At 67.8% G+C, this 55,764-nt stretch carries 55 protein-coding genes and 2 tRNA genes (2 of these 57 running past the window's edge); 32 read left to right on the forward strand and 25 right to left on the reverse strand.

The window, feature by feature from the left end; translation table 11 throughout:
- A protein-coding gene (locus tag G6N14_RS10500) for an alpha/beta hydrolase (RefSeq protein ID WP_085137700.1) crosses the window boundary here: on the reverse strand, window positions 1-581 show its 5' portion. 523 nt of this gene lie to the left of the window's left edge; only the first 581 of its 1,104 coding nucleotides appear in the window; its start codon is at window positions 579-581; the stop codon falls past the left edge of the window.
- Between G6N14_RS10500 and G6N14_RS10505 the strand changes: the two genes are divergently transcribed.
- On the forward strand, window positions 580-1,425 hold the full coding sequence (locus G6N14_RS10505) for an aldo/keto reductase (RefSeq protein WP_179960826.1): 846 nt from the start codon (window positions 580-582) through the stop codon (window positions 1,423-1,425). The two genes, G6N14_RS10500 and G6N14_RS10505, sit on opposite strands and share 2 nt — an antisense overlap.
- A 1-nt stretch (window position 1,426) precedes the next feature.
- Window positions 1,427-2,266 carry an aldo/keto reductase gene (locus G6N14_RS10510; RefSeq protein WP_085137696.1) on the forward strand — a complete coding sequence of 280 codons (840 nt, stop codon included), beginning with the start codon at window positions 1,427-1,429 and terminating at the stop codon, window positions 2,264-2,266.
- Between the two features lie 36 nt (window positions 2,267-2,302).
- Here the strand turns inward: G6N14_RS10510 and G6N14_RS10515 are convergent, their stop codons facing one another.
- Genes G6N14_RS10515 through G6N14_RS10525 form a run of 3 tightly spaced genes read right to left on the reverse strand, consistent with a single transcriptional unit; the run spans window position 2,303 to window position 6,890 of the window.
- The gene (locus tag G6N14_RS10515) at window positions 2,303-3,019 is read right to left on the reverse strand and encodes an HNH endonuclease family protein (protein WP_085137694.1); all 717 of its coding nucleotides are present in this window, start codon (window positions 3,017-3,019) and stop codon (window positions 2,303-2,305) included.
- Window positions 3,016-5,244, reverse strand: coding sequence for an ATP-dependent DNA helicase RecG (recG, locus tag G6N14_RS10520; protein ID WP_085137693.1), 2,229 nt, complete (start codon window positions 5,242-5,244; stop codon window positions 3,016-3,018). The genes G6N14_RS10515 and recG overlap by 4 nt, the downstream gene beginning before the upstream one ends.
- Window positions 5,245-5,246: 2 nt before the next feature.
- On the reverse strand, window positions 5,247-6,890 hold the full coding sequence (locus G6N14_RS10525) for a fatty acid kinase ATP-binding subunit FakA (RefSeq protein ID WP_163787127.1): 1,644 nt from the start codon (window positions 6,888-6,890) through the stop codon (window positions 5,247-5,249).
- 192 nt (window positions 6,891-7,082) lie between these two features.
- Here G6N14_RS10525 and rpmB point away from each other — a divergent pair, with 192 nt between their 5' ends.
- Window positions 7,083-7,274, forward strand: coding sequence for a 50S ribosomal protein L28 (rpmB, locus tag G6N14_RS10530; protein ID WP_024443272.1), 192 nt, complete (start codon window positions 7,083-7,085; stop codon window positions 7,272-7,274).
- A gap of 52 nt (window positions 7,275-7,326) precedes the next feature.
- Here rpmB and G6N14_RS10535 read toward each other — a convergent pair whose 3' ends face one another.
- Entirely contained in the window at window positions 7,327-8,007 is a 681-nt protein-coding gene (locus tag G6N14_RS10535; RefSeq protein WP_085137689.1) for a uracil-DNA glycosylase, read from the reverse strand.
- 6 nt (window positions 8,008-8,013) lie between these two features.
- Window positions 8,014-9,006, reverse strand: a complete 993-nt coding sequence (locus G6N14_RS10540) for a thiamine-phosphate kinase (protein WP_407663166.1) — start codon at window positions 9,004-9,006, stop codon at window positions 8,014-8,016.
- An 18-nt stretch (window positions 9,007-9,024) separates the two neighbouring features.
- On the opposite strand from G6N14_RS10540, the gene G6N14_RS10545 reads away from it, so the two are divergent.
- Window positions 9,025-9,573 (forward strand): DUF3515 domain-containing protein, encoded by a 549-nt coding sequence (locus tag G6N14_RS10545; protein WP_085137875.1) that lies wholly within the window; start codon window positions 9,025-9,027, stop codon window positions 9,571-9,573.
- Between the two features lie 90 nt (window positions 9,574-9,663).
- Here G6N14_RS10545 and G6N14_RS10550 read toward each other — a convergent pair whose 3' ends face one another.
- Window positions 9,664-10,776 carry a D-alanine--D-alanine ligase family protein gene (locus tag G6N14_RS10550; RefSeq protein WP_085137687.1) on the reverse strand — a complete coding sequence of 371 codons (1,113 nt, stop codon included), beginning with the start codon at window positions 10,774-10,776 and terminating at the stop codon, window positions 9,664-9,666.
- A 24-nt stretch (window positions 10,777-10,800) separates the two neighbouring features.
- Entirely contained in the window at window positions 10,801-11,829 is a 1,029-nt protein-coding gene (locus G6N14_RS10555; protein WP_085137685.1) for an NAD(P)H-dependent glycerol-3-phosphate dehydrogenase, read from the reverse strand.
- Between the two features lie 123 nt (window positions 11,830-11,952).
- Between G6N14_RS10555 and cofC the strand changes: the two genes are divergently transcribed.
- Genes cofC through mutT1 form a run of 3 tightly spaced genes read left to right on the forward strand, consistent with a single transcriptional unit; the run spans window position 11,953 to window position 15,822 of the window.
- Window positions 11,953-12,642: a 2-phospho-L-lactate guanylyltransferase gene (gene cofC, locus G6N14_RS10560; protein WP_085137683.1), complete on the forward strand. Its 690-nt coding sequence runs from the start codon at window positions 11,953-11,955 to the stop codon at window positions 12,640-12,642.
- On the forward strand, window positions 12,632-14,839 hold the full coding sequence (locus G6N14_RS10565; RefSeq protein WP_085137681.1) for an RNA degradosome polyphosphate kinase: 2,208 nt from the start codon (window positions 12,632-12,634) through the stop codon (window positions 14,837-14,839). The genes cofC and G6N14_RS10565 overlap by 11 nt, the downstream gene beginning before the upstream one ends.
- A 50-nt stretch (window positions 14,840-14,889) precedes the next feature.
- Window positions 14,890-15,822: an 8-oxo-(d)GTP phosphatase MutT1 gene (mutT1, locus tag G6N14_RS10570; protein WP_085137679.1), complete on the forward strand. Its 933-nt coding sequence runs from the start codon at window positions 14,890-14,892 to the stop codon at window positions 15,820-15,822.
- Between the two features lie 48 nt (window positions 15,823-15,870).
- On the opposite strand, the gene G6N14_RS10575 is transcribed toward mutT1, so the two are convergent.
- From G6N14_RS10575 to leuC, 3 genes are all read right to left on the reverse strand, one after another.
- Window positions 15,871-16,602 (reverse strand): HU family DNA-binding protein, encoded by a 732-nt coding sequence (locus G6N14_RS10575; RefSeq protein WP_163787129.1) that lies wholly within the window; start codon window positions 16,600-16,602, stop codon window positions 15,871-15,873.
- 189 nt (window positions 16,603-16,791) lie between these two features.
- Window positions 16,792-17,388, reverse strand: coding sequence for a 3-isopropylmalate dehydratase small subunit (gene leuD / locus G6N14_RS10580; RefSeq protein ID WP_085137675.1), 597 nt, complete (start codon window positions 17,386-17,388; stop codon window positions 16,792-16,794).
- Between the two features lie 29 nt (window positions 17,389-17,417).
- Window positions 17,418-18,836, reverse strand: a complete 1,419-nt coding sequence (gene leuC / locus G6N14_RS10585) for a 3-isopropylmalate dehydratase large subunit (protein WP_085137874.1) — start codon at window positions 18,834-18,836, stop codon at window positions 17,418-17,420.
- Between the two features lie 54 nt (window positions 18,837-18,890).
- Between leuC and G6N14_RS10590 the strand changes: the two genes are divergently transcribed.
- Together G6N14_RS10590 and G6N14_RS10595 are read left to right on the forward strand one after the other, a co-directional pair.
- Window positions 18,891-19,592, forward strand: a complete 702-nt coding sequence (locus G6N14_RS10590) for an IclR family transcriptional regulator (protein WP_085137673.1) — start codon at window positions 18,891-18,893, stop codon at window positions 19,590-19,592.
- A gap of 98 nt (window positions 19,593-19,690) precedes the next feature.
- Complete coding sequence (locus G6N14_RS10595; RefSeq protein WP_085137671.1) at window positions 19,691-20,191, forward strand: PPOX class F420-dependent oxidoreductase; 501 nt, start codon at window positions 19,691-19,693, stop codon at window positions 20,189-20,191.
- Between the two features lie 64 nt (window positions 20,192-20,255).
- Here the strand turns inward: G6N14_RS10595 and G6N14_RS10600 are convergent.
- The 4 genes from G6N14_RS10600 to G6N14_RS10615 form a co-directional block, all read right to left on the reverse strand.
- Window positions 20,256-20,328, reverse strand: a tRNA-Glu gene (locus G6N14_RS10600).
- A 73-nt stretch (window positions 20,329-20,401) separates the two neighbouring features.
- Window positions 20,402-20,473: transfer RNA gene (locus G6N14_RS10605), tRNA-Gln, on the reverse strand.
- 99 nt (window positions 20,474-20,572) lie between these two features.
- On the reverse strand, window positions 20,573-22,045 hold the full coding sequence (gene gltX, locus G6N14_RS10610) for a glutamate--tRNA ligase (protein ID WP_085137669.1): 1,473 nt from the start codon (window positions 22,043-22,045) through the stop codon (window positions 20,573-20,575).
- On the reverse strand, window positions 22,045-22,830 hold the full coding sequence (locus G6N14_RS10615) for a fumarylacetoacetate hydrolase family protein (RefSeq protein ID WP_085130507.1): 786 nt from the start codon (window positions 22,828-22,830) through the stop codon (window positions 22,045-22,047). Before G6N14_RS10615 ends, gltX begins: the two co-directional genes overlap by 1 nt.
- Before the next feature lie 168 nt (window positions 22,831-22,998).
- Between G6N14_RS10615 and G6N14_RS10620 the strand changes: the two genes are divergently transcribed.
- The 5 genes from G6N14_RS10620 to thpD all read left to right on the forward strand — a co-directional run bounded on the left by G6N14_RS10620 (window position 22,999) and on the right by thpD (window position 27,549).
- Window positions 22,999-24,255: an MFS transporter gene (locus G6N14_RS10620; RefSeq protein WP_085137667.1), complete on the forward strand. Its 1,257-nt coding sequence runs from the start codon at window positions 22,999-23,001 to the stop codon at window positions 24,253-24,255.
- A gap of 27 nt (window positions 24,256-24,282) precedes the next feature.
- Entirely contained in the window at window positions 24,283-24,792 is a 510-nt protein-coding gene (gene ectA, locus G6N14_RS10625; protein WP_085137665.1) for a diaminobutyrate acetyltransferase, read from the forward strand.
- 188 nt (window positions 24,793-24,980) lie between these two features.
- Window positions 24,981-26,258 carry a diaminobutyrate--2-oxoglutarate transaminase gene (gene ectB, locus G6N14_RS10630; RefSeq protein ID WP_085137653.1) on the forward strand — a complete coding sequence of 426 codons (1,278 nt, stop codon included), beginning with the start codon at window positions 24,981-24,983 and terminating at the stop codon, window positions 26,256-26,258.
- Window positions 26,255-26,662, forward strand: coding sequence for an ectoine synthase (locus G6N14_RS10635; protein ID WP_085137651.1), 408 nt, complete (start codon window positions 26,255-26,257; stop codon window positions 26,660-26,662). The genes ectB and G6N14_RS10635 overlap by 4 nt, the downstream gene beginning before the upstream one ends.
- Window positions 26,659-27,549: an ectoine hydroxylase gene (gene thpD / locus G6N14_RS10640; protein WP_085137649.1), complete on the forward strand. Its 891-nt coding sequence runs from the start codon at window positions 26,659-26,661 to the stop codon at window positions 27,547-27,549. Before G6N14_RS10635 ends, thpD begins: the two co-directional genes overlap by 4 nt.
- Window positions 27,550-27,584: 35 nt before the next feature.
- Here the strand turns inward: thpD and G6N14_RS10645 are convergent, their stop codons facing one another.
- Window positions 27,585-28,400, reverse strand: a complete 816-nt coding sequence (locus G6N14_RS10645) for an IclR family transcriptional regulator (RefSeq protein WP_085137647.1) — start codon at window positions 28,398-28,400, stop codon at window positions 27,585-27,587.
- 244 nt (window positions 28,401-28,644) lie between these two features.
- On the opposite strand from G6N14_RS10645, the gene G6N14_RS10650 reads away from it, so the two are divergent.
- The 11 genes from G6N14_RS10650 to G6N14_RS10700 all read left to right on the forward strand — a co-directional run bounded on the left by G6N14_RS10650 (window position 28,645) and on the right by G6N14_RS10700 (window position 37,543).
- On the forward strand, window positions 28,645-30,084 hold the full coding sequence (locus G6N14_RS10650; protein WP_085137645.1) for an aromatic ring-hydroxylating dioxygenase subunit alpha: 1,440 nt from the start codon (window positions 28,645-28,647) through the stop codon (window positions 30,082-30,084).
- The gene (locus G6N14_RS10655; RefSeq protein ID WP_085137643.1) at window positions 30,081-30,704 is read left to right on the forward strand and encodes a 3-phenylpropionate/cinnamic acid dioxygenase subunit beta; all 624 of its coding nucleotides are present in this window, start codon (window positions 30,081-30,083) and stop codon (window positions 30,702-30,704) included. Before G6N14_RS10650 ends, G6N14_RS10655 begins: the two co-directional genes overlap by 4 nt.
- Window positions 30,701-30,961, forward strand: coding sequence for a dihydrodiol dehydrogenase (locus G6N14_RS10660; RefSeq protein ID WP_179960827.1), 261 nt, complete (start codon window positions 30,701-30,703; stop codon window positions 30,959-30,961). Before G6N14_RS10655 ends, G6N14_RS10660 begins: the two co-directional genes overlap by 4 nt.
- Entirely contained in the window at window positions 30,958-31,767 is an 810-nt protein-coding gene (hcaB, locus tag G6N14_RS10665) for a 3-(cis-5,6-dihydroxycyclohexa-1,3-dien-1-yl)propanoate dehydrogenase (RefSeq protein WP_085137641.1), read from the forward strand. Before G6N14_RS10660 ends, hcaB begins: the two co-directional genes overlap by 4 nt.
- 3 nt (window positions 31,768-31,770) lie before the next feature.
- Window positions 31,771-32,496 carry a 3,4-dihydroxyphthalate decarboxylase gene (locus tag G6N14_RS10670; protein WP_085137639.1) on the forward strand — a complete coding sequence of 242 codons (726 nt, stop codon included), beginning with the start codon at window positions 31,771-31,773 and terminating at the stop codon, window positions 32,494-32,496.
- A gap of 66 nt (window positions 32,497-32,562) precedes the next feature.
- A complete protein-coding gene (gene pcaH, locus G6N14_RS10675) occupies window positions 32,563-33,309 on the forward strand; it encodes a protocatechuate 3,4-dioxygenase subunit beta (protein ID WP_085137637.1) in 747 nt (248 codons plus the stop codon).
- Window positions 33,306-33,857, forward strand: coding sequence for a protocatechuate 3,4-dioxygenase subunit alpha (gene pcaG / locus G6N14_RS10680; protein ID WP_085137636.1), 552 nt, complete (start codon window positions 33,306-33,308; stop codon window positions 33,855-33,857). Before pcaH ends, pcaG begins: the two co-directional genes overlap by 4 nt.
- Window positions 33,854-35,056, forward strand: coding sequence for a 3-carboxy-cis,cis-muconate cycloisomerase (gene pcaB / locus G6N14_RS10685; RefSeq protein WP_085137634.1), 1,203 nt, complete (start codon window positions 33,854-33,856; stop codon window positions 35,054-35,056). The genes pcaG and pcaB overlap by 4 nt, the downstream gene beginning before the upstream one ends.
- Entirely contained in the window at window positions 35,053-36,210 is a 1,158-nt protein-coding gene (gene pcaDC / locus G6N14_RS10690) for a bifunctional 3-oxoadipate enol-lactonase/4-carboxymuconolactone decarboxylase PcaDC (RefSeq protein WP_085137632.1), read from the forward strand. The genes pcaB and pcaDC overlap by 4 nt, the downstream gene beginning before the upstream one ends.
- Window positions 36,207-36,872 carry a 3-oxoacid CoA-transferase subunit A gene (locus G6N14_RS10695; RefSeq protein ID WP_085137631.1) on the forward strand — a complete coding sequence of 222 codons (666 nt, stop codon included), beginning with the start codon at window positions 36,207-36,209 and terminating at the stop codon, window positions 36,870-36,872. Before pcaDC ends, G6N14_RS10695 begins: the two co-directional genes overlap by 4 nt.
- Complete coding sequence (locus G6N14_RS10700) at window positions 36,872-37,543, forward strand: 3-oxoacid CoA-transferase subunit B (protein ID WP_234809037.1); 672 nt, start codon at window positions 36,872-36,874, stop codon at window positions 37,541-37,543. Before G6N14_RS10695 ends, G6N14_RS10700 begins: the two co-directional genes overlap by 1 nt.
- A 25-nt stretch (window positions 37,544-37,568) precedes the next feature.
- On the opposite strand, the gene G6N14_RS10705 is transcribed toward G6N14_RS10700, so the two are convergent.
- Both G6N14_RS10705 and serA read right to left on the reverse strand, forming a co-directional pair.
- Window positions 37,569-38,585: a 3-isopropylmalate dehydrogenase gene (locus tag G6N14_RS10705; RefSeq protein WP_085137626.1), complete on the reverse strand. Its 1,017-nt coding sequence runs from the start codon at window positions 38,583-38,585 to the stop codon at window positions 37,569-37,571.
- Complete coding sequence (serA, locus tag G6N14_RS10710; RefSeq protein WP_085137624.1) at window positions 38,582-40,168, reverse strand: phosphoglycerate dehydrogenase; 1,587 nt, start codon at window positions 40,166-40,168, stop codon at window positions 38,582-38,584. Before serA ends, G6N14_RS10705 begins: the two co-directional genes overlap by 4 nt.
- 683 nt (window positions 40,169-40,851) lie before the next feature.
- On the opposite strand from serA, the gene gjpA (G6N14_RS10715) reads away from it, so the two are divergent.
- The 3 genes from gjpA (G6N14_RS10715) to G6N14_RS10725 all read left to right on the forward strand — a co-directional run bounded on the left by gjpA (G6N14_RS10715) (window position 40,852) and on the right by G6N14_RS10725 (window position 44,049).
- Entirely contained in the window at window positions 40,852-41,664 is an 813-nt protein-coding gene (gjpA, locus tag G6N14_RS10715) for an outer membrane porin GjpA (RefSeq protein WP_133054960.1), read from the forward strand.
- 139 nt (window positions 41,665-41,803) lie between these two features.
- Window positions 41,804-43,237 (forward strand): phytoene desaturase family protein, encoded by a 1,434-nt coding sequence (locus G6N14_RS10720; protein WP_085137620.1) that lies wholly within the window; start codon window positions 41,804-41,806, stop codon window positions 43,235-43,237.
- A 191-nt stretch (window positions 43,238-43,428) separates the two neighbouring features.
- Window positions 43,429-44,049 (forward strand): hypothetical protein, encoded by a 621-nt coding sequence (locus G6N14_RS10725; protein ID WP_085137619.1) that lies wholly within the window; start codon window positions 43,429-43,431, stop codon window positions 44,047-44,049.
- 85 nt (window positions 44,050-44,134) lie between these two features.
- Here G6N14_RS10725 and ilvC read toward each other — a convergent pair whose 3' ends face one another.
- From ilvC to G6N14_RS10750, 5 genes are all read right to left on the reverse strand, one after another.
- Entirely contained in the window at window positions 44,135-45,136 is a 1,002-nt protein-coding gene (ilvC, locus tag G6N14_RS10730) for a ketol-acid reductoisomerase (RefSeq protein ID WP_179960879.1), read from the reverse strand.
- A 63-nt stretch (window positions 45,137-45,199) separates the two neighbouring features.
- Window positions 45,200-45,712, reverse strand: coding sequence for an acetolactate synthase small subunit (ilvN, locus tag G6N14_RS10735; protein WP_085130464.1), 513 nt, complete (start codon window positions 45,710-45,712; stop codon window positions 45,200-45,202).
- Complete coding sequence (locus G6N14_RS10740; protein WP_085137615.1) at window positions 45,712-47,580, reverse strand: acetolactate synthase large subunit; 1,869 nt, start codon at window positions 47,578-47,580, stop codon at window positions 45,712-45,714. Before G6N14_RS10740 ends, ilvN begins: the two co-directional genes overlap by 1 nt.
- Before the next feature lie 198 nt (window positions 47,581-47,778).
- Window positions 47,779-48,633 carry a metal-dependent hydrolase gene (locus G6N14_RS10745; protein ID WP_085137614.1) on the reverse strand — a complete coding sequence of 285 codons (855 nt, stop codon included), beginning with the start codon at window positions 48,631-48,633 and terminating at the stop codon, window positions 47,779-47,781.
- Window positions 48,630-49,274 carry a TetR/AcrR family transcriptional regulator gene (locus G6N14_RS10750; protein ID WP_085137612.1) on the reverse strand — a complete coding sequence of 215 codons (645 nt, stop codon included), beginning with the start codon at window positions 49,272-49,274 and terminating at the stop codon, window positions 48,630-48,632. The genes G6N14_RS10745 and G6N14_RS10750 overlap by 4 nt, the downstream gene beginning before the upstream one ends.
- Window positions 49,275-49,430: 156 nt before the next feature.
- Here G6N14_RS10750 and G6N14_RS10755 point away from each other — a divergent pair, with 156 nt between their 5' ends.
- A complete protein-coding gene (locus G6N14_RS10755) occupies window positions 49,431-49,769 on the forward strand; it encodes a PH domain-containing protein (protein ID WP_085137870.1) in 339 nt (112 codons plus the stop codon).
- A gap of 13 nt (window positions 49,770-49,782) precedes the next feature.
- Here G6N14_RS10755 and G6N14_RS10760 read toward each other — a convergent pair whose 3' ends face one another.
- Window positions 49,783-50,598, reverse strand: coding sequence for a DoxX family protein (locus tag G6N14_RS10760; protein ID WP_085137610.1), 816 nt, complete (start codon window positions 50,596-50,598; stop codon window positions 49,783-49,785).
- Between the two features lie 134 nt (window positions 50,599-50,732).
- On the opposite strand from G6N14_RS10760, the gene G6N14_RS10765 reads away from it, so the two are divergent.
- The 3 genes from G6N14_RS10765 (at window position 50,733) to gjpA (G6N14_RS10775) (ending at window position 54,720) form a co-directional block, all read left to right on the forward strand.
- The gene (locus G6N14_RS10765; protein ID WP_085137608.1) at window positions 50,733-51,854 is read left to right on the forward strand and encodes a PQQ-dependent sugar dehydrogenase; all 1,122 of its coding nucleotides are present in this window, start codon (window positions 50,733-50,735) and stop codon (window positions 51,852-51,854) included.
- Between the two features lie 415 nt (window positions 51,855-52,269).
- A complete protein-coding gene (gene gjpA / locus G6N14_RS10770) occupies window positions 52,270-53,343 on the forward strand; it encodes an outer membrane porin GjpA (RefSeq protein ID WP_085137606.1) in 1,074 nt (357 codons plus the stop codon).
- A gap of 294 nt (window positions 53,344-53,637) precedes the next feature.
- Window positions 53,638-54,720, forward strand: coding sequence for an outer membrane porin GjpA (gene gjpA / locus G6N14_RS10775; RefSeq protein ID WP_085137604.1), 1,083 nt, complete (start codon window positions 53,638-53,640; stop codon window positions 54,718-54,720).
- Window positions 54,721-55,008: 288 nt separating this feature from the next.
- Here gjpA (G6N14_RS10775) and gatB read toward each other — a convergent pair whose 3' ends face one another.
- Window positions 55,009-55,764 carry the 3' portion of an Asp-tRNA(Asn)/Glu-tRNA(Gln) amidotransferase subunit GatB gene (gene gatB, locus G6N14_RS10780; RefSeq protein ID WP_085137602.1) on the reverse strand. The gene runs 747 nt beyond the window's last position, so the window shows 756 of its 1,503 coding nt (coding positions 748-1,503); the start codon falls outside the window, past its right edge — the gene reads right to left on this strand; its stop codon occupies window positions 55,009-55,011.

Below are 55,764 nucleotides of genomic sequence, written 5' to 3' on the forward strand. Positions count from 1 at the left end.
TGGTCGACGGCCCAGCGGAACGCCGCGCAGGCGTCGTCGAGTGCCGCCGGCGCGGGATGCTCGGGCGCCAGCCGGTAATCCACCGACAGCACCGCAACGTCGCCGTCACGGCAGGTCAGCCGACAGATCGCGTCGTGGCTGTCCAAGTCGCCGAGCACAAATCCGCCACCGTGGTAGAAGACGAGCAGCGGCTTGGCGCCGTCACCGGGCGGGCGGTAGTGCCGAGCGGCGATGTCGCCGGCGGGGCCGGGCAACACGAGGTCGCGTACATCGACGCGGATGTCGCCGCCGCCGAGCCCGTCGGAGGTCAGGCGCAACTGGGCGCGGGAGGCGTCCGCGTCGTCACCGATGACCAATCCGTGGACACCCATCGCGTGCTGTGCGGCCAGCGTCAATCGCAGCGTGGGGTCGAGGGTCTTGCCGTCGATGGTCACCGACCGCCCGCCGGTCAGGAGCCGCTGCACCCCGATCGGCAGCCTTGGAGTGACCTTCATGCCGGCCTTCACCAGGGTGCTCTTTAGCTGATCGGACCACCTGGCACCCCGCCGGGAACCGGGCCCGGCTGGCAGACTTCGTGGCATGGCTGCTGGAGATGGCTTGCGTTCGGTCACGCTCAACGACGGTAATTCCATCCCCAGCGTCGGTTTTGGGGTTTACAAGATTTCGCCCGCCGAGACCGAACGCGCGGTGAGCAGTGCGCTGGCGGCCGGCTACCGCCACATCGACACCGCGGCCCTCTACGGCAACGAACGCGAGGTGGGCCGCGCCGTCGCAGCCTCTGGGCTGGGGCGCGACGAGGTCTATGTGGTCACCAAGGTGTGGAACGCCGACCAGGGCTACGACTCGACGCTGAGGGCGTTCGAGGCGAGCATGGACCGGCTCGGGCTGGACGTTCTGGACCTGTACCTGATCCACTGGCCCCTGCCGATGCGCGGCAAGTTCGTCGAGACCTTCCGGGCCATGGCCCACCTGCGGGATCAGGGCCGGATCCGCTCGATCGGGGTGAGCAACTTCGCCGCCGATCACCTCAAGGTGCTCATCGATGCGACCGGGATCGTGCCGGTGGTCAATCAGATCGAGCTGCACCCGCGCTTCAGCCAGCCCGAACTGCGTGCGCTGCACGCCCGCCTCGGCATCGCCGCCGAGGCCTGGGCGCCGTTGGGGCGCGGTTCGCTGCTGACACATCCGACGGTCGCCGCGGTGGCGCGGCGGTGCGGCAAGACCCCGGCACAGGTGCTGATCCGGTGGCATATCCAGCTGGGTAATATCGTGATTCCGAAATCGGTCCACCGGGAGCGCATCGTCGGCAACTTCGAGGTCTTCGACTTCGAACTCGGCACGCCAGAGATGGCCGAGATATCCTCGCTCGACGACGGCGCCCGGCTGGGGCCCGATCCACGAACGTTCGATTACACAGGTAGGTGAAATGACGTCGGGCACTGCGATCCCCTCTGTCACGCTCAACGACGGTCACACCATGCCGACTCTGGGCATCGGGGTGGGCGAGTTGTCCGAGGCCGAAACCGAGCGGGCCGTCTCGACGGCGCTCGAGCTGGGCTGCCGGCTGATCGACACCGCCAAGGTGTACGGCAACGAGGCCGCGGTGGGCCGAGCCATCGCGGCGTCGGGAATCCCGCGCGAGGAGGTGTTCGTCACCACCAAGCTGGCCAACGCCGACCAGGGCCTGACCGCCGCCATCGAGGCCTGCAAGGCCAGCCTGGAGCGGCTCGGGATGGACTACATGGACCTCTACCTGATCCATTGGCCGGCCCCGCCGCTGGGCATGTACGTGGACAGCTTCGGCGGGCTGATCCAAACCCGGGAGATGGGACTGGCCCGGTCGATCGGGGTGTGCAACTTCACCACCCAGCACATCGACGATGTGATCGATTTGGCGTTCGAGACTCCTTCGGTCAACCAGATCGAGCTGCACCCGCTGCTCAACCAGGCCGAGCTGCGTGCCGCCAACGCTGAGCGCGGCATCGTCACGGAGGCGTACAGCCCGCTGGCGGTGGGCCGCCTGCTCGACCACCCGACGGTTACCGCGATCGCCGCCGAGTACGGCAAGACCCCGGCGCAGGTGCTGATCCGGTGGAGCCTGCAGCTGGGCAACGTGGTGATCCCCCGCTCGGCCCAGCCGGAGCGCATCGCCGCCAACCTCGACGTGTTCGGCTTCGAGCTGGCCGAGGAGCACATGGACAGCCTCAACGGCCTCAACGACGGCACGCGGGTCCGCGAAGACCCGCTGACCTACACCGGCACCTAGGCCATCCCGCAGCCGTCCGTCCCGGGCGCTGCACCGTTACCCGGTCGGACAGGTGGCCGCGGCGTCGCGCAGTACCTCCGCCGACGGCTGGTCGAGTCGCAGCTCGTAGCCGCGCACCACCGCGAGGTAGGCGATCGCGTACTGACAGGCGAACGAGCGGTTCGGCGGCATCCACTGCCCCGGGCCGGCATCGCCCTTGTCCTGGTTGGCCTGCCCGGCGACCGCCAGCAGGTTGGCGGGATCGTTGGCGAAGCGCAGCCGCTGGCGGTAGGTCCAGCCCGAAGCTCCCATGTCCCAGGCGTAGGCCAGCGGGACGATGTGGTCGATCTGCACGGCTTCGCCGATCTTCGCGCCACGGGTGAAGGCGACGACGGCATTGGTATAGGGGTCGTGCAGGGTTCCGGTGGCCACCGCGGCGGGGCAGCGTTTGGTCGAGACCCGGGTGATGTCCACCAGATCGCGGTTGAGGATGTCGTCCCGGGTATCGCAGCCGTTGCGTCCGCCGGGGGCGTCGTTGTCGTCGTCCCAGGCCTGGCCGAACAGTGCGCGGCGGTAGTCGTAGCGGTGGGTGCGCACCGGTACCACCGAGATACCGGCCAGGACATCAGCGCCCGCCGCCACGGTGGGCATCCCGGCCTGCGCTGCCAGGTCACGGCTGCGCTGGCCGGAGGCCGAGACGGTCTGGTAGGCCACCAGCACCGCGATCGCCGCCGCGACGGCCATCCACAGCAGGGTCCTGCGATGCGGGTTCATGACTTGTCCAGGTATTCGATGCCGGTGAAATGTGCTGCCAGCGTTGCCAGCCCGGCATCGGTGGGGTCGGCTTCCCACGCCTTGTCGCACCATTCCCGGGCGGCTTCGATGACCTCGCCATGGTCGGTCAGCGACAACAGTTTCAGTCCGCCGCGCCAGCCGGACTGGGTGCGGCCCAGCACATCACCCTCGCCACGTTCCCGAAGATCCAGATCGGCCAGCGCAAAGCCGTCCAGCGTGGCGGCCACGGCCTCCAGGCGCCTGCCGGCCCGGGACCCCTCGGTTGCCGAGGTGACCAGCAGGCACAGGCTGGCGTGCTCGCCACGCCCGATCCGTCCGCGCAGCTGATGCAGCTGGCTGATACCGAATCGGTCGGCGTCGGCCACCAGCATCACCGTCGCATTCGGGACGTCGACACCGACCTCGATCACGGTCGTACACACCAACACGTCCACCATCCCGGACCGGAACGCGCTCATCACCGCGTCCTTCTCATCGGCGGACAACCGGCCGTGCATCAATCCGAGCCGCAGTCCCGCCAACGGCCCGGATCCCAAACGCTCGTAGAGCTCTACCGCGGTCGCCGACGGCCGCAGCGGCCCCTGATCGCCGGCCTGCGCCGCGGGCTCGTCGTTCTCGTCGATGCGCGGCGCCACCACGTAGGCCTGCCGGCCGGACGCGACCTCTTCCCGGATCCTTTCCCAGGCCCGTTGCAGCCAGGCCGGTTTGGTCTTCTCAAAGATCACCGAGGAGCGGATCGGCTGCCGCCCGCGTGGCAGCTCACGCAGCGTGGAGGTCTCCAGGTCACCGTAAACGGTCAGGGCCACGGTGCGCGGGATCGGCGTCGCGGTCATCACCAGCAGATGCGGCGTGATCCCCGCGGGAGCCTTGGCCCGCAACTGATCGCGCTGCTCCACCCCGAAGCGATGCTGTTCGTCGACCACCACCATGCCGAGCCGGTGGAACTCGACAGAGTCTTGCAACAGGGCGTGGGTGCCCACCACGATCCCCGCGGTGCCGTCGGTGATCTGAGCCCGAACCTGCTTCTTGGCCGGCGCCGACATCGACCCGGTGAGCAACGCCACCGCGGTGGCATGGTCCGCACCGCCGAGCTGACCCCCCAGGGCCAGTGGGCCGAGCATGTCTCGCATTGAACGAACATGCTGAGCGGCAAGGACTTCCGTCGGCGCAAGCAACGCGCACTGGTAACCCGCGTCGACCATCTGCAGCATCGCCAGCAGCGCAACCACAGTCTTTCCGGAGCCGACCTCACCCTGCAACATCCGGTTCATCGGACGGGTCGCGGTCAACTCCGCGTGCAAGACGTCGAGCACTTCGCGCTGCCCGGCCGTCAGTTCGAAGGGCAGCCGGCTCATCATCTGCGCGGCCAGCCCGTCGCTGCTCGCAGGTGCCGACGGTCCGGATTCGGACAGTTCGCCGTTGCGGCGCGCGGCCAGCGCCCATTGCAGCCCCACCGCCTCATCGAAAGTCAGCCGCTCGCGGGCCCGGTCGCGCTGCGCCGCGCTCTCGGCGAGGTGGATCGCGCGAAGCGCCTCGTCTTCGCCGATCAGCCCGCGCTCGGCCAGCAGCGCGGCCGGCAGCGGCTCGGGCACCGGGTCGAGAATTTCCAGAACCTGTCGCACACAGGCGAATATGTCCCAGCTCTGCAGCTTGGTGCTCGCCGGATAGATCGGATAGCAGGCCCGCTCGAACTCCGACTGCAGCACTTCGCCACTGATCGCCTGAGAGGCATCGGCGATGTTGCGCAGCGAGTCACTACCGAAGTTGTCCTGGTTCGGCACGTCCAGGATGAGGAAGTCGGGGTGCGTCAGTTGAAGTTTGCGGTTGAAGTAGCCGACCTCGCCGGACAGCATCACCCGGGTTCCCGGGGTGAGTTTGTATTTCAGGCCGCGCGCGTTGAAGAAGGTGGCACTGACCTTCTGCTGGCCGCTGCCCAGGGTGATCACCAGATATTCGTTGGGCCGCCGGCCCGGCTGGCGCCTCATCGGTCTGGCCACGGCGGTGGCGATGGTGTCCACCAGGGTGATGTGTTCGCCCTCGAGCGCCTGGGCGTCGTCGACGCCGCGTTTGGTCGCGCCCTCGACGTAGCTGCGGGGGTAGTGCCGCAGCAGGTCGTCGACCGTACGGATTCCGAAGAACTCGTCGAGTTTGGCGGCCGCGTCCGAACCCAGCACGTAGTCCAGCCGGTCGGCCAACGTGACCATCGTCACTCGACCCCGATCAGCAGTGCGTCCCCCCGATGCCCGGTGAAGTAGGTCGCCAGCTCGGTACCCGGGTGCCGATCGTGCACGTGCCGGGCCAACACCTCGATGACTTGCCCACCGAAGCCCGCCCCGAACAGCACCGTCACCAGCTCACCGCCGGCGGCCAGCATCAGGTCGATCAGACCGATCGCCGCCGCTCCGACATCGCGGGCCACGATCAACACCTCGTCGCCGGCGATGCCCAGGCCGTCACCGGGTTGGCAGGAGCCCGCCCAGGTCAGTGCCTGTTCAGTCGCCACCCGCACCGACCCGAGCCGAGTTCCGCCGGCCGCCCGGGCCATGGTGTAGCCGTCGTCGACCAGCGGACGGCCCGGATCGTGCACCGCCAGTGCCGCCAGGCCCTGCACCATCGAGCCGGTCGGCACCGGCACCACGTCCACCCCCCACCCGATGGCCGCCGTAGCGCCCGCCACCAGTTCCTCGGCGGCGACGTAGCCGTTGGGCAGCAGCATCACCTGGGCTGCGCCGGTGTCGACCACCGCCCGCAGCAGCTGCTGCGCGGAGACCATCATCACCGGCTCCGCGCTGTGCGGGTCCGGCCGCAGTACGCAGGCGCCCTCGGAGTCGAACAGCGCCTCGGCGCCGTCGCCGTCGACCACGGCGAGCACCGCGCGCTCCCGTGTCCAGCTGCCCGGAGACGGGCCGGTGGCCCCGGCCAGCGCGGAGATCTGGATCCGGCGCGGCCGGCCGAACGCCAGCCCGGCCTCGACGGCGGCACCGGCGTCATCGGTGTGCACGTGCACCGAATATCCACCGACCACGCCCGAGGTTGCGATCGCGACCGATTCGCCGAGCTGCGTCAACCGTTCGCGCAGGGCCTCGGTGTCCTCGGGGCTGCATTCGCCGAGGAGGTACATCACCTCGAACTGGGGTGCCGGCGGCTCGGTGCCCGCTTCGGGTGTCCGGGGCCGCGGCGACGGTTGATACCGGGCCCGCACCGGGGCCTGCCCGGTGACCGTCGAACGCAGCGCGTCGAGCAGCACCAGCAGGCCGCGACCGCCCGCGTCGACCACCCCGGCCTCGGCGAGCACGTCGAGCTGGGTGGTGGTGGCCTCGAGCGCCTCGGCGGCGGCGTCGGTGCCCGCCACCAGCGCCGGACCCAACTCGGCCCCCTGCGCCGCAGACCGCTGCACGGCAGCAGCCGCGGCCTGCAGAACCGACACGATGGTGCCGGGGACCTCGCGGCCTCCCATCGAGGTGACCACCAGCTCCACCCCGTGCCGTAAGCCGGCTGCGAGCAGCGCCGCGTCGATCACGGTGGTGCCGGCCCCGCGTTCGGCCGTCACATCGGCCAGGCCCCGCAAGATCTGCGACAGGATCACCCCGGAGTTGCCCCGGGCGCCGTGCAGCGCTCCGGACGACAGTGCGGCCGCCACCCGCCCGACCTCGCCCGAGGCCGCCTCGGTGTTGGCCTCGGCCAGGGCCGAGCGCATGGTGAACAGCATGTTGGTGCCGGTGTCGCAGTCGGCGACCGGGAAAACGTTGAGCTGGTTGATCTCGTCGGTGTGGGTGATCAGGTCGCCGACGGCGGTGTGCGCCCAGTCCCGCAAGGTCGCCGCATCCAGCAGACGATCGGGGTTGCCCACCTCCACCCACCTTCCTGCCGTGCCTCCGGTGGCCGCAAGCCTAATCACTTCGGACGACAGCACAGCTCACCCACGTCCGGTCGGGACGGGGCGTTTTGGTGGTTGCCCCGCCCGGCGGGTATCCTGATCAGGTTGTCGGGCCACCCGCTGAGGTCGTTGGCCCTCAAGCAGACGTTTTGAGGAGTGTCACATATGGCTGCCGTGTGCGATATCTGCGGAAAGGGCCCCGGCTTCGGCAAGTCGGTGTCCCACTCGCACCGTCGGACCAGCCGTCGGTGGGACCCGAACATCCAGGTTGTGCACGCCGCCCGTCCCGGCGGTAACAAGCAGCGCCTGAACGCCTGCACTTCCTGCATCAAGGCCGGCAAGGTCGTCCGCGGCTAACTCCGCGTTCCCGGCTACCCGGGCGCCCGCTTCGGCGGCCGTCTTGGCGGCTTCACTGCAGACGCCAGTCGATCGGCTCGGCTCCCAGCTGTGCCAGCAGCTCGTTGGCGCGGCTGAAGGGGCGCGATCCGAAGAACCCACGCGACGCCGAAAGCGGCGACGGGTGCGGTGACTCGATGGTGAGGCAGTGCTCGTTGAGCATCGGCTTGAGCGTCCCGGCGTCGCGGCCCCACAAGATCGCCACCATGGGCCGTCGGCGGGCCACCAGCGCGCGGATCGCACACTCGGTGATCGCCTCCCAGCCCTTGCCGCGATGCGACGCGGGCGCACCCGGTTGCACCGTCAGCACCCTGTTGAGCAGCAGCACACCGCGCTGCGCCCACGGGGACAGATCACCGTTGGAGGGCGTGGGATAACCCAGGTCCGCGGTGTACTCGGTGAAGATGTTCGCCAGGCTGCGCGGCAACGGCCGCACATGCGGTGCCACCGAGAAGCTGAGGCCCACCGCGTGGCCCGGCGTCGGGTAGGGGTCCTGCCCGACGATCAGCACCCGTACGTCGTCGAACGGAAAGCTGAAGGCGCGCAAGATGTTCTGCCCCTCCGGCAGATAGCCGCGGCCGGCCGTCGTCTCCTCACGCAGGAACTTTCCCAGCACGGCTACTTGATCGCTCACCGGCGCCAGCGCAGTGGCCCAACCGCTTTCGACAAGTTCGGGAAGTGGACGAGCACTCATGGTGTCTCAACGTAACGGTGCGCCGGGATCGAACGACTGCCAGCCCGCCTGCCCGTCCCACACGACCCCGTCGACCAGCACCCGCGCCGGCCCGGGCAGCACGTGACCGATGGCGCGCCAACCGGCCGGGACGCCGTCGGGAAACGCGGCGACCAAGGCGTGATCCTCTCCCCCGCCCAGCACCCACGACCACGGGTCGGCGCCGACTGCCGCAGCCGCGGAAGCCAGCACCCGGTGATCGGGCGCCAGCGCCGCCGTGGACACGTCCAGCGTCACCTGTGATGCGTCCGCCAGGTGCCCCAGGTCGGCGATCAATCCATCGGAGACGTCGGTCATCGCCTGAGCGCCGGCGCCGGCGGCCACCGCACCCTGCCCGTAGGGCGGCTCCGGGACCAGATGCCGCTGCTCGAGCTCGGGGAATCCCCCGGCACCGTCGCTCAAGAGCCGCAGACCCGCCGCGGAGCGGCCCAGGTCGCCGGCCACCGCCAGCGTCGTCCCGGGGCGCGCGCCGGACCGCAGCACCGGAGCCCGGCCGGCCAGCTCTCCCAGCACCGTCACCGACACCACCCAGCGGTCGGCCTGAACCAGGTCGCCGCCGACCACGCCCGCGCCCAGGCGCTCGGCCTCGGCCCACATCCCGTCGGCCAGGGCCGCGGCGTCTGCGGCGGGCGTGTCGGAGGGCGCCCCGAAACCGACCACGAACGCGGTGGGGCGTGCCCCCATCGCCTCGATATCGGCCGCGTTCTGCGCGATGGCCTTGCGCCCGACCTGCTCGGGGGCCGACCAGTCCAGCCGGAAATGCCGCCCTTCGACCAGCATGTCGGTGGAGACCACCACCCGGCCGTCGGCGCAGCCCACCACCGCCGCGTCGTCGCCGGGTCCCAGCTGCGTGGTGGCGGGCTGACGGCGCCCGGCAACCAGCCGGTCGATCATGGGAAACTCTCCAAGCTGACCCAGCGTGGGCTCATTACCGCGCACAGCCTGGAGTGTAGGTGCGATCAGAATGGTGGGCGGGGCGTGATCGGTCCGGACAACGATGCAGACGACGGGCCGCCGCGCTTTGCCCTGATCCTGGCGCTGGTGGTGGCCGTCGCCGCGGTGGGTATCGCACTGACGGTCGCCGCGGTGCGCCACCCGGGCGGGCGGGGTGCCGAACCGGTCCCGCTCGCCACGGTGCCCGCCCCGCAGGCCGACAGCGCCGACTGCCATGCCGTGTTGGACGCGCTGCCGACTGCGCTCGGCGACTATCGGCGCGCCGAGCTGGCCGAACCGGCCCCGCCGGGCGCCGCTGCCTGGACCGCCGCGGACGGTGCGGCGGTTGTGCTGCGCTGCGGGCTGGACCGGCCGACCGACTTCGTGGTGGGTTCACCCATCCAGGTGGTCGATCACGTGCAGTGGTTCGAGGTTCGCGAAGGTGACCGGGCCACCTGGTATGTGGTGGACCGGAGTACCTATCTGGCGCTCACCCTGCCGCCGGGTTCGGGGCCCACGCCTATCCAGGAGATTTCGGATCTGATTGCCGAGAAGTGGGCGCCGGTGGCGATCCGGCCGGGCCCGCCGCGCTGAGTGGTTTCGCCGAACGTGCATTCACGCCGAGGATCTGCCTGATTTTCCGCCCTGAGTGCACGTTCGGCGCGGCGGCGGGCGTCGAGCGCGTCAGCGCAGGCCCACCCCGCGAGCCAGCGCGGTGTCGACCATGGTCCCCAGCAGCGTGGAATAGTCCATGCCGCTGGCCGACCACATCCGTGGGTACATCGAGATCGTCGTGAAGCCCGGCATGGTGTTGATCTCGTTGATCACCGGACCGCTGTCGGTCAAGAAGAAGTCCACCCGGGCCAGGCCCTGGCAGTCCAGCGCGGCGAACGCCCGGATGGCCAGCTGCTGCACCGCGGCGGCGACATCGTCGTCGACCTTGGCCGGCACGTCGAGTTCGGCGGCGTCATCGAGGTACTTGGTGGCGAAGTCGTAGAACGCGTCGTCGGGGTCGCGGGTGCCGGCCACCCGGATCTCGCCCAGCGTGCTGGCGGCCACCGTGCCGTCGGGGAACTCGAGCACCCCGCATTCGATCTCGCGGCCGACGATCGCGCCCTCGACAATGACCTTCGGGTCGTGCCGGCGAGCCTCGGCGATCGCGGCGGGAAGCTCGTCATACGACGTCACCCGGCTCACGCCGATCGATGATCCGCCGCGCGCCGGTTTGACGAACAGCGGAAGCCCCAGGCGCTGCCGCTCGTCGTCGGACAGCGTCTCCTGAGCGGCCCGCAACACCGCGTACGGCCCGATCGGCAGGCCGTCGGCGGCCAGCAGCTTCTTGGTGAACTCCTTGTCCATGCCCGCCGCGCTGGCCAACACCCCGGCACCCACGTAGGGCACCCCGGCCAACTCCAGCAGCCCCTGTACGGTGCCGTCCTCGCCGTAGGGTCCGTGCAGCACCGGAAACACCACGTCGACCGACGCCAGCACCTCTGCGGGCCCCGCAGCGGAGAACGCGACCAACTGACCGGCCCGCTGGGGGTCGGCTGCCAGCGCCAGCTCAGCACCCGAGTCCGTGCTGACCGACGGCAGTTGCCGGTCGGTGATCGCCAGGGCGTCCGGGTTGCCGTCGGTGAGTACCCACGCCCCCTGCGGGGTGATCCCTACCGCGACGACCTCGAAGCGTTGCGGGTCAAGGTTGCGCAGGATGCTGCCCGCTGAGACACAGGAGATGGCGTGCTCACTGCTGCGGCCGCCGAAGACGACGGCCACGCGGGTCCGTTCGTGGGAATTCACACGCCAGAGGGTACCGGGGGCGGCTCACTCCGGTTTGGTGTGACGTCCCAGCAGCAGTGCCACCGCCTCGGTGACCGACAGCCCCTGGTGGCACACCCGGTGCACGGCGTCGGTCAAGGGCATCTCCACGTCGTAGCTCGACGCCAGTGCCAGCACCGACTGACACGAGGTCACCCCTTCGACGACATGGCCGTCGGTGGTGCTCGCCAAACCCGCCGATCCGGGGGACGGCGGCAACGCCTCGCCCCGGCCGAGCCGCTCCCCGAACGAACGGTTGCGCGAATGCGGCGACGTGCAGGTCGCCACCAGGTCGCCTACTCCGGCCAGGCCCGCCAGGGTGGTGTCCTTGGCGCCCAGCGCCACACCCAGCCGAATGATCTCGGCGAGGCCGCGGGTGATGATCGCGGCCGCGGTGTTCTCCCCCAGACCCACCCCCGCTGCCATCCCACAGGCCAACGCGATGATGTTCTTGCAGGCGCCGCCGATCTCGGCACCGATGACATCGGCGTTGGTGTAAGGCCGGAAATAACCGGTGTTGAGCATCCGTTGCAGCGCCACCGCACGACCGGAGTCCGTGCAGGCGACCACCGTGGCCGCGGGCTGGCCCGCGGCGATCTCGGCCGCCAGGTTGGGACCCGACACCACCGCGACCTGGCCGGGATCGAATCCCGTTACCGCCACGATCACCTGGCTCATCCGCATCAGCGTGCCCAGCTCGATGCCCTTGGCGACGCTGACCAGCGTGGCACTGCTGGTGAGGTACGGCGTCCAGCTCTGCAGATTGGCCCGCATGGTCTGCGCCGGTACAGCCAGCACGACGGTCGTCGCGCCGTCCAGCGCCTCCGCGGGATCGCAGGTGGCCCGCACCGCGTCGGGCACGGTGAAGCCCGGCAGATAGTCGGGGTTGAGCCGGGACTCGTTGATCTGGGTGGCGATGTCGGGCCGGCGTGCCCAGAGTTTGACCGCACTGCCGGCGTCGGCGAGCACCTTCGCCAGCGCGGTGCCCCACGCACCCGCCCCCATCACCGCGACCGTGCCGTCGGTGCCGACCATCGAACACCACCTCCCTTAAGCGCATCACCCTATCGGGGACCGCGAGCGCGGCGGAGCCGGGCGAGGCGGGGTCACCGCCACCGGAACCGGGGACCGCGAGCCGTCGAACCCCACGCTGGCAGGATGGGTCGGGTGAACTCCGCACAGGCCGAGGAATCCGGTATCGGGGTGATCATTGCCGTCAAGCGGCTCAGCGTGGCCAAGACGAGGCTGGCGCCGGCATTTCCGGCACCGGTGCGGGAGGCCGTGGCGCTGGCCATGCTGGCCGACACCATCACCGCCGCGCTGGACGCCCGGGGGCTCGACCACATCACCGTGGTCACCCCGGACGAGGCCGCCGCCGCGACGGCCACCGAGCTCGGCGCGGAGGTGCTGCAGGATCCGACACCGGAGGGTCACGGCGACCCGCTGAACAACGCGCTCGCCGCAGCCGCGGCCAAGGTGGCCGCTTCTGTGCCGAACATCGTTGTTTTACAAGGGGATTTACCGGCGCTGCAATCGTACGAACTCGACGAGGCGATCACCGCCGCGCGGGCACATCAGCGCAGCTTTGTCGCCGACCGCCAAGGGATGGGCACTGTGGCGCTGTTCGCATTCGGCGCCCCCCTCGAACCACGGTTCGGCCGGGATTCCTCGAAACGGCACCGGCAATCCGGTGCCCTGGAACTGACCGGCGCCTGGCCCGGCCTGCGCTGCGACATCGACACGCCCGAGGATCTGGCAGTGGCGCGCCGGCTCGGAGTCGGTACGGCGACGGCCCGCGCGCTCGCACACGCCAAGACCGGTGGCAGCAACATGCGCTATGAGCAATGATTTATCAGTGGACGAAATTGAGGGCGGCGAGCTCACCGAGACGCGTATCGATACCAACTGGCGTCCGAAAGACTCCACTCCGACGGCGCCGCCTGCGGCCACGGCGGGTCTCCCGGTCGGCGGCGATAACGACGAACTACCTGCCGATCGCTATCTCAACCGCGAACTGAGTTGGCTGGACTTCAATGCCCGGGTGTTGGCGCTGGCCGCCGACACCTCGCTACCCCTGCTGGAGCGCGCCAAGTTTCTGGCCATCTTCGCCTCCAACCTCGATGAGTTCTACATGGTGCGGGTCGCCGGCCTCAAACGCCGTGACGAGATGGGCCTGTCGGTCCGTTCCGCCGACGGCCTGACCCCGCGTGAGCAACTGCGCCGGATCGGCGAGCAGACCCAGCTGATCGCCACCAACCACGCGCGGGTGTTCCTCGACTCGGTCCGCCCGGCGCTGGCCGCCGAAGGCATCCACGTGGTGACGTGGGCCGACCTGTCGCCCGCCGAACGAGACCAGTTGTCGGTGTACTTCCACGAGCAGGTGTTCCCGGTGCTGACGCCGCTGGCCGTCGACCCGGCACACCCGTTCCCGTTCGTCAGCGGCCTCAGTTTGAACCTGGCGGTGACAGTCAAGCGCCCCGAGGACGGCGGAAGTCACTTCGCGCGGGTGAAGGTTCCCGACAACGTCGACCGTTTCGTCGAACTCGATGCCGGTGCCGACGGCGGCGACAGCCGGGGCGGGGTCCGATTCCTGCCGATGGAGGAGCTGATCGCGGCGTTTTTGCCGGTGCTGTTCCCCGGTATGGAGATCGTCGAACATCATGCGTTCCGCATCACGCGCAACGCCGATTTCGAGGTCGAAGAGGACCGCGACGAGGACCTGTTGCAGGCCCTGGAGCGGGAGCTGGCGCGTCGCAGGTTCGGATCGCCGGTCCGCCTCGAAGTCGCCGACGACATGACCGAGCACATGCTGGAGTTACTCCTGCGCGAACTCGACGTGAATCCGGGCGACGTCATCGAGGTGCCCGGCCTGCTGGATCTTTCGTCGCTGTGGCAGGTCTACGGCCAGGACCGGCCCGACCTCAAAGACCGCACCTTCGTGCCGGCGACGCACCCGGCGTTCGCCGAACGGGAGACCCCCAAAAGCATTTTCGCGACCCTGCGCGAGGGCGATGTGCTGGTGCACCACCCCTATGACTCATTCGCCACCAGTGTGCAACGGTTCGTCGAGCAGGCCGCCGCCGACCCGGGCGTGCTGGCTATCAAGCAGACGCTCTACCGCACCTCGGGTGATTCACCGATCGTCACCGCGCTGATCGACGCCGCCGAGGCGGGCAAGCAGGTGGTGGCCCTGGTTGAGATCAAGGCCCGCTTCGACGAGCAGGCCAATATCAAGTGGGCGCGCAAGCTGGAACAGGCCGGTGTGCACGTGGTGTACGGGCTGATCGGGTTGAAAACCCACTGCAAGGTCGCGCTTGTGGTGCGCCGCGAAGGGTCCGCGATCCGGCGGTACTGCCACATCGGCACCGGCAACTACAACTCCAAAACCGCACGGCTTTACGAGGATGTGGGTCTGCTCACCGCCGATCCGGACATCGGCGCCGACCTGACGGACCTGTTCAACTCCTTGACGGGGTATTCACGCAAAGTCGCCTACCGAAACCTGTTGGTGGCGCCCTACGGCGTGCGGACCGGCATCATCGAACGCATTGAACGTGAGGTTGCCGCGCACCGCGACACCGGCCTCGGCCGAATCCGGCTCAAGCTCAACTCGCTGGTCGACGAGCAGGTGATCGACGCGCTCTACCGCGCCTCGCGGGCCGGGGTGCGTGTCGAGCTGGTGGTACGCGGGATCTGCGCACTGCGGCCCGGGGTCGAGGGATTCTCCGAAAACATCATCGTCCGGTCGATTCTCGGCCGATTCCTGGAACACTCTCGCATCATCCACTTCCGCGCCATCGATGAGTTCTGGATCGGCAGCGCCGACATGATGCACCGCAATCTGGACCGCCGTGTCGAGGTGATGGTGCAGGTGAAAAACCCCCGGCTCACTGCACAACTCGGCGATGTGTTCGATTCCGCGATGGACCCGGCCACCCGTTGCTGGGAGCTCGGTCCAGACGGTCAGTGGACCGCGGAGCCGCACGACGGGGCCACCGTCCGCGATCACCAGGTATCGCTGATGGAACGCCACCGCAATCCCTGACCGACCGCCCATCCACCGCCCAGCCCGAACTGACCTAGCAGGAGTGCAAGGTGCTCGAAACGACGGTGTCGAAGGGCTCTTCGCCGGCCGACAAGGTGATCCGCGCCGCCGGCGCCGTGCTGTGGCGGATGCGGCACGGCGGCGTCGAAGTTGCCGTCATTCACCGCCCCCGTTATGACGACTGGTCCCTGCCGAAGGGCAAGGTCGATCCCGGGGAGAACGAGCCGGTGACTGCCGTGCGGGAGATCCTGGAGGAGACCGGCCAGCACGCGCACCTGGGCCGCCGACTGGGGGCGGTCAGCTACCCGGTGGCGCAGGGCACCAAAAAGGTGCGGTACTGGGCCGCCCGGGCCCTGGGCGGAGACTTCACGCCCAATGACGAGGTAGACGAACTGGCATGGCTGCCGGTCGACGCGGCGATGCAGGAACTGCAGTACCCCCACGACCGGAAGATATTGCGGCGGTTCACCAAGGCGCCCGCCGATACCGAGACGGTGTTGATCGTGCGGCACGGCACCGCCGGGCGCCGATCACGCTTCTCCGGAGATGACCGCGAGCGGCCGTTGGACAAGATGGGCCGCGCCCAGGCCGAGGCGCTCACCGGCCTGCTACTGGCTTTCGGCGCCACCGATGTGTACGCGGCCGACCGGGTGCGCTGTGAGCAGACGGTGGAGCCCCTGGCCGCCGAACTCGGGGTTGAGGTGCGTGCCGAGCCGACGCTGACCGAAGAGGCCTACTCCCACAACCCCAAGCGTGCCCGCCGCAGGGTGATGGAGATCGCCCAGCTCGGCGGCACGCCGGTTATCTGCACCCAGGGCAAGGTGATTCCCGACCTGATCGCCTGGTGGTGTGCGCGCGACGGCATCAAGCCCGACAAGTCGCGCAATCGCAAAGGCAGTACCTGGGTGCTGTCGCGGTCGGGTGGCCGGCTGGTCGCCGCCGATCATCTCGGCAGCCCGCTGGCCGGCCACAAGTCGACATAAACGACCGAGCGCCGCGGGGATAGCCCCGCGGCGCTCGGCTGTTCGTGGTTACTTGCGGCCCTTGCGAGCCGGGGCCTTGGTCGCGGCCTTCTTGGCCGGAGCCTTCTTGGCCGGAGCCGCCTTGGTCGCGGCCTTCTTCGCGACGACCTTCTTGGCCGGAGCCGCCTTGGTCGCGGCCTTCTTCGCGACGACCTTCTTGGCCGGAGCCGCCTTGGTCGCGGCCTTCTTCGCGACGACCTTCTTGGCCGGGGCCTTGGTCACCGCCTTCTTGGCCGGAGCCTTGGTCACCGCCTTCTTGGCCGGAGCCGCCTTGGTCACGGCCTTCTTGGCCGGAACCTTCTTGGCCGGGGCCTTCGCTGCTGCCTTGGTGGTGGCCTTGGCGGCGGTCTTCTTCGCCGCAGCCTTGGCGGCCTTCTTAGCCGGCGACTTCTTCGCAGCCTTGGCCGCGGTGGTGCTGGTACCAGCGCCACGCTTGACGGCGAGTCCCTCAGCCGGGACGCGCTGCGCGCCAGAAACAATCGCCTTGAACTGCGCACCGGGGCGGAATGCGGGAACTGACGTCGGCTTCACCTTGACCGTTTCACCGGTGCGGGGATTGCGGGCGACGCGCGCGGCGCGACGACGACGCTCGAAGACGCCGAACCCGGTGATGGTGACGCTCTCACCCTTGTGGACGGCGCGCACAATGGCATTGACGAAATGCTCGACGGCTTCGGTCGCCGACCGACGGTCGGTGTCCAATTCCTTTGTGAGCACGTCGATGAGCTCTGCTTTGTTCATCCAATCCCTCCGAGACCAGTGGCCCTACTTGAGCCGACTAGTGCACACGGTAATCCCTGATACCACAAATATCCAAGAGCCACGCGCAATTTCAGACGAGATTATAGGCGAATTCGGTAATCCGGTTACCGCCCTTGAACGCCGGTCACAGCACTGCGCCCACCGGAAATTAAGGTCGGCTGCGCCACCTCACGAAGCAGGCAGGGTGCGCGGCTTCCAGCTCGGCCGAGCGGCCTCAAATGCGTCGATGTCTTCGAGTTTCCGCAGCGTAAGACCTATATCGTCGAGCCCTTCGGACAATCGCCAGGCGGTGTAGTCATCAATCGTGAACGGCACCACCACCGTTCCGGCGGTGATATTCCGATCTTGAAGATTGACAGTGATTTCCAGACCCGGGCTCTGCTCGATGAGCTTCCACAGCAGTTCCACATCATCCTGGGCCACCTGGGCGGCAAGCAGGCCTGCCTTGCCGGCATTGCCCCGGAAGATGTCGGCGAATCGAGACGAGATCACCACCCGGAACCCGTAGTCGAGCAGCGCCCACACCGCGTGTTCCCGCGACGACCCGGTGCCGAAGTCCGGCCCCGCCACCAGCACCGAACCTTTGTCGAACGGGCTGAGATTCAGCACGAAGGAGGGGTCGGTGCGCCACGTGGCGAACAGACCGTCCTCGAAGCCGGTCCGGGTGATGCGCTTCAAATAGACCGCGGGAATAATCTGGTCGGTGTCGACATTGGACTGGCGCAGCGGGACGCCGATTCCGGTGTGGGTGTGGAAAGCTTTCATGACTAGGCTCCTTTAAAAGGCCGTGGCGGTCAGTTCAAGTCGGCGGGGGCCGACAGCCTGCCGCGGACAGCGGTGGCGGCGGCTACAGCCGGGGAAACCAGATGGGTGCGTCCACCCTTGCCCTGCCGGCCCTCGAAATTGCGGTTGGACGTCGACGCCGAGCGCTGACCGGGTGACAGCTGATCCGGGTTCATCCCCAGACACATCGAACATCCGGGTTGGCGCCACTCGGCACCCGCCGCGGTGAAAACCTCGGCCAGGCCTTCTGCTTCGGCTTGATTGCGCACGCGCATCGAGCCCGGCACCACGAGCATGCGCACCCCGTCGGCGACCTGGCGTCCTCGCAGCACATCGGCAACCGCACGCAGGTCCTCGATACGGCCGTTGGTGCACGATCCGACGAAGACGGTGTCGACCGGGATGTCGCGCATCGGCGTGCCCGGTGCAAGATCCATGTAGGCCAACGCCTTCTCGGCGGCGCGCCGCTCCGCCTCGTCGGTGATCGACTCGGGGTCGGGTACTTCGGCGCCCAGTGGGACGCCCTGGCCGGGGTTGGTGCCCCACGTGACGAACGGTGTCAGCGCAGCGGCGTCCAGGTGGACCTCAGCGTCGAACGTGGCACCGGGGTCGGTGCGCAGGCTGCTCCAGTAGGCCACCGCGGCGTCCCAATCCGCACCGGTGGGCGCGTGCGGCTTGCCTCGCAGATACTCGTAAGTGGTCTCGTCGGGAGCGACCATTCCGGCCCGAGCGCCGGCCTCAATGCTCATGTTGCAGATCGTCATCCGGGCCTCCATCGACAGTGCTTCGATGGCGCTGCCGCGGTACTCGATGACGTAGCCCTGGCCGCCGCCGGTGCCGATCTGGGCGATCACCGCCAAGATGATGTCCTTGGCCGTCACACCGTCGGCGAGCTGCCCGTCGACGTTGACCGCCATCGTCTTGAACGGACGCAGCGGCAGCGTCTGGGTAGCCAGCACGTGTTCAACCTCGGACGTGCCGATGCCCATCGCCAGCGCCCCGAATGCGCCGTGCGTGGAGGTGTGACTGTCGCCGCAGACCACCGTCGTGCCCGGCTGGGTGAGCCCCAGTTGCGGGCCGATGATGTGCACGATCCCCTGATCGATATCGCCCATGGGGTGCAAACGGATGCCGAACTCAGCACAGTTGCTCCGCAGCGTCTCGACCTGGGTCCGCGACACCGGGTCGGCGATCGGCTTGTCGATGTCCACCGTGGGCACGTTGTGGTCCTCGGTGGCGATGGTCAGATCCGGGCGCCGGACCGGCCGGCCGGCCAGCCGCAGCCCCTCGAAGGCCTGCGGGCTGGTCACTTCGTGCACCAGGTGCAGATCGATGTAGATCAGGTCGGGTTCAGTCCCACCACCGGATACCACGACGTGGTCTGCCCAGACCTTTTCGGCCAGGGTGCGAGGCTGCTCGGTCTTGAACATCACTGCCATCCCTCAATCTGTCCATCTCATATTTTGAGACGCTAGTATCTCTATATGGGACAGCATAGCGGCATCGGCGTTCTGGACAAAGCACTGGCGGTACTGCACTCGATCGCCGAATCGCCATGCGGACTGGCCGAACTGTGCGACCGCACCGGCCTGCCCCGCGCCACCGCGCACCGGCTGGCCGCAGGGCTGGAAACCCACCGACTGCTCGGGCGCGACACCGAGGGGCGCTGGCAGATCGGTCCCGCCGTCAGCGAACTGGCGGTCCACGCCGACGATCCGCTCCGAACGGCCGGCGCGGCGGTCCTGCCCCGGCTGCGGGAGATCACCGGGGAGAGCGTGCAGTTGTACCGCCGAGAGGGCGCCGAACGGGTCTGCGTCGCGGCGCTGGAACCGCCTGCCGGGCTGCGCGACACCGTTCCGATCGGTTCCCGGCTGCCGATGACCGCCGGTTCGGGGGCCAAAGTGCTGTTGGCCTATGCCGAGCCCACGATGCAGCAGGACATGCTGTCGAAGGCGGCGTTCACCAGTCGCACCCTGGCGGAGATCCGCCGGCGGGGCTGGGCGCAGAGCGTCGCCGAACGAGAGCCGGGGGTGGCCAGTGTGTCGGCGCCGGTACGCGATCGCCGCGGCGCGGTGGTGGCTGCCGTCTCGGTCTCGGGCCCGATCGACCGGATGGGCCGACGCCCGGGGGCACGCTGGGCCGCCGACCTGCTCGCTGCCGCCGACGCGCTCACCGAGCGACTGTAGATCGCGGCGCGGGCGCCGGACTGCCCGCACACCGGCGGCACGCCGGTTGACTCGCGTCTGCGCGCCGGGGCATCCGGTCTGCCTGACAGACTGCAGACATGGGAACCAAACAGCGCGCACAGATCGTCATGACCGACACCGAGGTCGCCGACTTCGTCACCAACCACCGCACCGGCACACTGGCCACCATCGGCCCCGACGGTCGGCCTCACCTGACGGCGATGTGGTACGCCGTGCTCGACGGCGAGATCTGGCTCGAAACCAAGGCGAAGTCGCAGAAGGCGGTGAACATGCGCCGCGATCCGCGGGTCACCTTCCTGCTGGAGGCCGGCGAGACGTACGACACGCTGCGCGGGGTGGCCTTCGACGGCGTGGCGGAGATCGTCGACGACCCGGAAATCCTGTTCCGGGTGGGCGTCAGCGTCTGGGAGCGCTACACCGGGCCCTACTCCGAGGAGATGAAGCCGGCCGTCGAGGCCATGATGAACAACCGGGTGGCTGTGCGCATCGTCACTTCGCGCACCCGCTCTTGGGATCACCGCAAGCTCGGCCTGCCGGCGATGCCGCTGGGTGGAACCACTGCAGCCACCGACGACTGACGACAACTCGCCAGACACGGGAAAAGGGCCCGCACCTTCGAGAAGGTGCGGGCCCTTTGCGATGTACCCCCGATGGGATTCGAACCCACGCTACCGCCGTGAGAGGGCGGCGTCCTAGGCCGCTAGACGACGGGGGCTAGAACATTTCCGGGTTGCCAGCATAGCTCAACCCCAACGGCCCGCCTAATCGCTTGCAGCGGACCGCTTTTGCTGGGGTACCAGGACTCGAACCTAGAATGGCTGAACCAGAATCAGCTGTGTTGCCAATTACACCATACCCCATTGGCCGGCCATCACCGCTGGTCAGCGTGCCTGGCGGGCACTGCTGGCCTGACGTTCTTGGGCCGACGAGCAGACTACCAAACTTCTACGCCGAAGTTGTCATCGCGCTTCCCCTACCCCCGCCCGGGCGGTTCGCAACCGCTCCAAGCTGCGTCGCGAGCCCAGCAATTCCAGCGACTCGAACAGCGGCGGGCTGACCAGACCACCGGAGACGGCGACCCGGACCGGACCGAACGCCTTGCGCGGTTTGAGGCCCAGTCCGTCCAGCAGCGCCGCCTTCAGCGATTCCTCGATGGAGGCGGTGGTCCAGTCCTGCACGGCCTCCAGAGCGGCGATGGCAGCGTCGAGCACCGGGGCCGATTCCGGGCCCAGCTCCTTGGCGGCGGCACGCGGCTCCAGCTCGTAGTGCTCGTCGTTGAAGAACTTCAACAGCGGCCAGGCGTCGCCGAGCACCACGATGCGGGTCTGCACCAAGCCGGCGGCCACCGCAAAGCCGGCGTCGTCCAGGCCGCTGTCGTGCCCGTGGGCATCCAGATATCCGCGCAGCCGGGCTGTGAAGTCGTCCAGGTCGAGCAGCCGGATGTGCTCGGCGTTGATCGCATCGGCCTTCTTCTGGTCGAACCGGGCCGGGTTGGAGTTGACGTTCACCACGTCGAACGCGGCCACCATCTCCTCCATGCTGAACACATCACGGTCATCGGCGATGGACCAGCCCAGCAGCGCCAGGTAGTTCAACAGACCCTCGGGGATGAACCCCCGGTCCCGGTGCGCGAAGAGATTCGACTGCGGGTCACGTTTGGACAGCTTCTTGGTGCCCTCGCCTAAAACGGTTGGCAGGTGCCCGAATTCCGGAATCCCCTCAGCCACACCGATACGCATCAACGCCTGATACAGCGCGATCTGCCGCGGGGTGGACGGCAACAGGTCCTCGCCGCGCAGCACGTGGGTGATCTTCATCATGGCGTCGTCGACCGGGTTGACCAACGTGTACAGCGGGTCGCCGTTGGCCCGGGTCAGCGCGAAGTCGGGCACGGTGCCGGCCGGAAAGACCGTCGGCCCGCGCACCAGGTCCGTCCAGCCCAGCTCGGTGTCGGGCATCCGCAGTCGCACCACGGGCTTGCGACCCTCGGCGACGTACGCCGCCCGCTGGTCGGCGGTCAGGTCCCGGTCGAAGTTGTCGTAACCCAGCTTGGGGTTGCGCCCGGCGGCGCGGTGACGGGCCTCGACCTCCTCCGGCGTGGAGAACGCCTCGTAGGCCTCCCCCGCCGCCAGCAACCGCGCCACCACGTCACGGTGGATATCGGTGCGCTCGGACTGCCGGTACGGCCCGTAGGGTCCGCCCACCTCGGGGCCCTCGTCCCAGTCGAGGTGCAGCCAGCGCAGTGCGTCGAGCAACGCCAGGTAGCTCTCCTCGCTGTCGCGCTCGGCGTCGGTGTCCTCCACCCGGAACACCATGGTGCCGCCGGTATGGCGGGCGTAGGCCCAGTTGAACAGGGCGGTACGGATCAGCCCGACGTGCGGAGTGCCGGTCGGCGAGGGGCAGAACCGGACACGAACACCAGATGTGGTCACTACTTTCCTTTGCGGATAACCGGATTGGACAGGGTGCCGATGCCTTCAACGGCGATGGACACGGTGTCACCGTGCTCGATGGGGCCGACACCTTCGGGGGTGCCGGTAAGGATGATGTCGCCGGGCAGCAGCGTCATCACCGCGGAGACCCATTCCACGATGGCGCCCACGTCGTGCATCATCAGCGATGTCCGGCTGTCCTGCTTGACCACCCCGTTGACCTCGGTGCGAATGGCCAGGTCAGCCGGGTCGAGGTCGGTGACGATCCACGGCCCGATCGGGCAGAAGGTGTCGTGGCCTTTGGCCCGGGTCCATTGCCCGTCAGACTGCTGCTGGTCACGCGCCGACACGTCGTTGCCGATGGTGTAGCCCAAGATGTTGTCGCGGGCTCGCGCGGCCGGAACGTCCTTGCAGGGACGTGAGATGACCACGGCCAGCTCACCTTCGTAGTGGACCGGGGAAGCGTTGGCGGGCAGCTGAATCGGCACGTTGGGTCCGATGATCGCGGTGTTGGGCTTGAGGAACATCACCGGGTTGGCCGGTGGGGCACCACCCATTTCGGTGATGTGGGCGGCGTAGTTCTTGCCGATGCAGACCACCTTGCTGGCCAGAATCGGCGCCAGCAGCCGCACGTCCGCCAGCGGCCAGGAGCGGCCGGTGAACTCCGGTGTGCCGAAGGGGTGCTCGGCGATCTCGCGGGCGGTCATCTCGTGTGGCCGGTCGGGGTCCCCTTCAAGGCTGACGAAGGCGACGCCGTCCGGGCTGGCAATTCGGCCTAGGCGCATTCCAGCAAGCCTAATGGCGACCGCAAGCGCGGCGGAGCCGGGCGAAGCGGGTCGCCATCAACCCAGCCCAAGCCGACCGCAAGCGCGGCGGAGCCGGGCGAAGCGAGCCGCCATCAACCCGCCCAGCTTTGCCCGTCCTGTCGGGCGGGCCTGTGGAAGCATGGTCGGATGTCCACCGAGTCGATCGGCACAGCCGCTCGCTGGTCGGTGATGGTCGTCGCCCTGCTGGCGACGTTGTGCTCGTTCGTCTTCATCAACGGCATCGCCTTCGTCATCCCGATGCTGGAGACCAAGGGCGAGACCAACCTGGCGATGGCCGGCCTGCTGGCGTCGATGCCCAGTTTCGGCATGGTCTTGACGCTGTTCGCGTGGGGCGCTCTGCTGGACCGAGTCGGCGAGCGCATCGTGTTGAGTGTCGGTTCGGCCCTGACGGCTCTGGCCGCGTTCGCGGCCGCCTCGACGCACTCGCTGATCGGTGTCGGCGCCTTCCTCTTTCTGGGTGGTATGGCCGCCGCCAGCGCCAACAGCGCCAGCGGCCGGTTGGTGACGGGCTGGTTTCCGCCGCACCAGCGCGGACTGGTGATGGGCATCCGCCAGACCGCACAGCCCCTGGGAATCGCGCTGGGGGCCGAGGTGATCCCCGAGTTGGCTGAGCACGGGCTGGCGCGGGCACTGATGTTCCCGGCGACGTTGACCGCGGTGGCAGCGGTGGCGTGTGTGATCGGCGTGGTCGATCCGCCGCGCAGGCCGCGGTCGGCGGCCTCCGGCGCGGAACTCGCCAGCCCATACCGCAATTCGAAGGTGTTGTGGCGCATCCACTTGTCCTCAGCGCTGCTGATGGTGCCGCAGTGTGTGCTCGCCACTTTCATGTTGGTGTGGCTGATAGTGGACACCCACTGGTCGATCGCCGCCGCGGCTGGGCTGGTGACGGTGTCGCAGCTGCTCGGCGCGGCAGGCCGGGTGGCTGCCGGCCGGTGGTCAGACCGCGTGGGGTCGCGGTTGCGCCCGATCCGCGGCCTCGCCGTCGCCGGAGCGGTCGCGATGCTGGCTCTGGGGGCCACCGATCACCTGCACTCCCGGCTTGCCGAAGCCGCGATGGTGGTCGCGGCGGTGATCACCGTGCTGGACAACGGATTGGCCTCTACCGCGGTGGCCGAGATGGCGGGACCGTACTGGAGCGGGCGCGCGCTGGGCATCCAGAACACCACCCAGCGGCTGACCGCCGGGATCGCTCCCCCGATTTTCGGCGCATTGATCGGCGCCGTCGGCTACCCGCTGTCGTTCGCTCTGTGCGGACTGTTTCCGCTGGCCGCACTGCGGTTGGTCCCGGTGAAAGCCGAACCCGAAGGTCGCTCACCGCTGGAGGCGCTGCGCACCCTGCGGATGCCGCCGGCGCCACCGCCCAGCCCGCCTGCCGCGCCCTGAGGCCGGCCGCCCAGTACCGTCGAAACGATGACCGATACGGATCGTGTCCGGCTTCGGACACCGACCGTGGCCGACGGCCCGAGCCTATGGCGGATGGCCGTCGACAGCGCGACTCTCGACGTCAATGCCCCCTACGCCTACCTGCTGTGGTGCCGCGATTTCGCGGCCACGTCGGTGATCGCCGAGGTCGAGGGGCACCCGGGCGGTTTCGTAACCGGGTATCGGCGCCCCACGCATCCGGAGGTCCTGATGATCTGGCAGGTGGCGGTCGACGCCGCGCACCGCGGAGTCGGACTGGCCGGCCTGATGCTCGATCACCTCGCTTCCAGGCACGTCGCCGCGGGCGTTACGCATGTTGAGACCTCGATCACACCCGATAACGCCGCCAGCCGGCGGCTGTTCGCGGCCTTCGCGCGCCGGTGGGACGCGCCGCTGGCGTGTTCCGAGCTGTTCGAAGCGGGTTTGTTCGCCGAATCCCATCTGGCAGAAGAACTGTTTCGCATCGGACCGCTTCGGGTACAACCACGACGCCTGTGAGGCGCGACCGGGGTTGAGATAACAAATTGGTCTCGGTAAGGTCACGAACACATAACCGTGGGCCCCGGGAGAGGCAGGCGGGGGGATCCGAACGGGGTGGTGGGTCGAGCCGAGAATCACCCACGGCACGAGTGTGATGGCGACCTGTCGTTCCGTTCCGTTGTCAGCGACCGACGGACGGGGGAACTATGACGATTTTTGATGCGCTCGAGTCCGAGGTGCGCAGTTACTGCCGGTCATGGCCGGTGACGTTCGACCGCGCCAGCGGCTCTCGGATGTGGGATGCCGAGGGCAGGCAGTACCTGGATTTCTTCGCCGGCGCCGGTGCGCTCAACTACGGCCACAACCACCCCGATCTGCGGGCTCCACTGCTGGAATACCTGAGTTCGGATCGGGTGGTGCACAGCCTGGACATGAACACCACGGCCAAGGCCGAATTCCTCAGGCGCTTCGACGAGGTGATCCTCAAGCCACGCGAGCTGGACTACAAAGTCCAGTTTCCCGGGCCGACCGGAACCAACGCGGTGGAGTCGGCTCTGAAACTGGTGCGCAAGGTCACCGGCCGGGAGAGCATTATCAGCTTCACCAACGCCTTCCACGGCATGACCCTGGGCTCGCTGAGCGTCACCGGCAATTCGATGAAGCGCGGCGGGGCGGGCATTCCGCTGGTGCACGCCACCCCGATGCCCTACGACAACTATCTCGACGGCGTGGTCCCCGACTTCTTGTGGTTCGAGCGCCTACTCGAGGACAGCGGCAGCGGTCTCAACGAGCCCGCGGGGGTGATCGTCGAGACGGTCCAGGGCGAGGGCGGAATCAACGTGGCGCGCCTGGAATGGCTGCGCGGCCTTTCCGAATTGTGCCGGCGCCATGACCTGTTGCTGATCGTCGACGACGTCCAGATGGGTTGCGGGCGCACCGGACCGTTCTTCAGTTTCGAGGCGGCCGGGATCGTCCCCGACATCGTCTGCCTCTCGAAATCCATCAGCGGCTACGGGCTGCCCATGGCGCTGACGCTGCTGAAGCCGGAACTGGACGTCTGGGAGCCCGGCGAGCACAACGGCACCTTCCGCGGCCAGAACCCGTCGTTCGTCACGGCCGCAGTGGCGCTGAACTTCTGGACGGACGATCGTTTGGAGAAATCCGTGCTGCACAAGGGCGAACTGGTCGAGCAGGCATTGCGCGACGTGGTGGATCCGATCCCCGGGGCAACCGTCCGGGGCCGCGGCCTGATCCGCGGGGTGGCCTTCGAACGCCCGGAGCTGGCCGGCGCGGTGTGCCGCGAGGCGTTCGGACGCGGCCTGCTGCTGGAGACCTCCGGCCCGGACGGCGAAGTCGTAAAACTCATGCCGCCGTTGGTCATCAATGACGACGACCTGGCCGAAGGACTGCTGATCACCGCTGCGTCGATCGAAACCGTCGCCGCCCGTGAACTCACCGCCACCACGTCAGGAGCCAGCCGATGATCGTCCGTACCCTCGCCGAGATCAAGGGCACCGACCGGGATGTCGCGTCCAAGACCTGGAACAGCCAGCGACTGCTGCTGGCGCGTGACGGCCAGCGGTTCTCCCTGCACGAGACCTGTCTCTACGCCGGTACCGAAACCTCGATGTGGTACGCCAACCATGTCGAGGCGGTGTACTGCGTCGGCGGGGAAGGCGAGCTGCTCAACGACGAGACCGGCGAGGTGCACCCGTTGAGCGACGGCACCCTGTATCTGCTCGACGGCCACGAGCGCCACCGGGTGACGGCCCACACCGACCTGCGCATGGTGTGCGTTTTCGACCCGCCGGTGACCGGCCAGGAGGTGCACGACGCGAACGGCGCCTACCCCCTGCTCGCCGAACAGCCCCACGAGACTGCGTCGTGACGACCGCCGTCACCGACCGCTATCCCACCCGCAACAACGTCGCGATCGGCATCGAGCCCCGCCGCGACCCGGTGGTATGGGCACCCGGTACCAACGGCGGTCCGCTGAGCCCGGCCGCGGTCGAGCAGTTCGACACTGACGGGTTCTTGACCGTCACCCCCCTGCTGAGCCCCGAGATCGTGACCGACCTGCGCGACGAACTGGACCGCCTGCGCGCCGACCCCGCCCTGGCCGCCGACGAGCGTTCGATCTGCGAACGCGACAGCGCCCAGATCCGGTCGATCTTCGAGGTGCACCGGATCAGCCCGGCCTTCGCGGCGCTGGTCGCCGATCCGCGCCTGGTGGGTCCGGCCCGCCAGCTGCTCGGCTCCGATGTCTACGTGCACCAGAGCCGAGTCAACTTCAAGCCGGGCTTCAACGGCCGAGAGTTCTATTGGCACTCTGACTTTGAGACCTGGCACGCCGAAGACGGTATGCCGGCTCCCCGCGCCGTCAGCGTCTCGGTGGCCCTCACCGAGAACCGGGACACCAATGGGTCGCTGATGATCATGCCCGGCTCACACCGCTGGTTCGTCTCCTGCCCGGGTCGCACGCCACCGGACCACTACCGCTCGTCTCTCACCGAGCAACAGATCGGCACGCCCGACGACGCGAGCCTGAGCTGGTTGGCCGATCGGTGCGGCATCCGGCAGATCACCGGCCCTGCCGGCTCTGCGGTGTTCTTCGACAGCAACTGCATGCACGGGTCGAGCAGCAACATCACCCCGTATGCACGCTCGAACGTGTTCATCGTCTACAACAGCGTGGACAACGCCCTCGTGGGGCCGTTCGGCGCCACCGTTGCTCGACCGACCTTCATCGCCAGCCGCGTGTTTCACCCGGTTTAGCGCAGCCAATCCCCGACGGCCGCGCCGACGCTCGGTCAACCGATCCGGGCACCGATCTCGGTGGCCGCCTCGATCAGCACATCGGCCACCCCGTCGTACTGCGCAGCGCTCAGTCGGTGAATGGGCGCAGCGGCGTTCAGCGCCAGGAGCACACCGGGCGCCCTGGCCGCGATCCCCACCGCCACGGAGGCGACACCGTCCTCGCTGCCCTCGCGGTTCACCGCGTATCCCTGCTGTCGTACCCGGTCGAGCTCGCGCTGCAGCTCGGTGCGGGTGCCCACGGAATGGGCCGTGAGGCGCGGGAGCTGCTCATCGGGGTACAGCCGGAGGAAGTCGGCGTCGGACAGCCGCGCCAGCAGGGCCTTACCCGTCGAGGTGCAATGCGCCGGCATCGCGCGGCCGTGTCGTGATGCCACCCGAACCGCAGTCGGCCCCTCGGCCGCGGCGATGAACCGCACGTTGGCACCCTCGAGCATGCCCAGATGGACCGATTCCCTCAGGCGTTCGCTGAGGCGCGCCAGCACCGGCTTTGCCGCACCCTCGATGTCGATCCGGTTGAACACCGAAAACGCAACGCTCATCAGTGCGGGCCCGGGGTGATAGGCCTTGGACACCGGATCCTGGCGGACGAACCCCCGGTACTGCAGCATGGCCAGCAACCGGTGAGCCGTCGAGGATGCGACGTCCAGGTGCCTCGCCGCGTCGGTCAGCCGGATCTGCGGCTGCTCGCCCAGCAGCAGGATGAGCTTCAGCGCCCGGTCCACCGATCCGATGGGATATTGCGGCACTTCCCCTTCGGCGCCCACCCGGCCGGCCGCTGACTCGGCGGGAAACGAGGACTTGCTCTGCATACCAGAAACCCTACGCCACCATCGCGACGCATGGGCGCAGCTGACGCGGGTCAGCCGCACCCGGCGCGCAGGCTGGTCGCAGCCGCCCGCTGCCCGCCATCAAAACCAGTTCAGAGCGTTATACCGGTCGTTGTTGCAGTGCTGTTGACCTGCACTGGGCCTGCCTGGCAAGGTTGGTCCACACCGAGGCATCGTTTTCTGCAGAACAGACACCGTGGGCCCTGAAAGACTGGAGTCGCAATCGATGAGTGATCACCGGCACGTCCTCGACGAGGTCAGGCGGGGAATGATCCCGGCACATATCTACAACGACGCCGAGATCTTCGAACTCGAAAAGGAGCGGCTCTTTCGCCGGGCCTGGATGTTCGTGGCGCATGAATCGGAGATCCCGCAGAACGGCGACTACGTGGTGCGCCGCCTGCTCAACGACTCGTTCATCATCGCGCGGGACGCGAAAGGCGACGTGCGGGCCATGTTCAACATGTGCCTGCACCGCGGGATGCAGATCTGCCGCGCAGAGATGGGCAACGCCTCGAACTTCCGGTGCCCCTACCACGGGTGGTCGTACCGCAACGACGGCCGAATCACCGGCCTGCCCTTCCATCAGGAGGCCTACGGCGGCGAGGCGGGCTTTTCGAAAAGGGGTCAAACCCTCTTGCCGGCACCGAATCTGGCCAGCTACAACGGTCTGATCTTCATCAGCCTGGACCCGCAGGCCCCTCCCCTTACGGAGTTCCTCGGCGACTTCGCCTTCTATCTGGACTTCTACACCCGGCAAAGCCGAGCCGGCTTGCAGGTGCACGGCCCGCAACGGTGGCGCATCAAGGCGAACTGGAAGATCGGCGTGGAGAATTTCGCCGGGGACATGTATCACACACCGCACACCCACGCCTCAGTGGTCGACATCGGATTGTTCCGGGAACCCAAGGCGCAGAAGCGCAAAGACGGAGCCACGTACTGGGCTACCTGCGGCGGCGGAACGACCTACAAGCTGCCGCCGGGCACCTTTGAGGAGCGGATGCGCTACGTCGGCTACCCCGACGAGATGGTGGAGCGGATCAAGGACGTGTGGTCGCCCGACCACCAGCGCCTGGTCAGCGACGACGGTTTCATGATCTCGGCGGCCTCGTGCTTTCCCAACATGAGCCTGGTGCACAACTGGCCCAAGATTCAAGACAGCGAAGACGTCTTGCCATTCATTTCGATTCGCACCTGGCAGCCGGTCAGCGAGAACGAAACCGAGGTGTACTCGTGGTTCGCCGTGGACGCGGCAGCCCCCGAGCAGTTCAAGAAGGACTCCTACAAGGCCTATCTGATGTGCTTCGGCTCCACAGGCATGTTCGAGCAGGACGATGTGGAGAACTGGGTCTCGCTGACCAATACCGCCGGCGGATCGATGGCCCGTCAACTGCTGCTCAACGGCCGGATGGGTCTGCTCGCCGACGACACCCCGGTCGTGGATGCGTTGCCGCCGGAGCGATTCCACGGTCCCGGCACCGCTCAGGTCGGCTACAACGAGAACAACCAGCGGGCGATCCTTCGGATGTGGGCCGATCACCTTGAGCTGCCCCCGGTGGCGACGACTCCGGCAGCCATGGGCACGCACCGCGAGTCGATTACCCCCCTGGTACAGACCAACGGCACACCGCGATGCGAGGCGAGCGTGAAGGAGGCCCAGCTATGACGGCCACTGAGCAAGACCGGGGCGGCCGGCTCCCCCGGCCGGATGCCAGCGCACCCTGGGAGTTGGCGGTACTGGGAGATCATGCGCCGACGAACGTTCGCGTGGGAAGGCCCTTGCCGTTCAACGATTCCCGGCACCTGCAGGCGCATCAGTTCCTGATCGACGAGGCCTACCTGCTGGATGCACAGCAGTACTCCGAATGGCTCGACACCCTCACCGAGGACATCCACTACTTCATGCCCGTCCGGGTGACCACGGCCGCGGGTGCGGGTTTCGACACCTCCCCCGGCATGGCCCATTTCGACGAGAACAAATACTCGTTGAGCAGGCGCGTCGCGCGCTTTGCCACCGAGCACGCGTGGACCGAAGACCCTCCGTCACGGCTGCGCCACCACATCACCAACGTCCGGACGTTCGCCTGCGACGACGACGCACATCTGATCGTCGAGTCCGCCGAGCTGCTCTTCCGCAGCCGCGGCGATGTGAACGAAGCCGCGCTGGTGTCCTGCGGAAGGGAAGACCTGCTGCGCCTGACCGATCAGGGCTGGAAGTTGGCGCGTCGCACCATCTATGTCGATGAGTCCGTCCTGCGCATGCAGAACCTGGCGGTGTTCCTGTGAGCGCACTCGACGACCTACTGGCCGGTGCGGTGGGTGAGCCCATAAGCATCGCCAACGAATTCACCGAAGTGACGCTGCGCCGGGTCGACACCCGCAACGGTTCCAGGCTGCTCATCACCGCTGCCAAGTCGGGACGCTGGATCAGTCTCGACGCTCTGGAAGTCGAGGCATTGACCTGGCAGAACGACTACACACTGGCCGCGATGGTCGGCAACCTGCAACAACCACTGCTCACCGACGACAGCGACCTGCCGTGACGCGTTGGCTGGAGGGCAAACGGGCGCTTGTCGTCGGCGCCGGCTCAGGTATCGGCCGTGCGGTTGTCGACGCCTATCTCGAAGAAGGAGCCCGGGTCGCGGTATTGGAGCGCGACCCGGCCAAATGCGCGGCGCTGGAGAACCAACTGCCGCAAGTCACCGTGACGCAGGGCGACGCGGCGACGGCACAGGCCAATGAACGGGCCGTCGCAGCCGCCGTGGCGGCCTTCGGCGGCCTGGACACTCTGGTGAACTGCGTGGGGATCTTCGACTTCTACAAGGGCATCACCGACATCGCGCCCCAGGAACTGGCGCCGGCGTTCGAGGAGATGTTCACCACAAACGTGCTGAGCCACCTGCAGTCGGTGAAGGCCGCCGTTCCGGCGCTACAAGCCCAGGAGGGTTCGTCCATCCTGCTGACCGAGTCCGCGTCGTCGTACTACGCGGGACGCGGCGGCGTCCTCTACGTCGCATCGAAGTTCGCCGTCCGCGGCTTGGTCACAAGCCTCGCCTACGAACTCGCCCCGCATATCCGTGTCAACGGTGTCGCCCCTGGAGGGACTCTGAACACCGACTTGCGCGGTCTGCACAACCTGTCGCTGGATCATGTCCGCTTGGACGACACCCCGGATCGGGCGCGTGATCTGGCGGCTCGCACCCCGCTGCACGTCGCCCTCACGCCGCAGGACCATGCCTGGAGCTTCGTCTTCCTGGCATCCGAGAGATCCCGCGGCATAACCTCCGGAAGCATCCACCCCGACGGCGGGTTCGGCATGGGTGGCGCACAACCGTCCCCGAGAGGCTGACCCATGAGCGCAGATCTGGCAGCAGCGCGAGCGGAGATCGCCCAGGCCTGCCGAGTGGCCGCGTCGCGCGGCCTGGTCGACGGAATTCTCGGGCACATCAGTGCCCGGGTCGATGACGATCACCTCCTGATCCGGTGCCGCAGCGATTCCGACCGGGGTGTGGCGTTCACCCGTCCCGACGACATTCGGCTCATCCGTTTCGACGGAACGCCGGGCGCCGCCGGGGAATTGGACGGGTATCGGCCACCCAACGAGTTGCCGATCCACGTCGAGACGCTGCGGGCACATCCCGAACACCACGCCGTGGCGCATCTGCACCCGCCGGCCGTGGTGGCCGTCGACCTCGCCGGTATCACGATCGAGCCCATCTACGGCGCCTACGACATCCCCGGCGCGTGGCTCGCGCGCCGGGGCGTCCCGGTATACCCCAGGGCCGTACTGATCCACACCGCGGCACTGGGCAAGGAGATGGTGGCCGCCATGGCGGGGAAGCCGGTGGTGATCTGCCGCGGTCATGGCATCACCAGTGCCGCCGCCACCGTGGCACAGGCCGTTCTGCAGGCGATAAGCCTCGACCAGTTGGCGTCCATGGCGCTGCGGATACGTTCGGCCGGCGGCACGTGTACGCCGATCGACGAATCGGACTGGGCGCACCTGCCCGACCTCGGACCGTCGTTCACAACCGACGCTGCCTGGCGCCATGAAGTCGCCCGGCTGGAAGCCGGCTGAGCGCACAGCCATGGGTATTCCTCGTCGATCCTTCATTCCGCGCGCCGCTGCCGATAGCGTGTGGCTATGACCGGTCAGGCGCAGATCAGCGCGGAGATTGCGGCGATCCAGGCCGAGTACTCGCGCGCCGGCGTTGCCGAAAGCCAGCCGAGACTGGACTATCCGCCTTACCGAAGCAGCATGCTGCGCCACCCCAAAAACGCTCTGCACCTGGCGGATCCAGATGCCGTCGAACTACAGGCTCCGTGCTTCGGCGATACTGAGGTGGATCCGCTGGACGCCGACCTGACGGCCCAGCATGCCGGCGACCCGATCGGTGAGCGAACGGTGGTGACCGGACGGATCCTCGACGGCGACGGCAGGCCGGTGCGCCGGCAACTCGTCGAGATATGGCAGGCCAACGCCAGTGGCCGCTACATCCACCAGGGCGATCAGCATCCCGCACCGCTGGATCCCCATTTCACCGGGGCCGGGCGGTGCCTCACCGACGACGCCGGGTTCTACCGGTTCACCACGATCAAGCCCGGTCCGTATCCCTGGCGCAACCACCACAACGCGTGGCGTCCTGCCCATATCCATTTCTCGCTGTTCGGCAGCGATTTCACCCAACGGATGATCACCCAGATGTACTTCCCCGGCGACCCCCTGCTGGCGCTGGATCCGATCTATCAGTCGATCACCGACCCGAGGGCCCGCGACCGGCTGGTCGCGGCTTACGACCATGAGGTCTCCAGTCCCGAATGGGCCACCGGCTACCGCTGGGACATCGTGCTCACCGGCCCGGTCACAACACCTTTCGAGGAACCGCGATGAGCAGGCTGACGGCCACCCCGGGGCAGACCATCGGTCCCTTCTTCGGCTTCGCGCTGCCCTTCGACCGCGGCCACGAACTGGTGGCACCGGGCTCGCCGGGTGCCATCACGCTGCACGGCACCGTCACCGACGGCGCCGGAGCTCCGGTTCCCGATGCGCTGCTGGAGATCTGGCAGGCCGACGCAGACGGCACCGTGTCGAGGTCGTGCGGTTCGCTTCACCGTGGCGGCCCGAGCTTCACCGGTTGGGGACGCACCGAGACCGATGCCGACGGTCATTACCGCTTCACCACCGTCGCCCCTGGAGCGGCCCACGGCTGCGCCCCGTTCATCGCCGTCACGCTGTTCGCGCGCGGACTGTTGAACCGGCTGTTCACCCGGGCCTATCTGCCCGGCGATCGGCTCGAGGCCGATCCGCTGCTGAATTCGCTACCGGCCGAACGACGGCGGACACTGGTCGCGGTGCCCGACGAACACGGCTTCCGGTTCGACATCAGGATGCAAGGCGCCGACGAGACGGTGTTCCTGGCCTACCGGGGGCAGCCGTGACCGACTTGTTGTGGCCCGGCGACCACCGGGCAGGGCAGACCTTCAGTGACGCGGCGTTTCTGGCGGCAATGGTCCGGGTCGAGAATGCTTGGCTGAGCGTGCTTGTCGAGGCCGGCATCGCACCGGCCTCGGCACGGGCCGACCTGACCACGGCGATCTCGCCCGCCGACGCCGAGGGCCTCGCCGTCGCCGCCGAAGCGACCGGCAACCCGGTTCCCCCGCTCGTCGACCTGCTGCGGCGCAGCTGCGGCGGCGAACCGGGCCGCTGGCTGCACCGCGGGTTGACCAGCCAGGACGTCCTCGACACCGCGCTGATGCTCTGCCTGCGCGACGCACTGGACCGTGTCGGCGGCGAACTCACCGCACAGGTACGCCTCCTGGCCGAACTGGCCGAAGCCCATCGCGACCGCCCGATGCTCGCCCGGACCCTGACGCAGGCGGCCCTGCCCAGCACCGCCGGCGTGAAGTTCGCCCACTGGCTTACCGGTGTTCTGGACGGCGCCGACTGCCTGGCCGCCCTGCCGGCACTTGCGGTGCAGGCCGGCGGCGCCGCGGGAACGATGGCCGCCGCCACCGAGCTGGCCGGCTCACCCGCCGGGGCACTGGCCCTGTCCGGGCGACTGGCCGCAGCCCTGGGGCTCGCCGACAGTCCGCCCTGGCACACCACCCGGTCGGTCATCACCCGGGTGGGCGATGCACTGGTGACCTGTTGCGATGCGTGGTCACACATCGCCAACGACGCTGCCACCGGCAGCAGACCCGAGATCGGCGAACTGGCCGAGGGCCGCGGCGGCGGCTCGTCGACGATGCCACACAAGAGCAATCCAGTGCTGTCCATCCTGATCCGCCGCACCGGATTGACCGCCCCAGCACTGGCCGCCGGGCTGCACGCCGCCTCAGCAGCCAGTATCGACGAGCGCTCCGACGGCGGCTGGCATGCCGAGTGGGCGCTGCTGCGGACCTTGTCGCGCCGCACCGTCGCCGCGGCACTCCAGACAACCGAACTGCTCACCGGGCTGGTCATAGACACCGATCGCGCCGCGACGAACCTGGCCGCTGCCGGTGACCTGTTCGGGGAGCAGCGGACGATGACCGACTTGACCGGGCGTACCTCCGGCGACGACTACACCGGAGCCGCAAACCATCTCATCGATACCGCACTACGACGCGCACGCCAGCACCTTGGGGAGGCAACATGACCGCGCCGCGCTTGGCCGCCACCGACTTCGGCGGACCCCGCGACGCAGAACTGCTCCTGCTCGGGCCGTCGCTTGGCACCTCGGCGGCCGCGCTGTGGAGCTCGGCCGCTGAACGGCTCACCGAGAACCTGCGCGTCGTCGGCTGGGACCTGCCCGGCCACGGGCGCAGCCCGGCCGCACCGTTCCGGATGCCGGACCTGGCGGCAGGCGTGCTCGCCCTCGCCGATGAGATCGCGCCCCGGGCCGCGTTTCACTATGCGGGTAACTCCATCGGCGGCGCGGTCGGTCTGCAGCTGGCACTCGACGCCCCCGAGCGACTGTCGAGCGCGACACTGCTGTGCACCGGGGCCGCCATCGGGCGACCGGAAGACTGGGCCGTGCGCGCGGCCACGGTCCGCGCATCGGGCACCACCGCAGTCGTCGACGCGTGCGTGCAACGCTGGTTCGCCCCCGGGTTCATCGATCGGCAACCCGAACTGGTCGCCGCGTTGGTGGATGCGCTGCTTGTCACCGACAACGAATCGTATGCCCAGGCATGTGAGGCGCTGGCCGAATTCGACGTCACCGCACTACTCGACCGCATTGCTACGCCGGTGCTGGCCGTCGCCGGCTCCGCCGATGCTGCCACTCCCCCGGAATCGCTGCGCCGCATCGCCTCCGGAGTCAGCCACGGTCGCCTGGTGGTGCTCGACGACGTCGGCCACCTGGCACCCGCCGAAGCCCCCGACGCGACGGCGAACCTGATTCGCGAGCATCTGACGGTGCGGGACCCGGTGTACGCCGCCGGCATGTCGGTGCGCCGAAGCGTGCTCGGCGACGAGCACGTCGACCGCGCCATCGCGGGCAGCACCGGCCTCACCGCCGATTTTCAGGAGCTGATCACCCGTTACGCGTGGGGCAGCATCTGGACCCGTGACGGCCTCGACCGGCGCAGCCGCTCGATCGTCACCCTGACGGCCCTGGTGGCTCGCGGCCACCACGAGGAGCTGGCGATGCATCTGCGTGCGGCACGGCGCAACGGTCTGAGCAACGACGAGATCAAGGAGGTGTTGTTGCAGACCGCCGTCTACTGCGGCGTGCCCGATGCCAACACCGCCTTCCGCATCGCCGCGCAGGTACTCGCCGACCACGACGACCCGGAGGATCCCCGGTGAGCCGCACCGTGATCTGCCAGTCCGCAGCCGAGGCGCTGTCTGGAATCGCCGACGGCGCAACCATCCTGGTGGGTGGTTTCGGGATGGCGGGCATGCCCACCGTCCTGATCGACGCCCTGATCGCCCAGGGCGCCGGCGATCTGACCATCGTCAGCAACAACGCGGGCAACGGCGACGCCGGGCTGGCGGCGCTGCTGGCCGCCGGCCGCGTCCGCAAAGTCATCTGTTCGTTTCCGCGCCAATCTGATTCCTATGTGTTCGATCGCTTGTATCGGGCCGGCAAGATCGCCCTGGAGCTGGTACCGCAGGGCAACCTGGCCGAACGTGTACGCGCCGCCGGTGCGGGCATCGGGGCGTTCTACTGCCCCACCGGTGTCGGCACGCTGCTCACCGAGGGCAAGGAGATCCGGACCATCAACGGCCGCGATTACGCGCTGGAATACCCCATCCACGGCGATGTCGCACTGATCCGTGCCCATATCGCCGATCGCGCCGGAAATCTGGTCTACCGCAAGACCGCCCGCAACTTCGGACCGGTGATGGCCACCGCCGCCACGCTGACGGTCGCCGAGGTGTCCCGCGTCGTCGACACCGGGCAGCTGGATCCTGAAAAGGTTGTGACGCCGGGGATCTACGTCGACCGGATCGTGGAGACGCGATAGTGACGCCAAAACAGGCTCAGCCGATCGAGCACCTGAGCCGCGGTCCCCTGACCCGCGACGAACTCGCCGCCGTCATCGCCCGGGACATCCCCGCCGGCTCCTACGTCAATCTGGGTATCGGTCAACCGACGCTGGTGGCCGATCACCTGTCACCCGAGGACGCGGTCATCCTGCACACCGAGAACGGGATGCTGGGCATGGGGCCCGCGGCGCGGGATGGCGACATCGATGCCGACCTGACCAATGCCGGCAAGATCCCGGTCACCGAGTTGCCCGGTGCCGCTTACTTCCATCACGCCGACTCCTTCGCGATGATGCGCGGCGGCCACCTCGACGTGTGCGTACTGGGCGCGTTACAGGTCAGTCGATGCGGCGACTTGGCCAACTGGCACACCGGGGAGCCGGGCGCGATTCCCGCCGTCGGCGGCGCCATGGACCTGGCGATCGGAGCCAAGAACGTGTTCGTGATGATGGACCTGTTCACCAAGGACGGTGCCGCCAAACTGGTCGAGTCGTGCACCTACCCGCTGACCGGCCTGCGCTGCGTCAGCAGGGTTTACACCGAGTACGCCGTCATCGACATCGACACTGCCGCAGGCAGGCTGCGGGTACGGGAGACCTTCGGCACCACGGTCGCCGAGCTCGCGGCGCGCCTGCCCGTCGACCTCTGAGGCCCGGCACAGATGCGCCGGTGCCCTAGAGCAGGCCCAGAATCCGCTCTCCGGTGGCCGCGGTGGACAGCTTCTGCCCGCCGCGGGTGGCCAGGTGCTTCGCGACGGCGGCGTCGACCCGAGCGGCGGCATCGTTCTCGCCGATGTGGCCCAGCAGCATGGCCACCGACATGACCGCCGCGGTCGGGTCGGCGATGCCCTGGCCGGCGATGTCGGGCGCGCTGCCGTGCACCGGCTCGAACATCGACGGGTTGACGCCGGTGGCGTCGATGTTGCCGCTGGCCGCCAGACCGATTCCCCCGCACACGGCACCCGCGAGGTCGGTGATGATGTCACCGAACAGGTTGTCGCTGACGATCACGTCGAACCTGCCCGGGTCGGTGACCATATAGATCGTGGCCGCGTCGACGTGGGTGTAGGCGGTCTCGACGTCGGGGTATTCCTTACCGATCTCGGCCACCGTCCGGGTCCACAGCGACCCCGCGTAGGCCAGCACGTTGTTCTTGTGCACCAAGGTCAGATGCCTGCGCCGGGCGCGGGCCTTCTCGAAGGCGAAGCGGACCACCCGGGCCACCCCGAACGCGGTGTTGACACTGACCTCGGTGGCGACCTCGTGCGCGGTGCCTACCCGCAGCGCCCCGCCGTTGCCGGTATAGGGCCCCTCGGTGCCTTCGCGCACCACCAGGAAGTCGATCTCCGGCGGGTCGGCCAGGGGGCTGTCGACGCCGGGGTACAGCCGGCTGGGACGCAGGTTGACGTGGTGATCCAGTGCGAAGCGCGCGTGCAGCAGCAGGCCGCGCTCCAGGACCCCCGACGGCACCGACGGGTCACCGATCGCGCCGAGCAGGATCACGTCGTGGCCGCGGATCTCCTCGAGTACGGAATCCGGGAGAATCTCCCCGGTGGCGTGGTAACGCCGGGCACCCAAGTCGTATTCGGTCTTCTCGGTACCGGGCAGCACGGCGTCGAGCACCTTGACCGCCTCGGCGATCACCTCCGGGCCGATTCCGTCGCCGGGAATGACGGCAAGTTTGAGGCTCATGACAGGTCTACCTCTTCAATCTTGTTGGCGCCGACTGCTGCACTGATCGCCGACTGCACCTCGGCGGGGACCTGGCGGTCCACCCGCAAGAGCACCGTCGCCGCAGGGCCCTCGGCGTCTTCGGACAGCTGGGCGGCGTGAATGTTGATGCCGGCCGATCCCAGCAGCGTCCCGATCTTGCCCAGTGCGCCGGGCTGGTCGGTGTAGTTGATGATCAGGTTGACACCCTGGGCCCGCAGGTCGAAGTGCCGGCCGTTGATCTCGACGATCTTCTCCACCTGCTGGGTGCCCGACAACGTGCCGGCGACGGTGACCGCCGATCCGTCGGCGGTGACCGCCCGGAGCTCTACGACGCTGCGGTGGTTGGGACTTTCGGTGGCGGTACCGATCTCGGCGTCCACACCGCGCTCGGCGGCCAGCGCCGGCGCGTTGACGAACGTCACCGGGTCTTCGATGACGGCCGAGAACAGTCCGCGCAGAGCCGACAGTCGCAGCACACCGACGTCGTCGGCGGCCAGCTCGCCGCGCACCTGTACCGACAGCGAGACCGGAAGCCCGTCGGAGAGCGCCCCGGCGAGCAGGCCCAGCTTGCGAACCAGGTCCAGCCAGGGTGCGACTTCCTCACTGACCGCGCCGCCGCCGACGTTGACCGCGTCGGGAACGAATTCGCCCGCCAGCGCCAGCTTCACGCTCTTGGCGACGTCGGTGCCGGCCCGGTCCTGCGCCTCGACGGTCGAGGCGCCCAGGTGCGGAGTCACCACCACCTGAGACAGGTCAAACAGCGGCGAATCGGTGCAGGGTTCGGTGGCGAACACGTCCAGCCCGGCGGCCCGGACATGGCCGCTGGTGATCGAATCGGCCAGTGCCTGTTCGTCGATCAGCCCGCCGCGGGCGGCGTTGACGATGATCACCCCCGGCTTGGTCTTGGCGAGGGCTTCCTTGCCGATCAGGCCCGCCGTCTCAGGGGTTTTCGGCAGGTGCACCGAGATGAAGTCTGCCCGGGCGAGCAGTTCGTCGAGGCTGAGCAGTTCGATGCCGAGCTGGGCGGCGCGGGCCGCCGACACGTACGGGTCATAGGCCACGATGTGGGCGCCGAACGCGGCCAGCCGCTGGGCGACCAACTGCCCGATGCGCCCCAGGCCCACCACGCCGACGGTGTGATCGAAGATCTCGGTGCCGGAGAACGACGACCGCTTCCACTGCTTGGCGTGCAACGAGGCGTCGGCGGCCGGGATCTCGCGGGCAGCGGCGAGCATCAGCGCGATCGCATGCTCGGCGGCGCTGTGGATGTTCGACGTCGGCGCGTTGACCACCAAAACCCCGCGAGCGGTGGCGGCCTCGACATCGACGTTGTCCAGGCCGACCCCGGCGCGCGCCACGATCTTGAGCTTCGTGCCGGCCGCCAGGACCTCGGCATCCACAGTGGTGGCCGAGCGCACCAGCAGCGCATCCGCTTCCGGGACCGCGGCCAGCAGCTTTTCCCGGTCCGGGCCGTCCACCCAGCGAACCTCGACCTGGTCGCCGAGGGCGGCGACGGTGGATTGGGCGAGTTTGTCAGCGATCAAAACCACAGGCAGAGTCACCCGGACAGCCTAATGTGCTGCGCTCGGCGTCTTCGTCCGGGTTTGTGCGGAAGGCCCAGCAGTGGTTGAGGTGCGCCAGTTCGCGGGATCGGCTCGTCACCGAGCGGTCCTTGATCACGCCGATATAGGAGCAACGAGGCCGGCGGACAAACTTCCGTCGGGAAAAACTCGAAGCCGACTTCTCTCGGACCGCGTCCGATTACAGCCCGAGGCCTTCGGCCTCACGTCGCCCCCATAGCGCCGAGAAGCCCCGCCTCAGATGAAAGATTAGGCTGAGAAACCGAACTTGGCTCACATACCATTACTAACTATCAATGCCGCCCGCCCGGCTCACCCTGTAAGGACCGTTCCCCTACAGAGACAGGCCTCGTTGCGACCCCTTCTAACCATCCCGGCATCGACCGCCCGTCAGACACCCGAACGGGCAATCCCACTGCCCCCGAACCAGCGTCAAGCTGCATTTATTAACCTTTCTGGCAACCAAACCGCAACCGCGAGTCAGTTCACCAGAATTGGGCGGCTCACAATTCGGGCCGCAACGCCTCAGCGGCAGACGCACCCCAAATCTACGCGCCCGCTCATCCGGAAGCCCGCCTCGAACGGCGCATCACTTGACAGGGTCGAAAATTGTGCGACCATGCTTTAACCAAGGATTTTATTAGAATGGACTGAAAGGAAATTACGTGCAGACAGCCCTTCGCCCTCACATGAGCGTGGGCATCGCTATGCTCGCTGCCGGCGCCATCGCTGCAGCGCCAGCTTCTCACGCAGCCGCTCCGCAGTTGCCCGAAATCGCGCTGAGCGCCAGTGCCAGCACCATCGCGGACGTCTTCCAGGCCGTCACATTCCTTGGCGATCTGAACTTCGATGTAGTCCAGCCGGCGGCGTTTAGGACCACCGACTTGAACCACGGTTATCTCTGGAGCGTCTTCAACGGAATTCCGCCGTACGGTGATGGAACTCCCGCGCTCGATGAGCCGATGCTCTCGGTGATCAACTTCATCACCTCACCCCTCAGCGGAGTGTTGCTCGGAACGCTGGGTCCGGCGCTCGGCCCATGGGTGGAACTGGCCAACAGTCTCCAGATCGCCTTCGCCAGCCTGTCTGACGGCGACTTCGCTCAGGCGTTCCAAGACTTGCTGGCGGTACCCGGAAACGTCTTCGATGCGTTTCTTAACGGCACCACGTTGGACCTCTCCGCGATCTTGCCCCTCGTGGACGAGAGTGGACTCTTCCCGCCCGGCGCTCTTAGCGGACTTGGTCTCGAGCTGGGCGGCCTACTGACTGAGGGTGTCACGATCGGCGACCCCGCAGATTTTGATCCGGGGAACCCTGAGAATCTGGGTATTGGCGGTTCAATCTGGAATGCGATCAGCCTTCATTTCCCCGGCGACGGTTCTGGCGACATCGTTGGCGAAGCGGTCGGTCCCGTGGCGGCCTTCACGAACCTGTGGGACGTCATCATCGCGACACTCGATCTGGGTGGTGCCGAGTAGTTCAGCGGTTCGCTTCGGCGGGTGCCTGCGCAGATCACGATCTTCGTGGGCGCCCGCCGAGGACCAACGCGGGCACACGGCCGGAGGCCGCGTACCCCGGCCGGGCAACCAACCCTCCGCAGTTCCCTACCATCGACGAATGGACGTCACCGTCGTCGGTAGTGGACCCAACGGCCTGGCCGCCGCCGTCATCTGTGCCCGGGCAGGCCTGTCGGTCCAGGTTCTGGAAGCCCAACCCACCTTCGGCGGCGGCGCTCGCACCGCCGCCGATCCGGAGTTCGGCGACGTGTCCCACGACATCTGCTCGGCGGTGCACCCACTCGGGTTGGCGTCGCCGTTCTTCGCCGAGTTCGATCTGGCGGCCCGCGGTGTGCAGCTGACCTCGCCCGAGATCTCCTATGGCAATCCGCTCGATGACCGGCCCGCGGCGATCGCCTACCGCGACCTCGACCGGACCTGCGCGGAGCTGGAGCACGGCTCGTCCTGGCGCCGGCTGTTGGGCCCGCTGGTCGCCGACAGCCGGTCCGTCGTCGAATTTCTGTTGGGCGACAAGCGGTCGGTGCCGTCCGGTATCGCGACGGTCGCTCGGCTGGGCTTGCGCATGGCCGCACAGGCGGGCCCGGCCTGGAACGCGACGCTGCCCGGCGAGGACGCCCGCGCCCTCTACACCGGGGTGGCGGCGCACACGATCTCGCGGCTGCCGTCGGTGACCTCCGCCGGTGCGGGCATGATGCTGGCGACCCTGGGCCATACGGTCGGCTGGCCTATCCCCGTCGGCGGCAGCCAAGCCATCACCGACGCGCTGATCGCCGACCTGACCGCCCACGGCGGCCAGTTGACCGCCGGAGCGCCGGTGACCACGCCGCCGGGTGGCGTCGTGCTGTTCGACACCGCGCCGACCGAACTGCTGAAGGTCTACGGCGACGCCCTGCCGGCCCGGTACGCCAAGGCGCTGCGCCGCTATCGCTTCGGGTCGGCGGCCGCCAAGGTCGACTTCGTCCTCTCCGGCGAGGTGCCGTGGAGCGATCCGCGGCTGGCGCAGGCGCCCACGCTGCACCTGGGAGGCGACCGCCGACAGATGGCCCGCGCCGAGGCGGAGGTCGCCGCCGGCCGGCACGCGCAGCAGCCGATGATCCTGGCCGCCTTGCCCCATCTGGTGGACCCGTCCCGCGTCGACGCCGCCGGGCGCCGGCCGATGTGGGCGTATGCCCACGTCCCGGCCGGTTCGACCCTCGACCAGACCGAAACCGTCACGGCCGGCATCGAGCGGTTCGCCCCAGGCTTCCGCGACATCGTGGTTGCCGCACGGTCGGTACCGGCAGCCCGGCTGGCGCACCACAACGCCAACTATGTCGGCGGCGACATCGCCGCCGGAGGCAACAACGCGGTGCGCGCCCTGGCCGGCCCGACGCCGCGACTGAACCCATGGACCACTCCGGTTCCCGGCGTCTACCTGTGCTCGGCGGCCACCCCTCCCGGCGCGGGGGTGCACGGCATGGCCGGCTTCTATGCCGCGCGGACGCTGCTGCGCCGCGAGTTCGGGATCAGCCGGATGCCGAGCCTGGCACCCTGACCGCGCTGGCTACCACGCCCTTGTCAGCTCGGCTAACTAATAAAGCCACCGGCAAGACGCAGCGTTTACATAGTTTTTCCCCAGATAAATAGGGACAATCTGCCAGCTTTGGGGTAGCCTCAGCTAACTTGTGCTGGGCGCGACAGCAACGCCCCAAAGTGACACAAGTCACGAGCTATGAGGAGCAAGCCATGAACATCACCCTTCGACCCCTGGCCCTGGCGGGAGCCGCAGTCATCAGCGCCGGTGCGATCGCCGCCACTCCCGTGGTCATCGCACCGGCCCACGTGCACATGCCGGCCATCGAACTCACCGCCGACGCCGGCCCGCTCGACGGCATCGGCGACTTTCTGAACGGCATCGATTTCGAGGGCCTGTTCAATGGCTTCAGCAACCTGCTGGCCAACATCGACCTGGGCGGTATCTTCGCCGGCTTCGGCGACTTTCTGACCAACATCGACCTGGCCGGGATCTTCGCGGGCTTCGGCGACTTCTTGACCAACATCGACCTGTCCGGCATCTTCACCGGCTTCGGCGACTTCTTGACCAACATCGACCTGACCGGCATCTTCACCGGCCTGGGCGACCTGCTGACCAACATCGACCTGACCGGCATCTTCGCCGGCCTGGGCGACCTGCTGGTCAACATCGACTTCTCGGACCTGTTCGCCAACATCGACCTGTCCGGACTGTTCGACAACATCGACCTGTCCGGACTGTTCGCCAACATCGACCTGTCGGGCATCTTCGCCAACATCGACTTCTCGGGGATCTTCGACGGTCTGCTCGACGGCTTGGGCGGCGGCGTGTAACCACCGCACAAAGCGAGTGGCCCCTTCCTTTCGGAAGGGGCCACTCGTCTTTTCGCCTCGGGTAGCGGCTAGCGCACCGCTGTGCTCAGGCGGTTTCGGTGATGGGCCGGTCCACCCAGCTCATCAGGTCGCGCAGCTTCTTGCCGGTGACCTCGATGGGGTGCTCGGCGTTCTGCTTGCGCAGCCCTTCGAGCTCCTTGTTGCCGCCCTCGACGTTGGCCACCAGGCGCTTGACGAAGGTCCCGTCCTGGATGTCGGCGAGGATTTCGCGCATCCGCTGCTTGGTGCCGGCGTCGATCACCCGCGGCCCGGACAGGTAGCCACCGAACTCCGCGGTGTCGCTCACCGAGTAGTTCATCCGCGCGATGCCGCCCTCATACATCAGGTCGACGATCAGCTTGAGCTCGTGCAGCACCTCGAAGTAGGCCATCTCCGGGGCATAGCCCGCCTCGACCATGACCTCGAAACCGGTCTTGACCAGTTCTTCGGTGCCACCGCACAACACCGCCTGCTCACCGAACAGGTCCGTCTCGGTCTCTTCCTTGAAGGTCGTCTTGATGACGCCGGCCCGGGTACCGCCGATGCCCTTGGCATACGACAGCGCCAACGCCTCGCCCTCGCCGGTGGGGTCCTGTGCGACCGCGATCAGGGAGGGCACCCCCTTGCCGTCGACGAACTGCCGGCGAACCAGGTGCCCCGGCCCCTTCGGTGCGACCATCCCGACGGTGATGTCGGCGGCGGGCTTGATCAGGCCGAAGTGGATGTTCAGGCCGTGGCCGAAGAACAGCGCGTTGCCGGCCACCAGGTTGGGCTCGATGTCGTTGGCGAAGATCTCTGCCTGAGCGGTGTCGGGAGCCAGCAGCATGATCACGTCTGCCCACTTGGCCACCTCGGCGGGGGTGTCAACCTCGAGGCCCTGCTCGGTGGCCTTCTCGCGCGACTTCGACCCCTCCTTGAGGCCCACCTTCACCTGCACACCGGAGTCGCGCAGGCTCAGCGAGTGCGCGTGCCCCTGACTGCCATAGCCGATCACGCCGACCTTGCGGCCCTGGATGATCGACAGGTCGGCGTCGTCGTCGTAGAACATCTCAACTGCCACTGTGTTGCTTCCTTACTATCTCTTCGTTGGGGAACTATGTCTTCGCTGGGACTATTTGGCCGCGCCGATGCCACGCGGACCGCGAGACAACGATACGAGACCTGACTGGACGATCTCCCTGATGCCATAGGGCTCGAGCACCCGCAGCAGCGCATCGAACTTCGCCGGTGTACCGGTGGCCTCGATGATCAACGACTCCGGCGAGACATCGATCACCCTGGCCCGGAACAGGTTCACCGCCTCGACGATCTGTCCGCGAGTGCTGGCATCGGCACGGACTTTGATCAAGGCGATCTCGCGGGAGACGGAGTTGTCCTCCTCCTGCTCAACGATCTTGATGACGTTGATCAGTTTGTTGAGCTGCTTGGTGATCTGCTCCAGCGGAGTGTCCTCCACCGAGACGACGATCGTCATCCGCGACATGTTCTTGGTCTCGGTCGCGCCGACGGCCAGCGACTCGATGTTGAAGCCGCGCCGGGAGAACAGCGCCGCCACCCGCGCCAGGACGCCGGGCTTGTCCTCGACGAGCACCGAGAGCGTGTGGGTCTTCCAGCCTGTTGCCATCACGCGTGCCCCTCGTTGTTCTCGTCGTCGAACAGCGGCCGGATGCCGCGTGCGGCCTGGATCTCGTCGTTGCTGGTGCCGGCCGCCACCATGGGCCACACCTGGGCGTCTGCTCCGACGATGAAGTCGATCACCACCGGGCGGTCGGTGACCGCCCGGGCCGCCTTGATGACGTCTTCGACGTCTTCCTCGCGCTCGCAGCGCAACCCGACGCAGCCGAGCGCTTCGGCCAGCAGCACGAAGTCGGGAATGCGGCGTGAGTGGGTGGCCAGGTCGGTCTGCGAGTAGCGCTCCCCGTAGAACAGCGTCTGCCACTGTCGCACCATGCCGAGATTGCCGTTGTTGATCAGCGCCACCTTGATCGGCATACCTTCGATGGCACAGGTGGCGAGTTCCTGATTGGTCATCTGGAAGCAGCCGTCGCCGTCGATGGCCCAGACCTCGGCGTCCGGGCGGCCCATCTGGGCGCCCATCGCCGCGGGAATGGCAAAGCCCATGGTGCCCAGGCCACCGGAGTTCAGCCAGGTGCGCGGCTTCTCGTACTGCACGAACTGCGCGGCCCACATCTGGTGCTGGCCGACTCCGGCGACGTAGAGCGCGTCGGGGCCGGCGATGCGGCCCAGCGTCTCGATCACGTATTCCGGCGACAGGCTGCCGTCGCTCTGCGGCCCGTAGCTCAGCGGGTACGTCGAGCGCACCTCGTCGAGGTAGCTCCACCAGTCCGACAGATCCAGTGCGAGCTTCTCACGGCGAAGCACCTCGAGCAGTTCGGTGATGACGGCCTTGACGTCACCGACGATCGGGACGTCGGCGTGGCGGTTCTTGCCGATCTCGGCGGGGTCGATGTCGGCGTGAATCACCTTGGCGTCCGGGGCGAACGAGTCCAGCTGGCCGGTGACCCGGTCGTCGAAACGGGCTCCCAGTGTGATCAGCAGATCCGAGCGCTGCAGCCCGGCCACCGCCGCCACCGTGCCGTGCATGCCGGGCATGCCCAGGTGCTGGCGGTGACTGTCCGGGAAAGCGCCGCGCGCCATCAGGGTGGTGACCACGGGGACGCCGGTCAACTCGGCCAGTTCGGCCAGCTCCTGGCAGGCGTCACCACGGATGACCCCGCCGCCGACGTAGAGCACCGGCCGGCGTGCTGCGGCGATCAGCTTGGCGGCTTCCCGGACCTGCCGGCTGTGCGGCTTGGTGGTGGGCTTGTAACCGGGCAGATCCAGCCGGGGCGGCCAGGCGAAGCTGCATTGGCCCTGCAGCACATCCTTGGGGATATCAACGAGAACTGCTCCGGGCCGTCCGCTTGCCGCGATGTGGAATGCCTCGGCGAGCGCACGCGGGATGTCGTCACCGTTGCGGACCAGGAAGTTGTGCTTGGTGATCGGCATCGTGATGCCGGAGATGTCGGCCTCCTGGAAGGCATCGGTGCCGATCAGCTGGCGGCCGACCTGACCGGTGATCGCGACCACCGGGATGGAGTCCATCTGGGCGTCGGCCAGCGGGGTGACCAGGTTGGTGGCCCCCGGCCCCGAGGTGGCCATCATGACGCCGACCCGCCCGGTGGCGTGCGCGTAGCCGCTGGCGGCGTGCCCGGCGCCCTGCTCATGGCGGACCAGCACGTGGCGCAGCTTCTTCGAGTCGAACAGCGGGTCATAGACCGGCAGGACCGCGCCACCGGGGATGCCGAAGATGACGTCCACGTCGAGTTCTTCCAGCGATCGGATGACCGACTGGGCACCGGTCATCTGCTCGGGCGCGACGCGCCTACCGGGCGATTTGGCCTTGTCTGAAGCTGCGTCCGGAGCCGAAGCCCCGTTTGCGGCGGGCGGCGGCGCCGACCGCTCCGACGACCGGCTGGTGGGTGCGCTCACGGTTTCCTCTTCAATTCCTCGGGTGCAGAACTGGTGGCAACAAAAAACCCCCGCCAGCTCAGCTGCTGCACGAGGGTTGCGCGTCGGTGGTTGGAAGTCAGGCAACAACCAACGCGCAGTGGGCTACTACGAGCATGCCGTTGTCCATAGCAGACGACGGTAGCCGCTGAACCGAGCGTGCGTCAAATGAGCAGCCGCTTAGCTGAGGTGGTCGACCAGCGATCCCTGCTCGCCGAAGAGCTCTGCCTCCCAGTGTTCGAGCAGCGCGGTGTTGTCGTGGTCGTCGGGATGAAAGCCGGGGCGCAGGTATTCACCCAGCCGGCCAACGACGGTGCGGGTCAGAAACGGCGAATGCCGCAGGGCGGCGAAGCTGCGGACAAGCCGGACCGGGTTGTAAGCGGCCCGGTCGCCGAAGAGCGAGATCAGCGTGTTCGCCAAGACGGCGAGGGGGAAACTGAAGCGGATGATCCGCATCGTCCGGATGCGCCGGGTCTCATCGCCCCCGACCGCGCGATAGACGTCGAAGGCCACCGAGCGGTGCTCGGATTCCTCGATGGCGTGCCACAGCAGCATGGACCGCACTTCGCTCGTGCCCAGCCCAGCCTGCGCCCTCTCGTCCGAGAGCAGGGTCTCGGCGAACACGGCGGTGAAATGCTCAAGCGCGGCGGTGATGGCCAGGCAGGTCAGCGGAGAGAAGCGTCGTTCGATGACCTTCTGACGGCGGTTCACCAGCCGGTCGACCTTGCTGGTCGGATAACCCATCTCCTGCAGGCGTTCATTGAGTGCGCGGTGCTCGCGACCGTGGGTCACCTCCTGACCGATGAATCCCTTGACCTGTTCTTTGAGGTCGGGGTCGGTGATCTGGTCGGCGTAGCGACGCACCGAACGAATGAAGAAGTCCTCACCCTCGGGGAACACCGCCGACAGGTGCGCGATCACGTGGCTCATCACCAGGTCGCCCTGAACGAAGTGGCGGTCCAGGGCCGCCACCGGGTAGTTGAACCGGATGCGACGCGGCTGTACCGCCGGGTGGCGGTTGTCGTTGGGGCTCATGGCTCTCTCTCGGGTTGAGGGTCTGCAAGGCCGGTCGCCAGAGGACGAACCAGCCGTTTGAAGGCGTCGAGGATGTCGGCGGCGGGCAGCGCCTCGTAGCCGGCGATCGACCGGGACATCGCCAGGCCGTTCATCAGCGCGAACGTCATCTGCGGCCCGACCCGCGACTGCGCGGTGTCGGCGGTGTCGGCCGCGGCGAGCAGTTCGGTGTAGATCCGGTCGCACGCGTCGGCGAACTGCCGGTCGGTCTCAATCACCGCGGGCGCCAGGTCGGGGTCGGTTCGGGCCGCCACCCACAGTTCGTGGGTCGCGGTGAACGTCGGACCGCAATACATCGACCACAGCAGATCGACGGCTTCGTCGAGCTTGTCCGCAGCAGAATCCAGCCCCGCCATCAACACCTCGAACTCTTGAATACGGCGATTCAGAGCGAAGTCGACGGCAGCGCTCAGCAGCCCCACCTTGGTGGGGAAATGCCCCTGCAGGGCCCCTACCGAGACCCCGGCACGGCGGGCAACCTCGGTGGTGGTGGTCCCTTTGAAACCGACGTCCACCAGCGCCTCGAGCGTCGCATCCAGCAGCGCGCGCCGGGTCTCGGCAGTACGCTCCGCCTGGGTTCGGCGGGGCTTGGTCGGTGGCACGCGACCATGATGCGACAGATAAAATAAGTAGTCAATATTTTTTTGTCGCAGCGTCCGCCGCCCACCCCGCCGCGCCCGCGTTACCGACGGTGACATCATGCGGTGGTGGCCTCTGCAGCACCCGACCCGCAGCCCGTGGTGATCCGCGTTTCGCCGATGGCGCATTTCGCCGTCGGCTTCCTGACGCTGGGGCTGCTGATCCCCGTGTTGACCTGGCCCGTCACCGCCCCGCTGTTGACGCTGCCCGTGGTGGCGTCGGCGCTGATCGTCCGGTGGCGAACCGTGGCTGACTCCCGCCGGCTCACCGTGCGAACCCTGCTCGGCAGCCGCTCGGTGGACTGGGACGCCGTCGACGGCCTGGGCTTCACCCGGGGATCGTGGGCGCGGGCGCGTCTGCGCGACGGCGAGTCGTTGCGGTTGCCCGCGGTCAGTTTTGCCACCCTGCCGTTACTGAGCCAAGCCAGCGGCGGCCGGGTGCCGAACCCGTATCGCTGAGCAGCCGGTTCGGTCAGCCCAGCGGGTTGGCCCCGTTGAGGAACACCCACATCGCGACGCCTCCGGCGATCCCCAGCACGAGCGCCACCACGGATCCGATGAAGGGCCGTCGCGCCCAGCCGCGGTCGCCGTCGAGTCCGTACCGGCCCGGGCCGGCCAGCACGATCGCCACCGCCACCACGATCAGCAGCAGGTGGAATTCGTGCCCGTCGGGCAGAAAGAGACCGAACCGGCCCTCGCCGTTGGAGGAGACACCCACGAGAACGGCGTTGATGAAGTAGGCCAGCGCCCCGGCCGCCGCAACGGGGGTGAACAGACCGAGCGCCAGCAGCAGGCCCGCGGCAATCTGACCGCCGCCCGCCGCATAGGTCAGGATGTCGGCGTGCTGGTAGCCGGCTTCGGCGATGGAATTCTTGAACCCGCTCAGGCCCTGGCCACCCCACCAGCCGAACAGCTTGCGCAGCCCGTGGGCCACCAGCAGCACGCCCAGGCCCAGCCGCAGCACCAACAGGCCCAGATCCTGGGTACCGCGCCGGTCCACCGCCCGGAACGGTTCGTCGGCGTCGGCGTCCGGGCCGACGGAGACTCCGACGCGGCCGGGGCCGGCGGGCGGCGCCGCATAGGGCAGCGGGTGGTAGCCCCCCGCCAGGGGACGTACGCCGGAGGGGTCATAGGCCGGGATGGCGGTGGTCTCGAAGTCACCGGTATAGGTCGGCGATGGCATGTCGTCCTCCGGATCTACCAGACGTGCCGACTTGGGACGTCCATTGCCTGCGTCGGCAGTCTCACCCGGCCGACGCCAGTGTGAGCCCTCACCATGACTGGTCACCCTGCAAGAGTAAGGGCAAGCTCGGCGGGATTGGGGATTTGACCGGGTTCGTTAGCGAATCGAATCCGGCCCGACCGCCGCCCTGCGGTGGGCATCGTGGCGAGATCGGGGCGGGTGTCCGTAACCTGACGGGCATGCAGATGCGCGGGGCAGTTCGCCGAGTGCCTGTCGTACTGGGCGCGGCATTGCTGGTGCTGACCGGTTGTGCACACTTCGACGACGCCCAGTCACAGCCGTTCACCACTGTGCCGCGGCGCGGCATGGCGCCGTCCACGACTCCCCCGCCGCCGCCACCGCTGCCCGCCAACCCGTTCCCCAAGCAGTGCCCGGCTCCCGGGGTGATGCAAGGCTGCCTGGAGAGCACCAGCGGCCTGATCATGCACGGCGACAGCAAGTCGGCACTGGTCGCCGAACGGACCACCGGCGCCGTCAAGGAAGTGTCGCTGACCGCCGAACCCAAGGTGAAGACCGTGATCGGCGTCGACCCTGCCGGGGACGGCGGCTTGATGGACATCGTGTTGTCACCGACCTACACCCAGGACCGGCTGATGTACGCCTACATCAGCACGCCCACCGACAACCGGGTGATCCGGATCGCCGACGGCGACGTCCCGAAGGACATCTTGACCGGAATCCCCAAAGGCCCGACCGGCAACACCGGGGCCCTGATCTTCACCAGCCCCACCACCCTGGTGGTGCTGACCGGCGATGCGGGCAATCCGGCTGCGGCCGCCGATCCCGGCTCCACCGCGGGCAAGGTCCTGCGCATCGAGCAGCCCACGACCATCGATCAGGCTGCGCCGACCACCGCCCTGAGCGGCATGGGCGCCGGCGGCGGACTGTGCACCGATCCCGTCGACGGCTCGCTCTACGTGACCGACCGGTCACCCAGTGGCGACCGCCTGCAGCGCATCACCAAAGACTCGCGGGTGTCGACGGTGTGGACGTGGCCCGACAAGCCCGGCGTCGCGGGGTGTGCAGCCATGGACGGCGTGGTGCTGGTCAACCTGGTCAACACCAAACAGACGGTGGCGGTCCGACTGGCCGCCGGCACCGGGTCGGTCACCAGCGAACCGGAGGTCATGCGCCAGGACACCCACGGGCACGTCTGGGCCGTCAAGATGTCACCGGACGGCAACGTCTGGGGCGCGACGGTGAACAAGACCGCCGGAGATGCCGAGAAACTCGACGACGTGGTCTTCCCGCTGTTCCCGTCCGGTGGCGGGTTCCCCCGCGCCAACGACGACAAAGACTAGCGACCACCGCCCGCCAACCGCGTGAGTTAGCCGCCGAATTTCGGCACCCCACCTGCGACGATGTTAAGGGCGCTTCAGCCCACTTCGATTGCCTATGAAGCCTCAGCTTAGCCTTAGCTTTGTTGGCCAGCCGAGATCGCAGGATGCCCCGGCCCACCTTTTCCATGGACACCTCGGTCATGGCCGCGCCCCTGGGGCACCCGGCCGTTTCCGCCGCAGGCTAAGGCGTACTCGCCGGTAACCGCGATTTCCCCACTCACGGCGCCGGAGCCCGTGCCGTGAGTCCGCATGCGCGTGGACCCCCGAGGACTCGCCACAAAAAATATTTACAAAAGTAAAGACTTCTCAGCATTAGCTAAGTTATGGTAGCTTCCTCGCAGCGGTATCGAGAGCCAACTAAAAGGAGAATCGCACTGTGCAGTCGCTAACCACCCGTCCCTGGATCACCTCCGGGATTGCCGTAGTCGGCGCGGGCTTGATCGCCGTCGCCCCGGTGGCACCCCACAGCACCACCGACCTGCACCTGCCGGACGTGCAACTCACCGCGTTCGACCCGTTCGGCGCCTGGATCGACCTGTTCAACACCTCGTCCGCCAACGCCGAGACCCTGGCGGACACCTACTTCCTGGCTCCGGGCGCCGTCCTGCAGCAGATCCTGGTCAACCAGTTCGGCTACCTCGGTGACATCCTCAACAACCCGGCCAGCATCTTCGACGTGTTCTCCAACATCGGCGACAACATCGGAAATGTGTTCGGCGATCTCACCCTGCTCGGGGCGGAATTCGACCTCGAGGACTGGAGCACCCTGGCGCCGCTGGCACAGGCCAACGACACCATGCACAGCCTCATGACCCTGGCATTCCCGGACATCATGGGCGCTGACATGGACCCGGAGACCCTCGCGATCGTCACCGAGGTCCTGAACTTCCTCGCCTCGCCGCTGACCGGCGCCCTGATCGGCGCGCTCGGTCCGGTGCTGAGCCCGCTGGTGGAGTTCGGCAACGTCGTCGGTGACATCGTCGCCGACCTGGGCGAAGACCCGTCCGCGGCGCTGCAGGACCTCTTCGACCTGCCGGCCCGGGTGATCGGTTCGTTCTTCAACGGCAGCGATCTCGACCTCAGCTTCCTGATCCCGCTCATCGCCGACGCGGGCATTCTGCCCGAGGGCATCACGATCGACGCGCTGGGCCTGTCGCTGGGCGGGCTGCTGACCCCCGGCCAGACCATCTTGCCGATCGGCGCCGACGTCACGGAGACTGTCGAGTCGGGCGAGAACCTCTTCATCGGTGGCTCGCTGTGGAACGCCCTGAGCCTCAACGTCATCGGGATCGACATCGTGGGCAATGCCGTCGGCCCGATCGGTTCGATGGTGGCGCTGTCGCAGATCATCGCCGGAGCAATCGGCTGGGAGGGTGGAACCAACCCGCTCGCCGACCTGAGCTTCCCGATCCTGGACTGGTTCGACGGCGGCGAAGCCGTGCCGGCATAGCCACGCCCTACCGGGCAACACGATGGCCCCCTTCCCGACGGGAAGGGGGCCATCGGGCTTTCTGACAGCAGATTCGGCGACGTCGACGTGGCGCGCTTTCACGCGGATGCAAGGCCCCCGCAGGTCGCACCGCGCAGACCGCTGCTGCATCCCAGCCGAATGAGCTCGCCACTCAGCGAGCCGGGCGCACCCCCTTGACCAAACCACATAAAGTGAATTAGGTTTCTCTATGTTACTTTCAGGTAAGTTCCTCGGAACGGTCCTGACCACTGCAAATACGTACTTAGGAGACCAATGCAGCACGCTGCCGCCCGCCCCTGGACCGTCACCGGCGTCGCCCTCCTCAGCGCCGGAGCCATCGCCTCGGGCCCCGTCACCGCGCCCGTGCCCGCGCTGACTGGCCCGCAATCACTGGCTGTGCAGCTGACAGCTGGGTGGGATGACGTGTGGCAGACCGCGGGCGCCAACGCCACGGCGATCTGGAACCACTTCTCTGCCGTTCCGTTCCCGGCCCTGCAGCAGGTTGTGGCCAACCAGATCGGCTATGTCCACGGCGTCTTCGACGGTTCGAAGAGCTTCGGGGACATCGCGCAGGAGGCCCACACCCACCTGGGGGCTCTGTTCGGCACACCCGCCGACGGCGACACGCCCGCCTCCCCCGGCGCACTGTTCGGCCCGTTCCTGCCCGCGGGCGGCGCCACCGACACCCTGTACCAGTCGCTCGACGACGTGGTCACCGGGCCCGGGATGATCGGATCGGTCATGACCCACGCGACCCTCTTCACGCTCCTCACCGACCCGGCCATCCTTCCCGACATCGCCACCTCCCTCGGCTTCGACGAGAGCATGGTGCCCGTGTTGGGTTCGGTGCTGGAGTTCGCGGCGTCCCCGTTGAGCGGCATCCTGATCGGCCAGGTCTCCACCATGCTCAGTCCGATGCTGCAGTTCAACGAGGACCTCGGCAACATCTGGGAATCGTTGTCCTCCGGCAGCCCCGACTGGAGTGCGGCGTTCGACTCTCTGATCGGTATGCCTGCCAATCTCGCCGATGCCTACCTCAACGGCTACGGCGAGGTCGACCTGATGCCCATCCTGGATCAGCTGGGGATCACGTTGCCCGCCTTGACCCTTCTGGACCTGCCCACCGAAATCACCGCCCTGAGCGTGAACCTGGGCGGCCTGCTCAGCCCGGCCGGCTCGATCTTCGACGCCATCGGCATGGGCACCAGCACCGACGCACTGGGCGACACGGAACTCCTGTTCGACCTGCCCGGCCTCGGAGTGGGTCCGATCGCCTCCATGGTCGCCATGAGCCAGGCCATCGCCGAAGCCTTCGGCTGGGACGGAAGCAGCGACATCCTGGCAAGCCTGTTCTAGATCGCAGCGCCCCGCACCACCAAGTGGCCCCCTCCCCGGAGGGGGCCACTTTGGCGCGCGCCGGTTCTCACAGAAGTATTACTGACTCCGCCCGAGCTCCTTAAAAGTCCGGTCTAGGTTGGAAGTCGGGTCGAGAGGCCCCAGCAGGACCGTCGAACGAAGGGATGGCAGGCGATGTTGATTGATGTTCGATGGCTGAAGTTCGTGTTGGGCCGCTGGGCCAGTCGGCCCGTTCACGCCCTGCCGTAGATTCGCGGCGGCGCCGCTAACGCAGGGATGCAGCGGGGTCTACCCGCAGGCAGCCAGAACCAGTTCGCGCACCCGGGCCGCATCGGCCTGGCCTTTGGTGGCCTTCATCACCGCGCCGACGATGGCGCCGGCGGCCTGCACCTTGCCGGCCCGGATCTTCTCGGCCACATCGGGATTGGCCGCCAGAGCCTCGTCAATGGCGGCCTGGATCACCGAGTCGTCACGCACCACGACCAGGCCCCGGTCAGCCATCACCTGAGCGGGCTCGCCCTCACCGGCGAGCACCCCCTCCACCACCTGCCGGGCCAGCTTGTTCGACAGCTCACCCGAATCCACCAGTGCCACTACTTCGGCGACCTGTTTGGGCGTGATGCCCAGGGCGTCGAGCTCGACTCCGGCTTCGTTGGCCTTCTGCACCAGGAAGTTTCCCCACCAGGCCCGGGCCGCCTCACTGGATGCCCCGGCCGCAACGGTGGCTGCCACCAACTCCACCGCACCGGCGTTGACCAGGTCGCGCATCACCTCATCGGAGACGCCCCACCGCTCCTGGATTCGCCGGCGCGACAGCCACGGCAACTCAGGGATGGTGTCGCGCAGTTGCGCGACCAGCTCCGCCGACGGCGCGACCGGTTCCAGGTCCGGCTCGGGGAAGTACCGGTAGTCCTCCGCGGTCTCCTTGGCCCGGCCCGGACTGGTGTAGCCGGCTTCGTGGAAATGCCGAGTTTCCTGAACCACAGTGCCACCAGCGGAGAGCACCGCACCCTGGCGCCGCATCTCGTAGCTCACCGCCACCTC

The sequence above is a fragment of the Mycolicibacter hiberniae genome (genome assembly GCF_010729485.1).
GTDB lineage: Bacteria > Actinomycetota > Actinomycetes > Mycobacteriales > Mycobacteriaceae > Mycobacterium > Mycobacterium hiberniae.

Excerpts from the sequence above, each read along its gene's own strand:
- G6N14_RS10650 (WP_085137645.1), top strand. The coding sequence starts at position 28,645 with ATGAGTGATCACCGGCACGTCCTCGACGAGGTCAGGCGGGGAATGATC.
- G6N14_RS10595 (WP_085137671.1), top strand. The coding sequence starts at position 19,691 with ATGGGAACCAAACAGCGCGCACAGATCGTCATGACCGACACCGAGGTC.
- G6N14_RS10645 (WP_085137647.1), bottom strand. The coding sequence starts at position 28,400 with ATGCAGAGCAAGTCCTCGTTTCCCGCCGAGTCAGCGGCCGGCCGGGTG.
- G6N14_RS10535 (WP_085137689.1), bottom strand. The coding sequence starts at position 8,007 with ATGAGTGCTCGTCCACTTCCCGAACTTGTCGAAAGCGGTTGGGCCACT.
- G6N14_RS10635 (WP_085137651.1), top strand. The coding sequence starts at position 26,255 with ATGATCGTCCGTACCCTCGCCGAGATCAAGGGCACCGACCGGGATGTC.
- G6N14_RS10765 (WP_085137608.1), top strand. The coding sequence starts at position 50,733 with ATGCAGATGCGCGGGGCAGTTCGCCGAGTGCCTGTCGTACTGGGCGCG.
- cofC (WP_085137683.1), top strand. The coding sequence starts at position 11,953 with ATGGGTCGGGTGAACTCCGCACAGGCCGAGGAATCCGGTATCGGGGTG.
- gjpA (WP_085137604.1), top strand. The coding sequence starts at position 53,638 with ATGCAGCACGCTGCCGCCCGCCCCTGGACCGTCACCGGCGTCGCCCTC.
- pcaG (WP_085137636.1), top strand. The coding sequence starts at position 33,306 with ATGAGCAGGCTGACGGCCACCCCGGGGCAGACCATCGGTCCCTTCTTC.
- recG (WP_085137693.1), bottom strand. The coding sequence starts at position 5,244 with ATGGTCACGTTGGCCGACCGGCTGGACTACGTGCTGGGTTCGGACGCG.
- G6N14_RS10620 (WP_085137667.1), top strand. The coding sequence starts at position 22,999 with ATGTCCACCGAGTCGATCGGCACAGCCGCTCGCTGGTCGGTGATGGTC.
- G6N14_RS10670 (WP_085137639.1), top strand. The coding sequence starts at position 31,771 with ATGAGCGCAGATCTGGCAGCAGCGCGAGCGGAGATCGCCCAGGCCTGC.
- G6N14_RS10725 (WP_085137619.1), top strand. The coding sequence starts at position 43,429 with ATGAACATCACCCTTCGACCCCTGGCCCTGGCGGGAGCCGCAGTCATC.
- G6N14_RS10590 (WP_085137673.1), top strand. The coding sequence starts at position 18,891 with ATGGGACAGCATAGCGGCATCGGCGTTCTGGACAAAGCACTGGCGGTA.
- G6N14_RS10565 (WP_085137681.1), top strand. The coding sequence starts at position 12,632 with ATGAGCAATGATTTATCAGTGGACGAAATTGAGGGCGGCGAGCTCACC.
- pcaDC (WP_085137632.1), top strand. The coding sequence starts at position 35,053 with ATGACCGCGCCGCGCTTGGCCGCCACCGACTTCGGCGGACCCCGCGAC.
- G6N14_RS10505 (WP_179960826.1), top strand. The coding sequence starts at position 580 with ATGGCTGCTGGAGATGGCTTGCGTTCGGTCACGCTCAACGACGGTAAT.
- pcaH (WP_085137637.1), top strand. The coding sequence starts at position 32,563 with ATGACCGGTCAGGCGCAGATCAGCGCGGAGATTGCGGCGATCCAGGCC.
- G6N14_RS10720 (WP_085137620.1), top strand. The coding sequence starts at position 41,804 with ATGGACGTCACCGTCGTCGGTAGTGGACCCAACGGCCTGGCCGCCGCC.
- G6N14_RS10510 (WP_085137696.1), top strand. The coding sequence starts at position 1,427 with ATGACGTCGGGCACTGCGATCCCCTCTGTCACGCTCAACGACGGTCAC.
- G6N14_RS10655 (WP_085137643.1), top strand. The coding sequence starts at position 30,081 with ATGACGGCCACTGAGCAAGACCGGGGCGGCCGGCTCCCCCGGCCGGAT.
- rpmB (WP_024443272.1), top strand. The coding sequence starts at position 7,083 with ATGGCTGCCGTGTGCGATATCTGCGGAAAGGGCCCCGGCTTCGGCAAG.
- ectB (WP_085137653.1), top strand. The coding sequence starts at position 24,981 with ATGACGATTTTTGATGCGCTCGAGTCCGAGGTGCGCAGTTACTGCCGG.
- ectA (WP_085137665.1), top strand. The coding sequence starts at position 24,283 with ATGACCGATACGGATCGTGTCCGGCTTCGGACACCGACCGTGGCCGAC.
- G6N14_RS10515 (WP_085137694.1), bottom strand. The coding sequence starts at position 3,019 with ATGAACCCGCATCGCAGGACCCTGCTGTGGATGGCCGTCGCGGCGGCG.
- G6N14_RS10575 (WP_163787129.1), bottom strand. The coding sequence starts at position 16,602 with ATGAACAAAGCAGAGCTCATCGACGTGCTCACAAAGGAATTGGACACC.
- G6N14_RS10555 (WP_085137685.1), bottom strand. The coding sequence starts at position 11,829 with ATGGTCGGCACCGACGGCACGGTCGCGGTGATGGGGGCGGGTGCGTGG.
- leuD (WP_085137675.1), bottom strand. The coding sequence starts at position 17,388 with ATGAAAGCTTTCCACACCCACACCGGAATCGGCGTCCCGCTGCGCCAG.
- ilvC (WP_179960879.1), bottom strand. The coding sequence starts at position 45,136 with ATGTTCTACGACGACGACGCCGACCTGTCGATCATCCAGGGCCGCAAG.
- G6N14_RS10745 (WP_085137614.1), bottom strand. The coding sequence starts at position 48,633 with ATGAGCCCCAACGACAACCGCCACCCGGCGGTACAGCCGCGTCGCATC.
- G6N14_RS10615 (WP_085130507.1), bottom strand. The coding sequence starts at position 22,830 with ATGCGCCTAGGCCGAATTGCCAGCCCGGACGGCGTCGCCTTCGTCAGC.
- ilvN (WP_085130464.1), bottom strand. The coding sequence starts at position 45,712 with ATGGCAACAGGCTGGAAGACCCACACGCTCTCGGTGCTCGTCGAGGAC.
- G6N14_RS10755 (WP_085137870.1), top strand. The coding sequence starts at position 49,431 with ATGGCGCATTTCGCCGTCGGCTTCCTGACGCTGGGGCTGCTGATCCCC.
- G6N14_RS10705 (WP_085137626.1), bottom strand. The coding sequence starts at position 38,585 with ATGAGCCTCAAACTTGCCGTCATTCCCGGCGACGGAATCGGCCCGGAG.
- leuC (WP_085137874.1), bottom strand. The coding sequence starts at position 18,836 with ATGTTCAAGACCGAGCAGCCTCGCACCCTGGCCGAAAAGGTCTGGGCA.